The organism is Wenyingzhuangia sp. 2_MG-2023, assembly GCF_030548295.1.
In the GTDB taxonomy this organism is placed as follows: Bacteria; Bacteroidota; Bacteroidia; order Flavobacteriales; family Flavobacteriaceae; genus Wenyingzhuangia.
In genome coordinates this window covers 115344-166672 of the sequence record NZ_JAUOSB010000007.1, presented here as the reverse complement: position 1 = coordinate 166672, position 51329 = coordinate 115344, and the positions used below count along the sequence as shown (strand labels likewise).

General features: G+C 32.4%; 46 protein-coding genes and 1 pseudogene. 34 read left to right on the top strand and 13 right to left on the bottom strand.

Translation table 11 applies throughout. The features are described 5' to 3' along the window. Positions 1-600 precede the first annotated feature (600 nt). The 9 genes and pseudogenes from Q4548_RS17230 (at position 601) to Q4548_RS10035 (ending at position 10593) form a co-directional block, all read left to right on the top strand. Positions 601-687, top strand: a complete 87-nt coding sequence (locus tag Q4548_RS17230) for a hypothetical protein (protein WP_369281298.1) — start codon at positions 601-603, stop codon at positions 685-687. Positions 688-987: 300 nt separating this feature from the next. Further along, on the top strand, positions 988-1344 hold the full coding sequence (locus Q4548_RS10065) for an RNA polymerase sigma factor (protein WP_303454438.1): 357 nt from the start codon (positions 988-990) through the stop codon (positions 1342-1344). After that, positions 1329-1526, top strand: a complete 198-nt coding sequence (locus Q4548_RS17225) for a sigma-70 family RNA polymerase sigma factor (RefSeq protein ID WP_369281297.1) — start codon at positions 1329-1331, stop codon at positions 1524-1526. Before Q4548_RS10065 ends, Q4548_RS17225 begins: the two co-directional genes overlap by 16 nt. Before the next feature lie 291 nt (positions 1527-1817). Then, complete coding sequence (locus tag Q4548_RS10060) at positions 1818-3017, top strand: FecR family protein (protein WP_303454437.1); 1200 nt, start codon at positions 1818-1820, stop codon at positions 3015-3017. A 265-nt stretch (positions 3018-3282) separates the two neighbouring features. After that, complete coding sequence (locus tag Q4548_RS10055) at positions 3283-4455, top strand: SusC/RagA family TonB-linked outer membrane protein (protein ID WP_303454434.1); 1173 nt, start codon at positions 3283-3285, stop codon at positions 4453-4455. A gap of 139 nt (positions 4456-4594) precedes the next feature. After that, positions 4595-6466: pseudogene (locus tag Q4548_RS10050) on the top strand (SusC/RagA family TonB-linked outer membrane protein); the annotation flags it as partial. Between the two features lie 11 nt (positions 6467-6477). Further along, the gene (locus tag Q4548_RS10045; protein ID WP_303454431.1) at positions 6478-8166 is read left to right on the top strand and encodes a RagB/SusD family nutrient uptake outer membrane protein; all 1689 of its coding nucleotides are present in this window, start codon (positions 6478-6480) and stop codon (positions 8164-8166) included. Between the two features lie 229 nt (positions 8167-8395). After that, positions 8396-9208 (top strand): GDSL-type esterase/lipase family protein, encoded by an 813-nt coding sequence (locus Q4548_RS10040; RefSeq protein ID WP_303454428.1) that lies wholly within the window; start codon positions 8396-8398, stop codon positions 9206-9208. A gap of 95 nt (positions 9209-9303) precedes the next feature. Next, complete coding sequence (locus Q4548_RS10035) at positions 9304-10593, top strand: ComEC/Rec2 family competence protein (protein WP_303454425.1); 1290 nt, start codon at positions 9304-9306, stop codon at positions 10591-10593. A 334-nt stretch (positions 10594-10927) separates the two neighbouring features. Here the strand turns inward: Q4548_RS10035 and Q4548_RS10030 are convergent, their stop codons facing one another. Beyond that, a complete protein-coding gene (locus Q4548_RS10030) occupies positions 10928-11083 on the bottom strand; it encodes a hypothetical protein (RefSeq protein WP_303454422.1) in 156 nt (51 codons plus the stop codon). A gap of 263 nt (positions 11084-11346) precedes the next feature. On the opposite strand from Q4548_RS10030, the gene Q4548_RS10025 reads away from it, so the two are divergent. The 9 genes from Q4548_RS10025 (at position 11347) to Q4548_RS09985 (ending at position 20784) form a co-directional block, all read left to right on the top strand. Next, positions 11347-11760 (top strand): response regulator, encoded by a 414-nt coding sequence (locus Q4548_RS10025; protein ID WP_303454419.1) that lies wholly within the window; start codon positions 11347-11349, stop codon positions 11758-11760. After that, complete coding sequence (locus Q4548_RS10020) at positions 11761-12303, top strand: heme NO-binding domain-containing protein (RefSeq protein ID WP_303454417.1); 543 nt, start codon at positions 11761-11763, stop codon at positions 12301-12303. It abuts the gene before it with no gap. Then, complete coding sequence (locus tag Q4548_RS10015) at positions 12300-14285, top strand: PAS domain-containing sensor histidine kinase (RefSeq protein WP_303454415.1); 1986 nt, start codon at positions 12300-12302, stop codon at positions 14283-14285. Before Q4548_RS10020 ends, Q4548_RS10015 begins: the two co-directional genes overlap by 4 nt. A gap of 1 nt (position 14286) precedes the next feature. After that, complete coding sequence (locus Q4548_RS10010) at positions 14287-15420, top strand: FIST signal transduction protein (RefSeq protein WP_303454413.1); 1134 nt, start codon at positions 14287-14289, stop codon at positions 15418-15420. After that, complete coding sequence (locus Q4548_RS10005; RefSeq protein WP_303454410.1) at positions 15420-16472, top strand: ATP-binding protein; 1053 nt, start codon at positions 15420-15422, stop codon at positions 16470-16472. The genes Q4548_RS10010 and Q4548_RS10005 overlap by 1 nt, the downstream gene beginning before the upstream one ends. Position 16473: 1 nt before the next feature. After that, positions 16474-16791, top strand: a complete 318-nt coding sequence (locus Q4548_RS10000; protein WP_303454408.1) for an Hpt domain-containing protein — start codon at positions 16474-16476, stop codon at positions 16789-16791. 10 nt (positions 16792-16801) lie between these two features. Next, positions 16802-17572, top strand: coding sequence for a LytTR family DNA-binding domain-containing protein (locus Q4548_RS09995; RefSeq protein WP_303454405.1), 771 nt, complete (start codon positions 16802-16804; stop codon positions 17570-17572). Between the two features lie 541 nt (positions 17573-18113). Further along, the gene (locus tag Q4548_RS09990) at positions 18114-19496 is read left to right on the top strand and encodes a sulfatase-like hydrolase/transferase (protein WP_303454402.1); all 1383 of its coding nucleotides are present in this window, start codon (positions 18114-18116) and stop codon (positions 19494-19496) included. Positions 19497-19554: 58 nt separating this feature from the next. Then, on the top strand, positions 19555-20784 hold the full coding sequence (locus tag Q4548_RS09985) for a putative glycoside hydrolase (protein ID WP_303454399.1): 1230 nt from the start codon (positions 19555-19557) through the stop codon (positions 20782-20784). A gap of 185 nt (positions 20785-20969) precedes the next feature. Here the strand turns inward: Q4548_RS09985 and Q4548_RS09980 are convergent, their stop codons facing one another. Continuing rightward, positions 20970-23036, bottom strand: a complete 2067-nt coding sequence (locus tag Q4548_RS09980) for a lipopolysaccharide assembly protein LapB (protein ID WP_303454397.1) — start codon at positions 23034-23036, stop codon at positions 20970-20972. Positions 23037-23179: 143 nt separating this feature from the next. On the opposite strand from Q4548_RS09980, the gene Q4548_RS09975 reads away from it, so the two are divergent. Next, the gene (locus Q4548_RS09975; protein WP_303454395.1) at positions 23180-24442 is read left to right on the top strand and encodes a sugar isomerase; all 1263 of its coding nucleotides are present in this window, start codon (positions 23180-23182) and stop codon (positions 24440-24442) included. Positions 24443-24539: 97 nt separating this feature from the next. Further along, positions 24540-25751: a glycosyltransferase gene (locus Q4548_RS09970; RefSeq protein WP_303454393.1), complete on the top strand. Its 1212-nt coding sequence runs from the start codon at positions 24540-24542 to the stop codon at positions 25749-25751. On the opposite strand, the gene Q4548_RS09965 is transcribed toward Q4548_RS09970, so the two are convergent. The 3 genes from Q4548_RS09965 to Q4548_RS09955 all read right to left on the bottom strand — a co-directional run bounded on the left by Q4548_RS09965 (position 25738) and on the right by Q4548_RS09955 (position 31544). Further along, positions 25738-27261 carry a glycoside hydrolase family 2 TIM barrel-domain containing protein gene (locus Q4548_RS09965; protein WP_336622738.1) on the bottom strand — a complete coding sequence of 508 codons (1524 nt, stop codon included), beginning with the start codon at positions 27259-27261 and terminating at the stop codon, positions 25738-25740. The two genes, Q4548_RS09970 and Q4548_RS09965, sit on opposite strands and share 14 nt — an antisense overlap. Continuing rightward, positions 27258-28388 carry a hypothetical protein gene (locus tag Q4548_RS09960; RefSeq protein WP_303454391.1) on the bottom strand — a complete coding sequence of 377 codons (1131 nt, stop codon included), beginning with the start codon at positions 28386-28388 and terminating at the stop codon, positions 27258-27260. Before Q4548_RS09960 ends, Q4548_RS09965 begins: the two co-directional genes overlap by 4 nt. Positions 28389-28460: 72 nt before the next feature. After that, positions 28461-31544, bottom strand: coding sequence for a hypothetical protein (locus Q4548_RS09955; RefSeq protein WP_303454388.1), 3084 nt, complete (start codon positions 31542-31544; stop codon positions 28461-28463). 174 nt (positions 31545-31718) lie between these two features. On the opposite strand from Q4548_RS09955, the gene Q4548_RS09950 reads away from it, so the two are divergent. Then, on the top strand, positions 31719-32468 hold the full coding sequence (locus Q4548_RS09950; RefSeq protein WP_303454386.1) for a glycosyltransferase: 750 nt from the start codon (positions 31719-31721) through the stop codon (positions 32466-32468). 78 nt (positions 32469-32546) lie between these two features. On the opposite strand, the gene Q4548_RS09945 is transcribed toward Q4548_RS09950, so the two are convergent. After that, positions 32547-33131, bottom strand: coding sequence for a riboflavin synthase (locus Q4548_RS09945; protein WP_303454384.1), 585 nt, complete (start codon positions 33129-33131; stop codon positions 32547-32549). A 50-nt stretch (positions 33132-33181) separates the two neighbouring features. On the opposite strand from Q4548_RS09945, the gene pdxA reads away from it, so the two are divergent. The 13 genes from pdxA to Q4548_RS09880 all read left to right on the top strand — a co-directional run bounded on the left by pdxA (position 33182) and on the right by Q4548_RS09880 (position 43685). Next, entirely contained in the window at positions 33182-34219 is a 1038-nt protein-coding gene (gene pdxA / locus Q4548_RS09940) for a 4-hydroxythreonine-4-phosphate dehydrogenase PdxA (protein WP_303454381.1), read from the top strand. Positions 34220-34291: 72 nt separating this feature from the next. After that, a complete protein-coding gene (locus Q4548_RS09935) occupies positions 34292-34816 on the top strand; it encodes a DUF177 domain-containing protein (protein ID WP_303454379.1) in 525 nt (174 codons plus the stop codon). Positions 34817-34828: 12 nt separating this feature from the next. Then, positions 34829-35023 carry a 50S ribosomal protein L32 gene (rpmF, locus tag Q4548_RS09930; RefSeq protein WP_010135057.1) on the top strand — a complete coding sequence of 65 codons (195 nt, stop codon included), beginning with the start codon at positions 34829-34831 and terminating at the stop codon, positions 35021-35023. A gap of 166 nt (positions 35024-35189) precedes the next feature. Beyond that, entirely contained in the window at positions 35190-36185 is a 996-nt protein-coding gene (locus Q4548_RS09925) for a beta-ketoacyl-ACP synthase III (RefSeq protein WP_303454376.1), read from the top strand. A 50-nt stretch (positions 36186-36235) separates the two neighbouring features. Next, positions 36236-36724: an acetyl-CoA carboxylase biotin carboxyl carrier protein gene (gene accB / locus Q4548_RS09920; RefSeq protein ID WP_303454374.1), complete on the top strand. Its 489-nt coding sequence runs from the start codon at positions 36236-36238 to the stop codon at positions 36722-36724. A 51-nt stretch (positions 36725-36775) separates the two neighbouring features. Next, the gene (gene accC / locus Q4548_RS09915; protein ID WP_303454372.1) at positions 36776-38122 is read left to right on the top strand and encodes an acetyl-CoA carboxylase biotin carboxylase subunit; all 1347 of its coding nucleotides are present in this window, start codon (positions 36776-36778) and stop codon (positions 38120-38122) included. Positions 38123-38194: 72 nt separating this feature from the next. Then, entirely contained in the window at positions 38195-39154 is a 960-nt protein-coding gene (locus Q4548_RS09910; protein ID WP_303454370.1) for an asparaginase domain-containing protein, read from the top strand. Positions 39155-39260: 106 nt separating this feature from the next. Further along, complete coding sequence (locus tag Q4548_RS09905) at positions 39261-40073, top strand: MotA/TolQ/ExbB proton channel family protein (RefSeq protein WP_303454368.1); 813 nt, start codon at positions 39261-39263, stop codon at positions 40071-40073. A gap of 8 nt (positions 40074-40081) precedes the next feature. Further along, positions 40082-40522, top strand: coding sequence for a hypothetical protein (locus Q4548_RS09900; RefSeq protein ID WP_303454366.1), 441 nt, complete (start codon positions 40082-40084; stop codon positions 40520-40522). A gap of 10 nt (positions 40523-40532) precedes the next feature. After that, positions 40533-41153, top strand: coding sequence for a biopolymer transporter ExbD (locus Q4548_RS09895; protein ID WP_303454364.1), 621 nt, complete (start codon positions 40533-40535; stop codon positions 41151-41153). A 7-nt stretch (positions 41154-41160) separates the two neighbouring features. Continuing rightward, positions 41161-41634, top strand: coding sequence for a biopolymer transporter ExbD (locus Q4548_RS09890; RefSeq protein ID WP_303454362.1), 474 nt, complete (start codon positions 41161-41163; stop codon positions 41632-41634). Positions 41635-41792: 158 nt separating this feature from the next. Further along, positions 41793-43085, top strand: coding sequence for a phosphopyruvate hydratase (eno, locus tag Q4548_RS09885; protein WP_303454360.1), 1293 nt, complete (start codon positions 41793-41795; stop codon positions 43083-43085). Between the two features lie 120 nt (positions 43086-43205). Further along, a complete protein-coding gene (locus Q4548_RS09880) occupies positions 43206-43685 on the top strand; it encodes a GNAT family N-acetyltransferase (RefSeq protein ID WP_303454358.1) in 480 nt (159 codons plus the stop codon). Between the two features lie 290 nt (positions 43686-43975). On the opposite strand, the gene Q4548_RS09875 is transcribed toward Q4548_RS09880, so the two are convergent. The 7 genes from Q4548_RS09875 to Q4548_RS09845 form a co-directional block, all read right to left on the bottom strand. Next, complete coding sequence (locus Q4548_RS09875) at positions 43976-44584, bottom strand: superoxide dismutase (RefSeq protein ID WP_303454356.1); 609 nt, start codon at positions 44582-44584, stop codon at positions 43976-43978. 76 nt (positions 44585-44660) lie between these two features. Further along, a complete protein-coding gene (locus Q4548_RS09870) occupies positions 44661-45074 on the bottom strand; it encodes a DUF523 domain-containing protein (RefSeq protein ID WP_303454355.1) in 414 nt (137 codons plus the stop codon). Further along, positions 45071-46408, bottom strand: coding sequence for a glycosyltransferase 87 family protein (locus Q4548_RS09865; protein WP_303454353.1), 1338 nt, complete (start codon positions 46406-46408; stop codon positions 45071-45073). Before Q4548_RS09865 ends, Q4548_RS09870 begins: the two co-directional genes overlap by 4 nt. Before the next feature lie 49 nt (positions 46409-46457). Beyond that, on the bottom strand, positions 46458-48080 hold the full coding sequence (locus Q4548_RS09860) for a cellulose synthase family protein (protein WP_303454351.1): 1623 nt from the start codon (positions 48078-48080) through the stop codon (positions 46458-46460). A gap of 2 nt (positions 48081-48082) precedes the next feature. Continuing rightward, the gene (locus tag Q4548_RS09855) at positions 48083-48775 is read right to left on the bottom strand and encodes a glycosyltransferase family 2 protein (RefSeq protein ID WP_303454349.1); all 693 of its coding nucleotides are present in this window, start codon (positions 48773-48775) and stop codon (positions 48083-48085) included. Beyond that, positions 48768-49631, bottom strand: coding sequence for a toxin-antitoxin system YwqK family antitoxin (locus Q4548_RS09850; protein WP_303454347.1), 864 nt, complete (start codon positions 49629-49631; stop codon positions 48768-48770). Before Q4548_RS09850 ends, Q4548_RS09855 begins: the two co-directional genes overlap by 8 nt. Then, on the bottom strand, positions 49624-51285 hold the full coding sequence (locus Q4548_RS09845; protein ID WP_303454345.1) for a 4Fe-4S dicluster domain-containing protein: 1662 nt from the start codon (positions 51283-51285) through the stop codon (positions 49624-49626). The genes Q4548_RS09850 and Q4548_RS09845 overlap by 8 nt, the downstream gene beginning before the upstream one ends. Between the last annotated feature and the right edge of the window lie 44 nt (positions 51286-51329).

Sequence of the window (51329 nt, the reverse complement as noted above, 5' to 3'; positions counted from 1 at the left end):
ATTCCAATATAAGTCAGTTTAAAAACTCCTAAATTAATGCTATCCTAATTCACACACAACTTTTGGGCTTGATCCATTATTTACTTTCAAATATTATTGCCAAAAAAGTGAACTTTATATTAGTTAGAGAAATGAATTTAGGTGTGCATATTTTATTACTGGCGTAAAAAGTATGGAATAGTAACAGTTCAAAGAGCTTGAAGAAGAGAATAATAGACTCAAACTGAGATCAGTCTAGATAATAGAATGTTGAAGTATTAATTTTATGAGTGATGCTCTTTTTGATGGTAGAAACGTGTGTGTTTAACGTTTTAGACGATTGTAATCGAGAAGCATTAGCTATTGAGATAGGATTCTCATATCCAGATAGAGCTGTGTTAGAAACACTAGAATGTTTAAAAACTAAAATATAAGGTGTGGTAATGGATCAGAATTTATCTCTAAGAGTTTTATAAACTGGTGTCAAGAAACTATATAGAAATTAAATATATATAACCTGGAAAACCAATGTAAAACGGATAAATAGAACGTTTTAATCGTTTCTTTAGAGAAGATATAATAGATATTTGTTGATTTAATAACAAATGTCGGTTTAGGGAAGTGAGAGATAATTGGAGAGAAGACTATAATTATAACCACCCACATAAATCATTAAGAAATAAATCATCGAAAAAAATATGTGTCTAGATTTGATTAAGAATTTAAATCCTTAATCAAATCTAACCTAAATAATAATTTATCAAATTTTAGCGTGTACAAATAGAGGGGAAGTCTACACGTGCTTAATTTCTTTGTGATAAATGTTTGTTTTGTCATCAGTTTGTTAGTTTTTTATGAAAAAACAATTTTTTTAGTGTTAATAAAAAAGCAAGTAGTAATGAATTAGGTTAAGTAATTATTAAGGATTAGGAGGGGGAGAAATAGATTAATATTATTATATAGTTTTACGGTATGGAAAACTCTCGAGATATAATAAACAAGAAGCTGATGGATCAGATAAAAAAGTCTGATGAGAAAGCATTTAGTTTATTATATGGAAGGTTTTGGGAGCAAATGTATAGTAAAGCATTTTCTATTTTAAAAGACGAAGGTCAGGCAAAAGATGTTGTTCAGGAAGTATGGATTAGTGTATGGGAACGTAGAATGGTAATTGATAATAGTAATATTAAAGGTTATTTGATTAATGCCGTTAGATTTAAAACGTTTAATTATTTAAGATATTCTAAAAAAAAGCATCTACTGGTTGAGGAGTTCTTAGATGTATATAATAAAGATGTGCAGTCAAATAATATTGAAGAGTTGGTGGATTTTAAAGATACTAATAAAAAATCAACAACACTATAGAAAGACTTCCTGAGAAATGTCAAAAAGTTTTTAAACTTAGCAGGGTTGATGGGCTAAATAACAGTGAGATAGCTAATAAAATGGATGTCTCACAGAGAACAGTGGAAACTCATATATCGAATGCTTTAAAAGTATTAAAAAATAGTATAGTAGTCGTTTTAAGCTATATTATTTTATACTAGTATTACTTAATGATATTTATATATCATTTCTGCTTTGATTATTAATATATACTTCTCTTGAAATTAAACTAGATTTGGAGTCTACATTAAGTATAAAATGAAGTTATAAAAAAACTCATATGAAACTATAAATAATTTTCATATGAGTTTTTTGTTTTAAAGACAAATTAATACTAGTTCTAATCTGTTTTATTATCAGTATAGAATTGTAAAAAACATCTGAGTAAAGTTTTTTATTTTTTTTTACGTGTGTTAATGCTTTGATGGTATATAACTATATAAACCTAATATATGAGGCATAAAGATATAGATAAAATCATTGAGAAATACCTTAAAGGAGAGGCGACATCAGAAGATATGGATGTGATTAGATCTCTTGAACTTTTTTCAGAGAATAGTACTACGGGTAAAGTATTTGATTCAGAAGAAGTTAAAAATGAAATAAAAGAAGATATTTTTAATGGGATTCAAGAAAATAAGAATACAAAATCACTTAAAGTTGTAAGGCCTAGTAAAAACATTTCTAAAAATGTTATATCACAACGTTTCAAATGGGTTAAATATTCTTCAGTAGCAGCTGTACTAATAGGTATTCTAGGAATAGCATATATGTTTAAAAAGAATCCGTCTAAATTTAATTATATAATTGAGTTTAATAATGATGTTGCAAGTACAAGCACAAATAAGATCGAACCAGGAACTATTAAGGCAACCTTAACATTACAAGATGGTTCGTTAGTTCTACTAGAAAAAGATCATGTATACCAAGCAAAAAATGTTAGTAGTAAAGGCAATGATATTGTTTACAAGTCATTAGTAGAATCGCCAAAAGAAATAGATTACAACTACTTAACTGTACCAAGAGGAGGACAATTCTCTATTACATTATCTGATAATACCGTAGTAACTTTAAACTCAGAATCACAAATAAAATATCCTGTTACTTTTATTGAAGGGGTAACTCGTGAAGTAGAACTTATTTATGGAGAAGCTTATTTTGATGTATCACCTAGTACAGAACACAAAGGGGGTAAATTTAGAGTACATAGTGCTTCTCAAAATATAGAAGTATTAGGAACTGAATTTAATATTAGTGCTTATAAAGGAGAAAACACAATACATACTACACTAGTAGAAGGTAAGGTTGCTGTTAATTTTAATGGTATTTCTAAAAATTTAGTCCCTAATCAACAATCAAGTATAGACTTGCTAACCAATAATATAAAAGTTAAAGAAGTCAATGTAGTAGATGTTACTTCATGGATGAATGGTGTTTTTACATTTAGAGGCTCAACTTTAAAAGAAATTATGATAGTAATTTCAAGATGGTATGATGTGGATATAATTTTTGAAAACAAAACCTTAGAATCTATTCCTTTTAAAGGTGTTTTAGGAAAGCATCAAGATCTTAATGAAATATTAGAAACAATTAAAAACTTAAGTATAATCAAAGCCTATGAAATAGAAGAAAAAATAATAAAATTAAAATAAAAAAGGGGACCTAGTTTTAGACCGTCCAAAGTAAAAACTATCCCCCCTACATGTAATTATTAACTACTTAGAATTAATAACATTAACAAACTTATGAAAATTAAACAAAAATGTGTCTTTTTTTATGTCATAAAAAAAACACTTCTTATTACAATGAGAACTTTTATTTTTTTGTGCTTTACAGCTGTATTTAGCTTGTCTCCTAGCACTATGATTTCACAAAACCATAAAATTAAAATTGATAAAAACGAATCTTTAACCGTAGATGAAGTATTTAATCATGAATCACACTGATTATAAATTTCTTTATCAGGAGGGAATTTTTAAAGACTCTCCGAAAATAAAAATTAATAAAGGGATTGTTCTTGCAAATGATTTATTGTCTAAAAGTTTATCACACGCTAATTATACATTTAGTTTTGGTAAGGATAATACGGTGATAATTAAACCAGACAATAACCCCGTCGAAATACAGAAAATTACCATAAAAGGAAAAGTAACAGATCATTTAGGTCAACCTCTTCTTGGGGTAAATATTATTGATAAAAAAAGCTTTAAAGGAGTTGTTTCTGACTTTGAAGGTAACTTTATCATGAATATTTCTGATAAAGAAACAACACTAATAATATCATATATAGGTTTTTTAACACAGGAGATACAAGTAAATAATAGAAATTATATCACAATTGAACTTCAACCTGAAGTTGGAGAACTTGAAGAGGTTGTTGTTATTGGTTACGGAAAGCAAAAAAAGAAAGATTTAACAGGTTCAATTACAACTGTGGATGGTGAGGTGTTGTCTAAAAGAAATGTTACTCAACTTTCACAAGCATTACAAGGAACTATGCCCGGGATAATGGTTACTCGATCAAGCGATGAACCAGGAGAATCCGCTAGTGTCAGAATAAGAGGGATTACAACAATTGGTGACAACAGTCCCTTGTTTATTGTAGATGGGGTGCCGATAGGCAATATCAATTATGTTAATCCAAGTAACATTGAAAGTGTCACTGTCTTGAAAGATGCTGCGTCAGCTTCAATTTATGGAGCCAGAGCAGCAGCAGGAGTAATATTGATTACGACAAAAAGAGCTAAAAAAGGTCAAATTAATCTTGAATATACCTCTAATATAGGTTTTGATAAGCCCACCGCATTTATTGAGAAAGTAGGTCCTCAGCGTTATCTAGAAATGATTAATGAGTGGGTGTGGAATGATGCTGGTAATACCCCAGGGCAGGAATATGCTTTATATACTCAAGATGAAGTTGATAATTGGCTTTTAAACAATCAAAGCAATCCTAATCAATATCCAATTACAGACTGGAAATCATTATTGCTTAAGAGGCAGACTACCAGACAGTCACATGAATTGGTGATAAGTGCAGGGGGTGAAAAGGTAAAAACACGTGCTAGTGTAAAGTATGATATGAGGACGTAGGAGCTTTATATAATCATAGGTCATTTACACGTGTTCTTACCCGAATTAATAATTCAATAGAAATAACAGATAAGCTATCTGCAGATGTTGATTTATCTCATAATTATATACATAATACAGTCCAGTATGGAATGCACTTTCCTATGCTCCAATTTATGCTGCTAAGTGGGATGATGGTAGGATTGCTGGAGGAAAAAATGGAGATAATGCATATGCTATGCTGAACTATGGTGGAAATGATGATTATTGGGTTAATAATATTAATGGCCGTTTTGGTTTAACGTTTAAACCAACAAAAAATTTATCTCTTACCGCAAGAGTAGCACCGAATCTTAAATCAGTAAAATATAAAACGTTTCGTAAGCAAATAGAGTATTATTCTGCGGATGATCCTACACAATTTGAAGGATTTATATCAGGATTTAATGCAACCAATCTTTCTGAAAGAAGAGTTGATAATTATAATTTAACAAAACAGTTTCTCGTTGATTATAAAAATTCTTTTAAAGAACATAATGTTAATGCAATGATTGGTTACGAAGATTTTTATGCCTTTAACGAAAGTGTGGGAGCTATTGGTAGAAATTTTGAATTAAATAGTTACCCCTATCTTGATTTAGCACCTGTTGATTTTATAACGGCCACAGGTTACGCTAATGAAAACTCTTACCGTTCATTTTTTGGTAGAGCTACATATGATTATAAGAGTAAATATTTTATACAAGGAAACCTTCGTTTAGATGGGTCATCTAGGTTTCATGAGGATTACAGGTGGGGGTCTTTTCCTTCTGTTTCTGCGGGATGGGCTATTTCTGAAGAATCTTTTATGCAAAACCTATCATCAATTTCTTTTTTAAAAATAAGAGGGTCTTGGGGAAATATGGGGAACGAAAGAATAGGTAACTATCCATACCAGTCTAATATTAATTTTTCAAATGGATTATTTTACCAGGGTAATGAAGTTGTTTCTGCAACTACTGCTGCTCAAGTAGATTATGCTATTCACGATATTTCCTGGGAGACTACTGAAACTTTTGATATTGGTTTGGACTTGCAGCTCTTTAAGAATAAATTCACTCTTAATGCAGATTACTATAAAAAAAACACGAAAGGTATGTTGCTTGATTTAGAGATTCCGGATTACATTGGATTCTCAAACCCTACGCAAAATGCAGGAGAGATGTACACTAATGGATGGGATTTTAACATCTCCTGGAAAGAAACAGTCAATGATTTAAGTTATACTATTTCTTTGAATCTATCAGATTCAAAGACTAAAATGGGAAATTTAAGTGGAATTGTTTTTGATGGAGCAAATATAATTCGTGAAGGCAGCGAATTTAACGAGTGGTACGGATATAAATCAAATGGGATATTTCAAACACAGGAAGAAGTAGATAACTCTGCAGTATTAAACTCTTCTGTTCAACCTGGTGATATAAAGTATCAAGATATAAGTGGTCCAGATGGTGAGCCGGATGGTATTATTTCACCAGATTATGATAGAGTTTTATTGGGAGGTTCTTTACCTCGCTATTTATATGGGGGATCTATTGATCTTAATTATAAGGGATTCGATTTTTCATTAGCAGTTCAAGGGGTTGGAATGCAGAATAGTTATTTAAATTCTAATTTAACAAAACCTTTTGTAACACAATGGGGAAATGTGTCCAAAATTATTGATGGTAATTATTGGAGCCATTATAATACTCCTGAACAAAATTTAAAAGTTAGATATCCGAGGCTTTCATACACTAGTGAATCTGCTAATTATTCAACTTCCGATTTTTGGTTGATAAATGGAGCCTATTTTAGGTTAAAAAACATTGTTCTAGGATATACATTTCCAGAGACTACTCTTAGTCAGGTAAAGCTGAAAAACATTCGTGTTTATGGTTCTGTAAATGATTTATTTACAATTAGTCATTTTCCTAAAGGATGGGATCCGGAATCAGCTTACAACAGTTTGATCAACACAACTATTAATCTTGGTATATCAGTTAAATTTTAAAATTTTATTTCATGAAAAAGTTTATATTTTTATTTGGAATTATCTCTATAATCTCTTGTTCAGAACTAGATTTGAATCCATTATCATCAGGTTCAAGTGAAAACTGGTATTCTAATCAGATTGAGTTTAATTTGGCCCTCAATGATTTATATAGGGACTACCCTTGGGCCATAGAAGTTAGCTATCGAACTGAAAGATATTCTGATAATTGGAATCAAAGACTCTCATTATATTCGTATCCAGGAGGTACGATTTCAAGTGACTGGAGTGACGCTGGAAGTAATTGGGTTAATTTTTACAAAGGTATTTCCAGAGCCAATAGCATTGTTTATAATCTACAGGAAGAGAATAATGTCGTAGCTGAAGAATTTAGAAATCGTTATGAAGCAGAAGCTCGATTTATGCGAGCAACTTTCTATGGAACCTTAATCTTTCTTTATGGAGATGTTCCATACTTTACTGAATATCTTGATATTGATCAAGCATTTAATATTGGGAGGACTGATAAGGATGAAATACTTAATAATATTTATGAAGATTTTGATTTTGCCGCTGAGCATTTGCCAGAAAAGTATGGTAGTGGTGAGCTAAAAAGAGCTACTAAAGGTGCTGCATATGCAATGAAAGCTAGAATAGCTCTTTATTTTTCAGATTGGGAAGTAGTAAAAAATGCAGCAGAAGATTGTATCAATTTAGGTGTTTATAGCTTACATCCCGATTTTGGAGAATACTTTCTTTCAAGTACTAAAAATTCAGATGAAACAATTTTTGCAATTCCTAGATCACAACAGCTTAATTCTTTTTGGAGTCCGAAAAGTTGGATGCCCAGAACAGTAGGAGGAACTTCTACAGCTCAACCTTCATGGGAGTTGTTTTATTCATTTCTATGTACGGATGGATTGCCTGTGGATGAATCACCCTTATTTGATCCTAAAGAACCATTTAAAAATCGTGACCCAAGATTAGCTGAAACAATTGTTCCATTTGGTAGTGTTCATTTAGGTGTTGTATATGATCCACATCCAAATTCTAAGACTGTATTAAATGTTAGTACAGGAAAGATGGTAAGAAATAGAGATACACGTAGTGTGGATATATATGCTTCTTATAACGGACTGACTCTGAATAAAGGAGTAAGTGATGTTTGGCTTACACAAAAGGTAGATAATGATATTATTTTAATGCGATATGCTGATGTGTTGTTAATGAAAGCTGAAGCTGACATTGAATTAAATGAAATAGACGAATCAACACTTAAAGCTATTAACCAGGTAAGAGCTAGAGCTTATGGAGTTAATGAAAGCGAAGTCTCAGAATATCCAAGTGTTCAGGTCAGTTCTCAATCTGAACTTCGTACCATTTTAAGGACGGAAAGAAGAGTAGAGTTGGCTTGGGAAAATCGTAGGTTAGCTGATCTTATAAGATGGAGGTTAGCTGAAGTGGCTTTAAGAAGACCTGTGTATGGATTGTTGGATTCTAGTGATTTACTAGAAAAAATTGTTGATGAAGGGCTGTGGTTTTTACCAGAAGCTCCTGAAGTCGATGAAAATGGACTTGTTGATTTTTCTTCTCTATACAATAAGGGGTTAATTAGTAAACATGTTGAACGTAATTTTAATCCAGAAAGGCAATATTTATGGCCTATACCTTTTAAAGAAACTCAAATTAACCCCAATATAAAACAGAATCCAGGCTATTAATAATATGTTTTAATATGGAATAATACCCCGTTATACATTTTGAACAAACACATTCAATTTTCAAGATTGAATGTGTTTTGAATATAATTTAATCTGAATTCTTAAACTCTAAAAAATGTGCAACGGGGTAATAATAGATTCTAAATTGATTATTAATAAAAATTATTTGGACTTCATTAAAATATTTAATCTAAATCAAAAACTAAAAATTTCATTAATAAAATAAATTATGATAAATAAGAGGAAATGGATTGGAATTATATTTTTTATATTTCTTCTTTCGTGTACTGAGAATCAGAAGAATGGTTTAACAGAAGATAATTATGATGATGCTGACAATCAGACTGAATCTGTAATTTCGAAATCGAATATTCAAGTTTTTAATGCTGGCGTTTCGGGTAATACTTCCGATGACTTAATTAATCGCATTGAGGAAGATGTTATAAATCTTAGTCCAGATATAGTTATTGTTATGGTTGGAACAAATGATATGGTTAATTCGAAAAAACTTGTGCCATATAGTACCTATAAAAACAATATAACCAAAATTGTAAAGGATCTAAAGCAGGAATCAATTGATGTAATTTTAATGAGCCCACCACCAGTCGATTCGGAATTTCTTTACACTAGACATTCTGAGGAAGTGTTCCTAAATAACCCTCCCAACCAGAAGTTGGATTCTGTAAGGAATATTCTCAAAGAAACCTCTTTACAATTTAATGTAGGATTTGTAGATGTTTTTTCAGAGTTTGAAAAAAGAGGACTCCCAAAGCATAATCAAGATGAATTTATTAGAAATTTATATAATTCAGGTTCTGAGGATGGTGTTCATTTGACACCAAAAGGCTACATTTTACTTAGCTCACTATTGTTTGAATATCTTTTAAATAATAATTATTTGGACAAAAAAAATCTAAAGATAATTTGTTTTGGAGACTCTATAACAAAGGGGGTGCATGTAGAGGGGTCAGGAACTTCATTGGGTGAAACGTATTCTGCTGTATTATTAGATTTTATTAAAAAATTTAAAGACAAAAATTGATTACTTGATTATAAATAAAAATTATTTAGACTTTATAGATATATGAAATCTAAAAACAAGAAAAATACAAACTTCATTAATAAAATAAATGAATTATGATAAATAAGAGTAAGTGGATTGGTTTTATTATTTTTATATCTCTTCTATCATGTACTGAGAATGAAAAGCAAGATTCAACTGGAAATAATAAAAATGAAGATGGCGATCAGAACGAGTCGATAATAGGCAAAACTTTGCCTGCATGGGAGGATGGATACTTGGATATACACGCTATAAATACAGGGCGTGGTGAGAGTGCATTACTTATTCTTCCCGATGGAACTACGATGTTAATTGATGCAGCAGGCTCATTAATTTCTCCTACAGCCGAAATACCACCTCCTCCACAAAAGCCAAATGTAAATGTATCTCCTGGTTTAACAATAACCAATTATATCAAAAAATTTATTAAGACAGCAAGCAACAAGTTGAATTATATTATGCTAAGCCATTTTCATCCTGATCATATGGGAAGCTATGATACTGACTTGCCTTTGAATCCTTCCGGTGGCTTTCGCATTGGAGGGGTTACAGAAGTAGGAGCAAACATTGCTTTTGATAAAATTATCGATAGGGGATATCCTGATTATGATTTTCCAACAGATATGACCTCGGATCCCATGATGGCGAATTATATTAAATTCATTGAGTGGGCCAAAGATAGCTATGGTGCTACAGCAGAGAGATTTAACGTTGGTGAGGTTGGTCAAATAGTTCTGAAACAAAATCCGTTGAAATATTCTAATTTCCAAATTCGAAATATTGCAGCAAACGGAAAAGTGTGGACAGGAACCGGAACGGAAATAAGAAATACATTACCTGAGGGGGAGGATTTGTTGAGCGCAAACCCACCAGAGAATATTTTTAGTATAGGGCTTGTATTGTCATATGGTAAATTTGATTATTTCACGGCTGGCGATTTACAGTACAATGGTAGATCCACAGATTACTGGAAAGATATGGAGGCTCCGGTTGCTAAGGTCGTAGCATCCGTAGATGTCATGAAAGCTAACCATCATGGTACTGCCAATTGTAATGGTGATGAACTTTTGCAAAGCTTAAAGCCCAATGTTGTCGTTACTCACACATGGCGAGATATACATCCTAATCCAGAAACTCTTGGCAGAATATATAATGCGCAAAGTTCTTCTAAAGTATTTACTACAAATCTGACATTTGATAATAGGCAAAGGTTAGGAGCCTATCTATCTAAAATAAAAAGTACACAGGGGCATATAGTTGTTCGAGTGGAACCAGGTGGAGGAAAATATTCGATTTATATATTAGATGACAGTAATCAAAATTATAAAGTGACACAGTTTTTTGGGCCTTATGAAAGCAACTAGAGGTGTGATAGAAGATTTATTATAATTATTGTTTAATAATCGTTACACTATAAAGATAGCCCTAGCTTTAAAATTAATTTTCAAACACTTCTACTCGTAACAAAGGAGGAATATAAAAACTAATATTGATGCTGTTAAAAATATCATTTTGATTTGAGTAGTTAAGTAATTGGTAGTTAGTGTATTATTTTTATTTAGTACATGCCATGTGGGACCACTACTTAAAGCCTAAAACCATCTCAGTCCGAGATGGTTTTTTTGTGCTTAAAACAAAAAAGAAGAGGAAGTAATGATATATCATTACTTCCTCTTCTTTTTATGTGGTTGTTTGCAACTACACGGCTATATTGTTAATTTCTTGTTGAAATAAATTGAATTGTTCTGGAATTAAATTTCTTTTTGCTTCTGTGTAGGTAGAAACATACAAATAAGGATTTCCTTTTACTTTTTGTAATAATGTTGAATACTGAGAGTAGGTCAAGTTTTTCATAAGTGTAAAGTTTTAGTTAGTTGTGTGCTTCAAAATTAGTTTGTTAAGAGTTTTAAAATTTAGGTATTTCGTCAAGCATAAACTCTTGTTAGTTATGTGGGTATCTTGTAACGATAAGTTGAATTGCATCTACTCTTAAAAACGTTTTCCCGTTTACCGATAGATAACTACGTTTCACCGATACTAAACCATGACATATCGAATTAAACTGCTTTTATTTTGATTAAGGTAGTAATTTTATTTTTGAATATTAAATTAAAGTGATGGACAACTCATTAAAAATATTATTGATTGAAGACGATACCATAGAGGTGATGAAATTCAATAGAGCGTTATCAGCTTTAAAATTAAATCATAAACTACAAAATGCTACTAATGGAGAAGAAGCATTAAAAATATTGGAGCAAAAAGATAGATTACCTGACATTATTTTATTAGATTTAAATATGCCTAAAATAAATGGTATTGAGTTTTTAACAATACTCAAAAATGATGAGGTTCTAAGATACATTCCTACAATAATCTTGAGCACATCAAACAATAAAAAAGATTTGCTAGAATGTTACAAAATAGGAATAGCAGGCTATGTGCTAAAACCTTTAAAATACGAAGAGTACGTTTCTAAAATTGAAAAACTTCTAGCTTATTGGAGTGTTAATCAATTAATAATGATATAAGTGAAAGGAATCATCTTTACAGAGTTTTTAGAATTAGTAGAAGAGAAATTTGGTCTAGAAATGGTAGATCAAATTATAAATCAATCAGAATTAGATTCAGGAGGTGCTTATACAGCCATAGGAACGTATGAGTTTTCCGAAATGTTACAGCTAATTACAAATCTGAGTAAGAACATATCTGTTTCTACAGATGATCTCTTGTTGGTGTTTTCGGAACATCTTTTCCAAGCATTGGTCAAAGGTCACCCAAATTTGGTTGCACATTATAAAGATCCTATGAATTTACTGGCATCCATAGAAAATCATATCCATGTAGAGGTACAAAAAATTTACCCAGATGCTCAGCTTCCAACGTTCGATTTGATAGAAAAATCTGACAACAAAATGGTCATGATTTACAAGTCCGATAAAGGGTTGTATATGTTAGGAAAAGGATTGATGAATGAAACATTTAAATTGTTTGGAGAAAAAGCAACCATAGATTTTGAAAAATTGAAGGAAGATGGAACTGAAGTGAAATTTACCATTCTAAAAACCTTATGAGTAGCGATCAGGTAGAAATATTGAAAAGAGCGTTGGCTAGGGAGCGCTCTGCAAGAAAACAAGCTGAAGATATTTTAGAAAAAAAATCGGCAGAATTGTTTGACTTAAACCTAGAAAATAAAAAATCCAAAGAAAAATTAGAATCTTTATTAAAGGTTAAAAACTCTGAGTTAAAAGGGTTTTATATCAATATTGTAGATCCATACATAATGATGGATTTGTCTGGGAACGCTATCAAAATGAACCAAGCGGCAGAAGACTTATTAGGTTATAGGTTGGATGAAGAGACTCTGAATTTGATGAAAATAACCCAGCCAGAAGAATATGAGCATATTGCAAATTCCTTTAAAATATTACACACTACAGGACGAATTACTGATTTTAGAACAAAGTTAATTACAAAAAACAAAACTTTAAAATTGGTGCACGTAAATGCTAGTGTTATCTATGATGAACACAACAATCCTATTGCTGCTCAAGGAATTTTAAGAGATATTACAAAACAAAATGCAGCAGAACAAGAGTTGATAGAGTCTAGAAATAGATTGACAACACTTATTTTAAGTCTAGACAGCAGTGTTATTTTAGAAGATGAACACGATGATGTGATGCTGACCAATCAAAATTTTTGTGATTTGTTCGAAATCAACTGTCCACCTGAAAGCTTGAAAGGGAAAAGTTATATTGACATTTTAAAAGAATCTAATTTTGCAGCTAAAGTAGAAGGAGGTTTTGTACTTAGAACTCAAGAAATTTTAAATAATAAAGAAACGGTTATAGGGGAGGAAATTAAATTGAAAGATGGAAAAGTACTAAAAAGAGACTACATCCCAATTTTTAAAGGAGAAAACTACAAAGGACATTTGTGGAGCTTTAAAGATATTTCCCTAAGAAAAAGATATCAAAAAAGTCTAGAAGCAGAAAAACAAAAGTATAGCAACATTATTGCTAATATGAATTTGGGCTTGATAGAATTGAACAAAAAAGGAGAAGTTATTTTTGCAAATCAAGGATTTGTAGACATGTCTGGGTATGCCAAAGAAGAATTGCTAGGGAACTTAGTAGGAGAGCTTATATTGAGTAAAAGTTCGAAAGATAAAATGACTGAAGCAACAGACAAACGAGAAAAAGGTGTTTCAGATTCATATGAAATAGAGATAAAAAATAAAGAAGGAGAAAAGAGATATTGGTTGGTAAGTGGTGCTCCTAATTACAATTTAAATGGGGAATACACGGGGTCTATAGGAATCAATTTTGACATTACAGATATAAAGAAATTAGAAAAACAAAAAGAACAATTGCTTGTTGAATTGGCCAAGAGTAATGAAGGTTTACAAGAATACGCACACGTTGTTTCTCATGATTTAAAATCTCCATTAAGAAGTATAGATGCTTTGGTTTCTTGGATCAAAGAAGACAATGCAGGAAAGTTGGATGAAATGACTCTTCAGAATTTTCAAATGATTGAAAAAACATTGGAAGTTATGGAAAGTTTAATTTCGGATGTATTGTTGTATTCTAGTGTAGGTGCAGATTTTGAGAAAAAAGGAAATGTGAGTACTAACGACATGGTTTATCAGCTATTAGAGGTAATGTACATTCCTGAAAATATAAAAATTACTTGCAAACAAGAATTGCCAATAGTTACAGGAGATAAAATAAAGTTGCAACAACTGTTTCAGAATTTATTAAGCAATGCAATTAAATTTTCTGACAAAGAAAAAGGGACTGTAGAGGTTTCTTGCAGAGAAACAGATACGGATTATGAATTTTCCGTATCAGATAACGGAATTGGAATTGATAAGGTTTATTTTGATAAAATCTTTCAAACTTTTCATTCGTTAAACAAACGAAAAGACTCTTCAGGATTGGGCTTGTCTATTGTAAAAAAAATAGTAGAACTGCATAACGGGAAAATTTGGTTAGAAAGCGAATTAGGAAAAGGAACTACATTTTATTTTACAATTAAAAAAGACATATAGAATGAAAAAGGTACAACTGAGAAGAAATGGAAAAGGAGATTGGGAGTTTTTAGGAGAAAAACAAGCATTGGTAAATCCTTTGGTACTTGTCTTTGGAGATAGATTGGTTTTAGAATCTATTGCTATTTATGAAGAAGTTAGTGAAATTTTTGAAAATGCTCATGTTGTCATTGGTTCTTCTTGTGGAGAAATAACCAATCATTCTATAGAAGAAGAAAAAGTAGTAGCTACGGCTATTGAGTTTGAAAAAAGTAAATACATTGTAAAAAGAAGCAATCTTTTAAAATCTGGACAAGATAGTTTTAAAGCCGGTAAAGAATTGATTGAACAGTTTCCTGTAGAGGGATTGAAGTATGTTTTTGTGCTTTCAGAAGGTAGTTTTGTAAACGGAAGTAGATTGACTCAAGGTATGGTAAGTTCATCACCACCAGAGGTCTTGATTACAGGAGGTTTGTGTGGAGATTCAGAAAGGTTTGAAAAAACGATAGCCTCTTACAACGAAGAGCCTAAAGAAGGAGAAATTATTGCGGTTGGTTTTTACGGAAATGATATTGAGGTCTCGTTTTCTAGTTATGGAGGATGGACGCGTTTTGGACCACAGAGAACAGTAACCAAATCAGACGGAAATATATTGTATGAGCTGGATGGAAAACCAGCACTAGATTTGTACAAAATGTATTTAGGAGACAAGTCAAAAGAATTGCCAAGTGCTGCTTTGTTATATCCGTTGGATGTACAGTTAGAGGGAGAAGAACAATCTATTGTAAGAACTGTATTGGGAATTGATGAAGAGAAAAACGCCATGATTTTAGCAGGTGATATTAGTGAAGGTTGTAAGGTTTTTTTGATGATGAGTAATATTGATAATTTGGTTTATGCATCCGAAAAAGCAGTACAACAAGCCAATTCTGGAAGAGAAAAAGAGGTAGAGTTGGCAATTTTAATTAGCTGTATTGGGCGTAAGTTGGTGTTAGATCAAAGAGTGGAAGAGGAAGTAGAAAATTTAGCGGGAACAATAGGCGATAAACCAACAATTTGTGGATTTTATTCTTATGGAGAAATTGTTCCTTTTGATGGGGAATCTACTTGTAAATTGCACAATCAAACCATAACAATTACCTTAATAAGTGAATAATGAATGTGTTGCTAAAGAGACAGTTGAAAAAGTTTGATTTAGAAAAACTTGCGGAAGACCCTAGTTTTAAAGGGTTTTTAGAAAGTGTAGGTAAATCATACCAAAACTATGAAGATCAATTTAAGATGCTTCAAAGAGCAATGGTGCTAAGTTCGGATGAACTTTATGAGGCGAATCAACTTTTAAAGAAAGATGCTGAGCAACAACAGTTGATTATAGACCAGTTAAAAAATGTTGTTACCGTTTTAAAAAAATCAGGAGATGTTGTAAATGTGTCTGAATTACCTTCTAATAACAAAAGTTTTAAGTTGGTAGATCTGATGGAGCAACAAGCTCAGGAAATTGTAGAAATCAACAAACAAAGAGAAAAATTATTAGAGGAATTGGCTTATCAAAACAATGAATTGAGTGAATATGCCCACATGGTTTCTCATGATTTAAAATCTCCCTTGCGTAGTATTGATGCATTGACTGCTTGGCTTAAAGAAGATTATAATACTGTTTTTGATGAAAATGGTTTGGATACATTGACTTTAATTCGAACCAATGTTGAAAAAATGGATTCGTTGATTACAGGGATTTTAGAATATTCAACCATAGATAAAAATAATTATAAAAAATATCCTGTTGATTTGGATTTGATGCTAGCTGAAATGTTAGGGTTTATAAATGTTCCTAATCATATTCAAATTGCTATTGTAAACAAATTGCCAGTTGTACAAGGAGACAAACATCGTTTGCAGCAATTGTTTTTAAACCTTATTGTAAATGCAATTTCTTACAATGACAAAGAGGAGGGAGTGATAGAGGTAGGTTTTGATTCTATGGGAGCATTTTATCAGTTTTATGTTAGAGACAATGGTAAAGGAATTGCAGAAGATTATCTAGAAAAAATATTCAAAGCCTTTTTTAAATTAGAAAACAATCCTCAGTCAATAGGAATTGGATTGTCAATCGTCAAGAAAATAGTAGAGCTCTATAACGGAAAAATTTGGGTCAACTCAGAATTGGACAAAGGGACTACTTTTTATTTTACTTTACAAAAAGAATAATATGGAAACTCCAAATTTTAACTACATCAAACAACTGTCTGGTGGCGACTTAAGTTTTGAAAATCAGTTGTTAAACGTTATTCAAGATGAGTTTCCTAAAGAAAAAGAAACTTACTACAATAGTGTAGAAAAAGGAGAAACAAAAGCAATTGCAGAAATAGTGCACAAACTTAAACATAAAATTAGTATTTTAGGTTTAGAAAAAAGTTATGAAACCGCGATTCTGTATGAAGAAAGTCTCAATGAAGGAGAGTTTGAATATCAGAAAGAATTTGAAGACATATTAACGATTATGACTTCTTTTTTGGCATCGCTCTAAACGCACACTTATGAATTGTATTATTATTGACGATGAGGCAACTTCTCGATTGGTTATTGGTCAGTTATGTAGCCATGTAGATGATTTGAATGTGGTAGAAGAATTCTCTAATGCTATTCAAGCGATAAAGTTTTTGAATCAAAATAAAATTGATTTGATTTTTTTAGATATTCATATGCCAGATTTTACAGGTTTTGACTTTATTCAAACCATTAAAAATCCTCCCAAAGTTGTTTTGATTACTTCAGATAGCAATTTTGCTATTGATGCTTTTGAATACGAATGTATTTGCGATTATATTGTAAAACCTTTGTTGCTGCCACGTTTTTTAAAAGCGGTTCAAAAAGTAACCAAAGCCATTCAGCTAGAGAATTCGGTTGCTCCAGTAGCTTCGGCATCCGTTGCTACAAATATAACTTCCGAAGTTGTAGAAGACACAAAAACAAACAAAGAAGAACCATCGTCTTCAGGAAATGATTTGTATGTGAATATTGATCGTAGATTGGTAAAAATAGACATTCCTAGTATTTATTTGATTGAAGCTAAAGGAGACTATATTCAGATAAAAACGGATGCGAAAAATCACATAGTGCATTCTACGCTTAAAAAAATCGAAGAAAAATTACCCAAAGACTTATTTTTAAAAGTACACAGATCTTATGTCATCAATACCAAAATGATTATTGATATAGAAGACAACAGTGTATTGATCAAAAAAGATGTAGTTCCGGTAAGTCGTTCCAATAGACCAGAATTGATGAAAAGATTGAATCTATTATAAGTTTTAAGAAAGATTGTTTTTAAAAGCTTCCCATTTTAACATAATTTCAATTCGATATAGTTAAACACACTAGCAATTGCCGATGCAATGTTACTGTGGTTTCCGTAACCTTTAACAGACCGATACTCGTTAAATTTATAACCTACATTGCTCTGTATTCTATATGTACCTTGTTTTGGATCATCTTCTATGCATTGGTGTCCAAGAGCAGTAGTCAACCCATAAAACCAGTCTTTGTTAGTGGCAATAACTTTGTCTTAGATTGGGTTAAAAAACATCAATAATATTAAATAGAAGATAATTTGGTTTAAAGCAGTTCCCTCAAGTGTCACAGTTCTTTGTTGTTTAAGTTAAACGTGTGTGTGGCTATTTGTCTTATGCAATTAATGTTTTACTAAAGAATAAATTGATAACTATCTCCAACTCAAGAATTGGTATTTGCTGTTTTGATGATTTAAAGCAAAACAATGCTAGATATGAGAAATTATGATAGCGTATTTGATGATAAATTTGTAACAGTTAAAAAACTCAACACATAATAATGAAATACTATAATACAATTTTCATAAAGTTTTTAGTTCTTCTTTTAATCTCTATCAATAATTTAACCTTAACGGCACAAGATAAAAGACAACCTAACATCATTTTTATTTATGCAGATGATTGGGGGTATGGAGATTTAGGAATTCATGGAAGTTCTTTTTGCGAAACACCAAGTTTAGATAAAATGAGTGCAGAAGGAATAGATTTTCAAAATTTTTCAGTAGTAAACCCAGTTTGTTCTCCAAGTAGAGTTGCGGTTATTACAGGTCAGTACCCCGCACGTCATAGTGTGCATGGTCATTTTGCGTCTGTAGAATCTCATGTTAAAAGAAATATGCCAGATTGGTTAAATCCAAAAGCTCCAATGTTGCCTCGTATGTTAAAAGAAGCAGGGTATACAACAGCACATTTTGGTAAGTGGCATTTGTCTAATACACATATTAAAGACGCACCTTCTCCTTTAGCATATGGTTACGATGAGTATGGTGCTTTTAATTTACCAAGTGATTTACATCAAATGCAGGTAGATTCTACTTTGTATAAAACTATTGAGTTTGCAAAACGTAATAAAAACAAACCTTTTTTTGTAAATGCATGGATTCATGCAACGCACACACCACACTATCCTAAGAAAAAATACATGGATAAATTTGCTCATTTAAATGAGCAGCAACAAGTTTATGCTGCTGTTGTGGCAGAGTATGATGATCGTATAGGGGAACTTTTTAAAACCTTAAAAGAATTAGGTATAGATAATAATACACTGGTTCTTTTCTCTTCAGATAATGGACCTGAATTTACAGGGAATGAGAGTCATAAAATAACCGAAGATAATTCTACAGGACCAGGCTATGGAATTTACTATTCTGTAGGTACTACGGGTGGGTTAAAAGGAAGAAAACGTTCTTTATTTGCGGGTGGTGTTCGTATTCCGTTTATTGTTAGGTGGCCAGGAACGGTACCTGCTGGAGTGGTTAATAAAACAACAAAGTTGGCTACCATAGATTTACTGCCTACTTTTTTAGAGTTAGCAAAATTAGATCTACCAAAAGGGTATAAACCAGATGGAGTTAGTATTGTAAGAGCTTTAAAAGGAGAGGTTATGGAACGTGATAGTGAAATTTTTTGGGACTGGAGATTTTCTAGTAATCGAAAATATTTTTGGCCATCGGGTGGGGTTCAAAAAGGTTCTTGGAAATTGTTGACGAATGAAAAAATAGGGAAAACAGCGTTGTATAATATTGATTCAGATTGGAGAGAAAAGGTAGATGTTTCAAATCAAAACCCACAAATAGTAAAAGAATTAAAAGATAAATTAAAATCATTTAAAAATACATTGCCTATATCGGCACCAGAAAGCTGTTTTTCAAGTGAGAGATAGTCGTAGCTCATCAAATGATCCAATTTTTTTAATGAAGTGTTTGTCTAATATATAAGAAATGATGATTCAGAATATAAAGAATAATATAACCGTTTTATTGTTGCTGCTACTTTGTGGAGCTTGTAGTGTGTCAAAAATCAATAAGAATGCTGAGGGGACAACCCAACAAGAACATAAAACATTTTATGTGACAGATGGTACGGAGTTTAAAGCTCAGGAGTTTTATCCTAAATTTAGTTGGGAGGTAACACCACAATATTTTATGTTTGGTGATGGGACAAGATTGTTAACATCTAAAGAAGTAAAGACGATTGCTAATAAAGCAGATTTTATCTGTATCGAAAAAAATCATGCTTGTAAATCATTAAAATTTGCAGAAATAGGAGCCAAACAGGAAATAGCTAATTTTAAGGCTATTAAACCAAGTATAAAAGCACTTTACTATTTTAATTCAGCTTATGCATGGCCATTTACTTCATACAATCAAAATTTTACAAAAAATAAAATTAAGAATTATCCAGAGTTAGAGAAGTTTTTAATTCATAACAAAGAAACAGGTGAATTAGAGCATAGAAATAACACCTTTTATTTTGATGTTTTAAATCCAGAATTTAGAGCGTGGTGGGTAAAAACAGTTGTTCAAGGAGTGAAGGACTCTGATGCTGATGGTGTTTTTATAGATCAAATGCATGCTTTTGTTTGGCTACGTAATTCACAAACAAAAGAGGTAGAGGCTGCAATGGGAGAAATGATGATGAATTTAAAAATTGGATTAGGACCAGATAGAATTCTTTTAGGAAACAACGCATCTCATGTTGAAGAGGTTTTTCCAGCAATAGATGCTGCTATGTTTGAGCATTACAATGAAAAAGCTTTAGCAAAAGAAAATTTATTAAAAGAGTGGGGGTATATGTTAGCAAACGCTAAAGCAGGAAAAATGTCAATTTTTAGAATTGGTGTGGAGGCTGAAATAGAAGAGGCAAGTCAAACATTAATAAAAGGTTCAAGGGGAGAATCTCTTGAAGAATTGTCTAAGGAAAGGTTAGAATATTATCAAGCATGTTTTTTAATTGGTGCACAGCCTTATTCTTACTTTCAATATGGTTGGGGGTGGCGTTTAAGTACAGGACCATTGGTAGAGTATCCAGAATTACTTAAACCTTTAGGAGCACCAAAAGGAGCTTTTAGTAGACTGAATAAAGATAGTTGGGAATTTACTAGAGAGTTTGAGCATGCCAAGGTGTGGGTTGATACTGAAAAAAAAGAAGCTAAAATAACCTGGTTTTAGTTTTTTTGACTGAAATAGATTAAAATACAAATTAACAACAAGTACGCGTTAAAATAAAGCCAGTGGTCAACACTGGCTTTATTTTAATTTGTTTAATTCTTTAATTTCGTTTTTAATGGCTGTTGTAAAAAAGATCTAAATTAAGTTGGTTCCAACAGACCAGAATTGATGAGAAATTGAACCTATTATAAGGTTTTAAAAATAGGTTTCTTTAAAAACTTACCAATCAACCTGATTCCGAACTCGGTATATGTAAATCCACTAGCAGCTGCCGATGCAATGTTACTGTGGTTTCCGTAACCTTCAACAGACCAGTACTCGTTAAATTTATAACCTACATTGCTCTGTATTCTATAGGTACCTTGTTTTGGATCATCTTCTATGTATTGGTATCCAACAGCAGTAGTCAACCCGTAAAACCAATCTTTGTTTGTCGCAATCGCTTTGTCTTTGATTAGATTTACAAAAAGTTCAACAGCTTTAAATTTAGAAGGACTAAAATAAATAGTTGGTACTTGGTTCTTAAAACCTAACGACTGGAAATTGATTCCTGTTTTTAAAGCAGGTTTTTGCAGTAGGTTGTAATATAAAGATGTAAAAAGTAAATTTCTAACATTATCATCATTCTGAGATGTATAATAATATTGAGTAAACCATCCAAAATTAAAGTTGGTGCTTAAATTGTAATTTGCATAAAAATGATTTTGAATCAATTCTCGGTTTAACAACTCGGCATTAAAGTTTTGCAACTCTCTTAAGTAACCAAAATCTAAATTTTGAAGTTTGAAAGGTTTGGTTTTGAACTGTAAATGTGTGGAAAACTGATTGTATTCTGTAGCATCACCACTCACATTGTCAATACCCACAGTACCTATAAAATTAATTTTAGGATGTAGTGAATAATCCACTCCTAACCCAAATGAGTTGGACGTGCTTTGATTGTCTGTAACATCGTTCACCGCATTTTTGTATTGATAGTTTGCCAAAAGTTTAGTTTTGATGTTTATAGGCAATGTTATATTGGAGGCAGAGGTGTAACTCTCACTATCTCCATTGTCATAGCTATAACTTGCTTTGGTTTCAAATGATGGAATGTAACTAAGATCTAATTGTTTTATAAAGTTGGTGGCATCTTTTTGTTTTGGAAAAAAACTAAGTGTTTTTTCAGCAGCCAAATAAGCTTCACGTATTTTGTTATTTGCTTTTAAAGCATTGGCTTTTCCCAAATTCCCATCAAATGAAGCTTGGTCGTTTTCCAAAATAAGATCGTATGCTTTTAGACTTTTGCTAAAATCTCCAGTATATGTATACAAAGTAGCTTTAAGGGCTAATATCCAACTTTCACTTTCTTTGTCTTTTGAAATTTCGTCAATGTAATTTTTAGCTTGCTTAAATTTTCTATTCCAAATTAAAGACTGTGTATATCGTTCTTGTGTGTTTTGTGTATCTTTTGCTTTGGTGTTTTGGGTTAGTTCCGAAAGTGTTTTGGTGCTAATTTCTAACGCTTTTTTGTCTTTCTCTTGCAAGTGTGCAAGTAATGATAAGTTGTTTTTTGCGGTAAAATATAAGGTAGTGTCTTTGGTCATTTCTGAATATACCGTTTCTGCTTGGGTATATTTTTTTGCAATGACATAAGTGTTTCCTAAATTAAGCAGAATGTCTTTGTCTTTTGGAAACAATTGCAAATCTGTAGTTAATGTTTCAATAGCTTCAGCGTATTTTTGATTCTGGACCTGTTGATTTGCCAATCCTAAATAAATGTACTTTTTAGAAACCATTGCATTTGGATTTTTGGGCAAAACATCTAAGGCTAAGTTTACATAATTAAGAGCATCATTGTATTCTTTTAAATTAGATAAGGTGTTGGCATAGCCCAATAATGCAGGAAAACTTTTGTCGTTTGTTTTTACCAGTTTTTGATAAAAGTCTTTGGCTTTGTTATATTGTTTGTTCCACAATAGAGATTCTGCGTAATTCAATTTTATTTCAAAATCACTAGGATAAGTTTCCAGCAAATCGGTAAATATTTTAACAGCTTTGTCAGATTTTCCATTCAGCCCCACTGCTCTTCCGTAGCAGAGTTTGGCAGTTTTGTTGTTTGGATAGTCTTTTAACACGTTGTTAAAAAAAACTTCGGAACTTGCGTATTTCCCAGTTTCTAATAAGGTGAATCCTTCTTGCATTTGTTGTGCAAATCCAAAACTAGAATAAATAAAGAATACAAGGCAAATAAGCTCTTTTAGGTTTTTCATAGGTAACATTTTTATGGAATACAATTTAAGGATTATAATCCATTCACTCATCGATATGAAATGGTTGTTGAACGAAATAGAAACGAATTTGAGACAGAAATGAAAGACTTTTGGATTAAATTGTAACTTAATCGAACGGAAAAATGGAAACAATGTCTATTGCTAAGAAAAGAGTTTTGACTCAAGAAAATTTATTTATGCTAAGTGTATTGGTAGTAAATGCTGGTAATTACTTATATAATTTGTTATTGGGTAGAATTTTAGGGCCAGAGCAATTTTCGGATGCGGCGATCTTAATTACCTCATTATTAATACTATCTTTTGTAGCAATGACTTTTCAATTGGTGGTTGCAAAGTTTTCGGTAACTATAGAAGAGGAGTTTTACAATGTTTTTGTAAATAAGGTTTATAAAAGCGCAACAATTGTAGGGCTGGTTTTTGGAGCGCTAGTCGTTATTTTTTCTAAAGAATTGCAACAGGTGTTTCATACAACATCTTGGTCCATGTTTACCATTTTTGGAATAGGAATTCCATTGTATTTTTTGATGAGTGTCAATAGAGGTTTGTACCAAGGAAAAAAAGAATTCAAGTTGTTATCTATTACATATCAAGCGGAAATGGCAACAAGACTTGTAATTACATTGCTATTAGTTATATTGTTTCCCTCTCATGCTTCTGTAATGATTGCCATTGGAGTATTGGTTTCTTTGTTTGTTGGTTTGTTTCCGTTCAAATTTGATCCAAACTTTTTGAAGAGTGATGTTCTGTTACCGTCTAAGGAGTTGACTTTGATGAAACGTTTTTTTGCTATTACAGCTTTTTACGAACTGTCTCAGATCATTATTAACAATAGTGATATTCTTTTGGTAAAACATTTTTTTGATGCATACCAAGCAGGATTGTATGCTTCTTTAGCCTTAATAGGACGCATTGTTTATTTTATTGCTTGGATGTTTGTAATGTTGTTGCTGCCAACTGTGGTTCAATTAAAAAAAGAAGGAAAAGATACCACGCAGGTATTGTCTAAATATGTGTTGTATATAGGAATGATTGCTTTAGCGATTGTTTTAATATGTAAATTTTTTCCTGTGCTTATTGTACAGTTGCTTTTTGGTAATGCATATGTTTCTATTGCTCCGTTAATGTGGAAATATGCTCTTGCAACGGGAGTTTTTGCAGTAGCCAATATATTTGCTTACTATTTTCTTTCGTTGGACAAATATGTACCAGTTATTGTCTCCGCTATATTTGGAGGAATGCAAGTCGTTTTAATTGTATTGTATCATGAATCTTTAGAACAGGTTGTGCACATGCAAATTATAGCAATGTTATCCTTGTTTTCTTTCCAATTGGTCTTTTTCTTTTGGGATGGCTTTGTTTCTAAATACAGGAAAACCTTAGTTTAATAACAGTTCACCGACACTAAAATGCAGTTGGTCTATAAACTGAAATAAAAACTGAATTTAAGAAGTAATTTTACATAAAAATAAAAACACACTCACGATGAAACTAGCTATTGTAACTTCTTACCCCCCAAGTAAAGTAACGTTAAACGAATATGCTTATCATTTAGTAAAGCATTTTAGACAAAAAGAACAAATAACAGAAATTGTGTTGTTAACGGATAAAACTCCCGAAGCAAAAGACATCACTTTTGAAGAACAAGGATGTACCATCACAGTCAAAGAATGTTGGGAGTTCAACAGTTATAAAAATATTTTGAGCGTATCTAAAGCCGTGAGTCAGACCAAGCCAGATGTGGTGATGTTCAACTTGCAATTTATGAAGTTTGGAGATAAAAAATTAGCAGCAGCTTTAGGGTTGATGCTGCCTTTATTGCTAAAACTTAAAAAAGTACCAACACTTGTTTTGTTACACAATATATTAGAAGAGGTAGATTTAGGAACAGCAGGTTTTACATCTAATAAAATGATGCAAAAACTTTACGGTTTTATTGGAACTACACTTACGAAATTGATTTTACAGGCAGATACTGTAATTGTAACGATGGAAAAATATGTGAAAATATTAGAAGCTAAGTATAAAAAAGACAATATTGTAGTAATTCCTCACGGGACTTTTGAGATTCCAGAAACACCTAATTTTGAAACTCCAGAAGGTCCTTTGCAAATTATGACTTTTGGTAAGTTTGGTACTTACAAAAAAGTAGAGATGATGATAGAAGCTGTGGAACTTATTAAAAACAGAACAAAATTAGATTTAGAGGTTGTAATTGCGGGAACAGACAACCCTAATGTACCAGGATATTTAAAAGGAGTAGAAGAAAAATACAAGAATTTGTCTAACATTCGTTTTACAGGATATGTAGAAGAAAATCAAGTAGAAAAATTGTTTCAAGAAAGTGCTATGGTTGTGTTTCCTTACACTTCGACAACAGGAAGTTCAGGAGTTTTACACCAGGCAGGTAGTTACGGTAAAGCAGTAGTAATGCCAGATTTAGGAGATTTAGCTTTATTGGTACAAGAAGAAGGATATGAAGGGGAGTTTTTTGACCCTACGAGCGTTGAAAGTTTGGCAGATGCTATACAGAAAATTGCTGAAGATGAGTCGTACAGAAAAAGGTTAGGAAAAACAAATTACAAAGCTGCAACTGCTTTTCCAATGTCAATGATAACCGAATTGTATTTAATGAACTTTGAGGCTATTTTACCAGTAAGTAGAGAAATGCATATGTGCACTCCTAATATGCAGTAATGTATTGAAAAGACTTTTTTCTTTTCCCTTTACTGTCAATAAAACCAAAATGTTTTTGATTATTTTTTCTCCAAGGCAGTTTACCCACAACAGCTTTGGGGATTTTTGTAAAGTCATAGAGTGTCCAAGAAATATATTCAATATTATTTTCAATCGCTATTTCTTGAAAATGTTTGTAATACCTTGCTTGCTCATCTTCGTTGTGTCCAAATGGATTCCAAAAACCTTTATAGGATGAAATTCCATATTCTCCTAAAACAATCTTTTTGTTGGGGATTTCTAATTGTAATTTTTGATACTTTTCTGATAATAGATTTAGATCTTCGTAGTAATGAAAAGATACAAAATCAACATTTTCTTGCAGTAAAGTAGCACTAGTAATATCAGACCAACCAATGGTTACAGGGTGTGTAGTATCTGCGGATTTTACAGTGAAAATAATTTGATCCAACCAAGAGAGTACATTTTCTTTTCCTCTAGATTCAAAGTCTAAATTAGGTTCGTTTTTTACATCCCAAGCTAACAATGCAGGATGATTTTTACAAGCATTTACAATTGTGGTTGCGTGTTTGTTGTTTAGTGTCCAATCCAATACATCGTAATTTCCATAAAAATCAAAAAGTGTGATGATGACTCCTAGGTTTTTATTTTGAGCTATGTCTAAAACCTTTTGTAGCTTGATTAATTTTTCTGGTTTTACATCAGATTTTCCAAAATCTTCATATTGAATAAATATTCGAATTGTATTCAGTCCTACATTTTTCAAAATTTCAAAATCAGCAGCAATAATTTTAGGATCAAATTCATCACCAAACATGTCCCAAGGAGTGTCTTGTGGGTAATAATTGATTCCTTTGATGGTTTGAGTTAATGTTTTATTTACAAGGTTTTGGTTAGGGTTTTGTGTAGGGTTATTTTTTAAAATATGTCTAATTCTCCAAAAACCATCTTCTAACAAAAGTAAAATACGATAGGTATTTGTTTCCGTTGTTTCTAGTTGTAATTCTTGTTGATGGTAAATTTGTTTGTGCTCTTTTACATTAGAATCTGTCAAGACTACAAGTTGTCCATCTTCGCTAAAAAATTCAAGAGAAATATCATGTGCTAAAGTAGTAGACTTGATACTTGTGTTGTTTTTTTTGTTGGTTGCTAAAGCTTTTGAAATAGTTTTTAGTGCGCTCTTAGTGTAATAATCTTTGAGTCCTTTTGTGGTGTTTTTTTCAAAAGCTACATGTTTAACATACCAAGCATTTAAATAATCTTTTTCAATTCTTTGCAAGGTGTTTTCATCCATTGCTCTTCCAGGGTTTTGATTTGTTTTCCAAACAATTTCTGGTTGATAATGAACAGTTTCATGAATTTTATTGTGTAGCATTAAATTTCTATCTGCTCCTGTATTTAAATAAGCAAAAACAGCGCTCAGTCCATATAAAATTAGAGCAGTAACGGTTGCGTAAATAACAATCAATGTTGTTTTTATGGCGTTTTTGTGTATGCTGATACTCATCATTTGTTGTTAATTTGTAAGGTTTTGTCAATTTCTGCCGCTTGTACAGTTACACTATAGCTTGTGTTGGGTTCTAAAAGTGTTGATACATCAAAAACAGCAAAACCATTTTCTGTCTGAGTGGTCTTTTGATGGATTTTTAGAGGATTATTTTTTTGATACAATTCTAGTTTTACTATAAGTCCATCGGGTAATATTTGATTCATAAAACTTTGAAAAGGACCTACTACAATAGATTTTTCTTTTTTAGAAAAACGAATGTTGTAATCTTTAACAGCGCTTAGAAAAGTTAATTCAATAACATCACTTTCAGAAAATCCATCAACAAAAGCATGTACTTTCCATACATCGCTGTGGTCAGGGTGAATCATTTGAGCTGTTGCCACCCCATTGATAGTAGTTCCTTGTGTTTGCAACAAACTTCCAGATCTATTTAAGATGTTAAATTTTACCAAAGTTCCATCAGCAATTGTGTTTTGGTATAGGTCTTGAATAACGGCTGTTTTAAAGTTGGTGATTTGATTTCCGTCTCCGTAATTGTGGATTCTACTAGCAGAAATCGTGAAATTATCAGGAGCAGCAGGAACAATTTCCAGGCTATATTCTTTGGAGTTTAACGTCATGCATTCAGAGCTGATAAGAGCTCTTCCTGTTTTTATACCTCCAGTAATGTATTGATACGCGAACATTCCGTCAAACAGCAATTTAGTTGTTGTGTTTTGGTTGTTGTGTTTTTTGTGAATTAGAATAGGAGTATTTTTAGCAACAGGATTGTTTAGGCTGTCTGTTGGAATAGTGACCAGCATGGCTACTTCTTCATTTCCTACTTGAATGCTTGGAGGTCCTAAATAGGTTTCTATGGCAGAAGTTTGTGGGTTTGGCTGTATTAAAATGGCTCCTTTTGTATTGGAAAGTTGCTGAGTGAGTTGCCAGTGAACTGATCCTGATTTTTGAATGATAAAATCAGGGAAAGTATAACTAGTTATGTTGTTTTTGGTTGTTGGATAAACAAGTGTGTTGGTGTAACTATTGTTGCAGTACAAAGCGGTTTCAGGTTTAGGCATGTTCTTAAATTGAAGCACAATGTTTTGTCCTGCAAAATATTCTGTTTGGTCGGTTAATAAAGACATCTTTTTATTTTGAGCTGTGGTGCCCTGAATAAAGAATAGTAAAAAGACGATATGTAGGATAAATTGTTTCATTTAGTAGGGAACTCCTGTGTAATTGTTGATTTCTATTTTGACAAAAGAATAGTTTGGGTGTTGTATTTTTTGCAAGTTGAAATTGGTTTGATTCAAACGTTGCTTGCTAATAACACTTGAAATAGCTTTGTTGGGCAATCCGTTTACAAAACAATTTTCCATACTTTCATTGATCACTTCTGTCGGTTTTTGAGAAATAGGATACTTAAAAAAATGTTTGCGTTGTTGTCTAACTCCTTCAATTACATAAATATCGTCTACAAAAACAGGTCGTCTATTTTCATCATAATAAGTAATGATAAGTTGAGGTATGGTAGATTGCCTAATCCCACTGTTAAATAAAGAACCTGAGATAGCATCTTTCTCAAATTTTAAATCTGATAGCGCAACTTTTTTATACAAATCAGAACCAGATACATTTCCAGCAGCTTGCAAGTTGAATTTAGAAGGTTGTTCTTTAAAATTTATTTCTGTAAACTCATCAGGGTTGAAAGTTTTTGGAGCATTCTCTTTAGGATTTAGCCAAGCAATTCCCTCAAAATCTATTTTAAAAGAAGTGGTTTCTTTGGGTAGTAACTTGTGTTTTATTTGATCTTTGGCATTGTAGCTAGCCAGTTGAATACTATTTTCATTGTACAGAGTTCCTTTTAATACTACGTCAGCGGGTACATTGTCTATGTTCTGAATTTCTCCAATAATGGAGTATTTGCCATTGTGTTTGATCAATTTTGCATTTAGAACTTCCAAAACAGGTTGTTTCAAAATATCTTCATGATACGTTTGCTCAGTTGTTATTCGTCGTCTTCCTTGGTTGAAAAATTTAGGAATATTCTCTACAAATAATTGATCTGGAGGTAAGTCTGTGTTGGTTTTTTCAGGGTCTACATACCATTTGTTATCGATTTTAACGAGTTTTTTAAAAGTACTGTCTTGAATTTTTTCTAGAGCAGTAATCCATTTGGTTTTTACTTTAATGGTAGCAGTACTGTCTGTTCTGTTTATAAAGTCAATATCAATTTCATCCATTTTAGCATAAGAGCTTAAAAGTCCATCTGTAACCGCTATTTGCAACATGTATTGTGCAATAGAAATTTTAGAATTAGGATTGATGAGTTTGTGGGCTTTTTCAAAACGTTTAAAATCTAGTGCATCATAATAAGATAATATTGCGTTTTCTGGAGTTTTTTGAGAATCATTTTTAATGTAAAAAGAATAACAAGTAATCCCAACAATAATTAGAATTAGTACAGCCCATCCTTGTAAAATATAAAGCAATCCACGGGGTATTTTATGGGCAATGTAGGAGTTTTTGATGTAAACAAGGTTTGTGGATTTTTTTGTTTTTAGAGTTCTGGTCAGTACACTTCTTATGTTGATTAGAAAAGCAAAAATAACAGTGAGTAGCGGAACTGTTCCCCAATGAATTTTTTGCCAAGTGGCTACATCAATCCTAGGTAATATAACACTAATGGGAGGAATGTTCAGTTTTTCCCAGACCATGATTCCGTTTTCTAATTGTCTTAGTCGTTGCCATCCACAGAAATACAAAATAGGATCGTAGAATTTATCGTTGGAAAAAATATATTTCAAATTGTATTTTTCCGGAACGGTTAAAAATTGTTGCAAAGAGCCAATTCCCTCAATTCCTTTAAATTTTGAATTTTCCAGTCGTTCAATAGCTCTTGTTGTTAATTCAGGCAGTCTTCTGGCAGAGTGATAATTTCCATCAACCGTTAAGGCTTTTGTGTTTGCAGACAGCCAAGCCATTTGATCTCCAAAGCCCAAAGTCAAATATCTCCATTGATCATGTTGATCTTGGTTTAGGAAATTGACAATAGGAAGAATTTTTATTTTTTGAGGCTGAGAAGGTCTAAAATATCCAAGACTAATTGTGAAAATGGCCATGAAAAGAAAAGCAATGGCTAAAAATGCACCGCTAATTCTGTGAAATAAAGATCCAAAAGATTTCTGAACTCGTTCTTTTAAGTCGGTTTGTGCAAATCTATAAATAAATTCTCCCACCATGGGTAGCGACATGATGGCTGCCCAAAGTGTAAATCTGTCAAGGGTTAAGATGTTGAAGGCATTTTCTCCCAAAATAATTTTAGGCAGTGGAGTTGTTCCACCAGTACCTAACAAAGTAAGCATGAATAAAGAAATTCCAAAACAAATAAAACGTTTGCTGTGGTATCTGTAAAAGATATATGGTAGCAGAAATAAAACAGCTCCCCATGGAATTAAAAAGAAAACCAAGCCGGATGAAGTAACTTCTATAAAACTATCTCTAGATCCGTGTGGAATTGGAACTTGTGTGATGGGATTGTTTTTAGAATTGATCCAATAAGGTAGCAAACAACCAATGATGATTGCCAGAGCAGAAAAACCAAAGGCTAGTATTCTTGGTAGTAAATCTTTCAACCCTGTTAAGAAGTTTAAAAAAGTTACGTTTTTAATACCTCCAGCTTTTTCAGTAGCATGATCAATCACAGTGGTTCCGATAAGTGGAAAGATAAAAAACACCATTCCAAAAATAGGAGTTACATGATGAGAGGTTACTGTAACGGATATTAAAGAGATGGAAGTAAAAAAATGTTTGAGTTCTCCTTTTTTAAGCCAAGTATAGATTTCGGGCAAAGCGTGTAAAAGTATAGAGACTCCTATAATGCTGGGTAATTGACCGAACAGATGCAGAGTTTCTATAAAGGTAGATGACAAGGTAGCAACAATTGCAGCAAAACCTGCGGAAGATCTGTTGGAGGTAATCAGCAAAGAAAAACGATATACTCCCGTGATGTACAACACAACAGCAACTAAAGCTAGTGAGAACAGCCCAAATTTTAAGCCTCCTATAAAAGATAACAAGGCAATGGTTTGATGTACCAATGGCGGATAACTCATAACGGTGAATCCAGTGTACCATTTAAAGTTCCACGGTTCAAACCAACTTTGTGAGTAATGCTCTGCAAAAAACAAATGAATAAGTGCATCGTACGTGTTCTCTAATGTAAAGAACATAGCGGATCCATGAAAAATCAACCCAATTAAAAGGGCGGTAATAAGGTATTTGTTTGTGCTTTGTTTCATGTACTGTCAGTCGTCTCTCCGTTCATCTAAAGATATAATATTGTTTTGTATCGATAAAAGGTTTTATCGGAGGTTTTCTGACATTCAACGGAAGGAGTCCCCGTCTAATCTAAAATGCTAAAAAACAGACTCGTTAGTGAAGTAATTTTGGGGTATAATTAAAAACTATCAGTCATGAAAACGGGAATTATCATACCATGTTACAACGAAGCTAAAAGATTAAATACAAAAGCATTTGCTGAATTTGCAAATAACCATAACGATTTTCATATTTGTTTTGTAAACGATGGAAGCTCAGATAATACCTTAGAGGTTTTAGAGAGTGTTGAAAAATGTTCTCCAGAAAACATTAGTGTAATAGATGTAAAAATAAACGCAGGAAAAGCTGCAGCCGTAAGATCGGGAGTAAAATACTTACAACAATTTGAGGATGTTTCTTATGTAGGTTTTATTGATGCAGATTTGTCTACAGATTTTGAAGATTTTAAAAACTTGGTAAAAACATTAAAATCAAATGAAGATTTGACTTTTGTTTATGGATCTAGAGGAAAAGGTGAGGGAGAAATAGAAAGAAACTTTTTTAGAAATGTTTTTTCTAAAATTATCAAATCAATTGTGTTTTTAATCTTAGGATTGCCAATTGAAGATACTCAATGTGGAGCAAAAGTATTCAAAAAAGAAATTATCAACATTGCATACGGAAGAACTTTCTTAACACGTTGGTTGTTTGATGTGGAGATTTTTATTAGACTGAAAGAATACTACGGATCTAAAGAAGTAATGACTAAAATTTATGAACAACCATTAACAAGATGGGTTCATGTTGACGATTCTAAATTGGGTATGAAAGATGCAATCCAAATTCCTTACAAATTATTGTCAATCTGGTTTTCATATAGTGTTTTAAACTTATCAGCTAGTTAAGATAAAAGGGTATAAAATAATAGAAAAGGGTCGCTTTTAGATAAAGCGACCCTTTTTTGATGTGGTGTTTAAAAAAGGTTACAAGTTGGATATTTTCTTTACGTATTTTCCAATAACATCAAACTCAAGGTTTACAATGGTGCCAACTTTGTAGTTTTTAAAACGAGTGTGTTCTAATGTGTAGGGAATAATAGCAACGCTAAAAGTATTTGTACCAGAATTTACTACCGTTAAACTTGTACCATCTATAGTTATAGAACCTTTTTCAATGGTAATGTTTCCTGAATTTTGATTGTATTCAAAGCTGAAAATATAACTTCCGTCTTTGTTCTCAATATTTGTACAAGTTCCTACCTGGTCTACATGTCCTTGTACCATATGTCCATCCAACCGATCACCTAACTTCATGGCTCTTTCTAAATTAACCTCTTCGTCTAGTTGTAATGTGTTTAGATTTGTTTTTTCAAGAGTTTCAGCAATAGCCGTAACAGTATATTCGTTTTGGTCTATGTTTACAACCGTTAAACAGACTCCATTGTGCGCTACACTTTGGTCTATTTTTAATTGGTTTGTAATATCTGAGGATACGGTAATGTGCAAATTAGTGTTTTCAGTGGTTAAGTTTTTAACAACACCCTTGGTTTCAATAATTCCTGTAAACATTATATATATTGTTTTAAATGACTAATTTCGTACCCCAAAAGTACTACATAATGGAAGATAATTATACGATAAAAGTTGGAATTTCCGTTGGAGATTTGAATGGAATAGGCATAGAATTGATTTTAAAAACATTTGAAGACAAGAGAATGTATGAGTTGTGTACTCCTGTGGTTTTTGCTTCAGACAAATCTATTGCTTATTATAAAAAAGAGTTGAAATACAATTATCCTGTTTATAACATTTCAGATGTTTCAAAAGTTCAAAAAGGAAAGCTAAATGTCGTAAACGTATGGAACGATTTTGTGGAGCTAAAACCAGGAGTTCCTACAGAAGATTCTGGAAAAAAAGCATTTGAGTCTTTAGAGGCGGCAACCAATGCTTTGGTGAGTGGAGATGTAGATGTATTGTTAACTGCACCTATTAGTAAAGAAAATATTCAGTCAGAAGAATTTAATTTTCCAGGACACACAGAGTATTTAGAGTCTAAAATAGAAGGAGAGAGTTTGATGATTTTAATGTCTGATGAAATTAAAATAGGATTGGTAACGGGACATATTCCTGTATCGGAAGTCTCAAGTAGTTTGTCAAAAGAATTGATTAGTAAGAAAATTGATATTATGTACCAATCATTATTGCAAGATTTTGGTGTTTCAAAACCTAAAATAGCAGTTTTGGGATTGAATCCTCATTGTGGAGATCATGGTGTGATTGGAAAAGAAGATGATGAGTTGATTCGTCCATTATTAGAAGAATATCAAGAAAAAGGAAAGTTGGTGTATGGACCTTATGCTGCGGATGGTTTTTTTGGAAATCAAACTTATTTAAAATTTGATGGAGTGATTTCTATGTATCACGATCAAGGATTGGTAGGTTTTAAAGCCGTTTCGTTTGGGAAAGGAGTCAATTTTACTGCTGGGTTAAAAAAAGTAAGAGTATCTCCAGATCATGGAACCGCATTTGATTTGGCTGGAAAAGGAATGGCAAATGAGTCTTCTTTTAAGGAGGCTTTAGAAAAGGGTATTTTTATCGCAAATAAAAGAAAAGAGTATCTAGGACTAACTGAAAACAGTTTAAAAGTTAAAAAGTAATAAATTAACACTTTAGGTTTTGAATCAATAAAATGTTTTTATATCTTCGCGGGCTCAAATTGATGTTTTAAGATGAAACCTTTTAAAGAATATAAGATTCCTTTTGTAGGATTGAAAGAAGGAAAACACCATTTTGATTTTCAGATAGATAAAAAGTTCTTTGATGCTTTTGAATTTGATGAGTATGGAGAAGTGGATTTTAAAGTAGGTTTAGAGCTAACTAAAAAAATCACTTTTATGGAGTTGGAATTTGTAGCGAATGGTACTGTAAGAGTTCCATGCGATGTTACAGGAGAAGACTTTGATATGGAAGTAAACGGTTCTTTATCGTTGGTGGTTAAGTTTGGAGAAACTTTTAACAACGAATTAGAGGATTTGTTAATTCTTCCTCAGGGAGCTTATCAAGTAGAAGTACAACAATATATTTATGAATTGATAGTGTTGTCCGTACCTCAGAAGAGAGTAAAGCCTGGAGTTTCTTCAAAAGAAATTAAAGGGGTAGAAGAATTAGAAAAAAAACTGAAAAAGGAATCAAAGAAAAAAGAAAGTTCTGATCCAAGATGGGATCAATTAAAACAATTATTAGATAAAAAATAAAAATTTATAGCAATGGCACATCCAAAGAGAAAAATCTCAAAAACAAGAAGAGATAAAAGAAGAACTCATTACAAAGCTGTAGCTCCTCAAGTTGCTGTAGATCCAACTACTGGAGAAGCACACTTGTATCACAGAGCTCACTGGAACGAAGGAAAATTATATTATAGAGGACAAGTTGTAATCGATGCTACAGAAGCAGAAGCATAATATAGTCTTTCTATAACTTTTGATATTAAACCCTCATTTTATGAGGGTTTCTTTGTTAAATTCAACCAAACTGAGCAAAAAAAGGAGTTTTTTTAATGAACTTTTAGAAATAAATTTTATTACTTTGGCTCTCAATATTGTTTAAAGATTTCTTAACAATCATTTTATGGCAAAAATAAACGCTGCGATTACAGCTGTTGGAAAATATGTACCTGATTATGTATTGACTAATCAAGAATTAGAAACCATAGTAGATACAAATGACGAGTGGATTACAACGCGTACAGGTATTAAAGAACGTAGAATATTAAAAGATAAAGACAAGCCAACATCGTACTTAGCCATCAAAGCTGCCGAAGATTTAATTCAAAAAAAAGGATTAGATCCTAAAGAAATAGACTTGGTGATTGTAGGAACAGTAACTCCAGACATGAACGTTGCATCTACTGCAGTGTTTGTAGCTACAAAAATTGGTGCTGTAAATGCCTTTGGTTATGATTTGCAAGCGGCCTGTTCTAGTTTTTTGTATGCAATGTCTACTGCAGCTGCTTATGTTGAGTCTGGTAGGTACAAAAAAGTATTGATAATTGGAGCAGACAAAATGTCTTCTATTATAGATTATAAAGACAGAGCTACCTGTATCATTTTTGGTGATGGGGCAGGAGCTGCGTTGATGGAACCAAATCAAGAAGGATTAGGATTGCAAGACGAATACTTAAGAAGTGATGGAGTTGGTAGAGAGTTTTTGTTAATGGAAGCAGGAGGTTCTTTAAACCCTGCTACTCATGAAACAATAGACAATAAGCAACACTTTATTAGACAAGAAGGTCGTACAGTGTTTAAATATGCTGTTTCTAACATGGCAAATGCTGCTGTTAAAATTTTAGAAAGAAATAATTTAACCAATGAAGATGTAGATTGGTTGGCTGCACATCAGGCAAATAAGAGAATTATTGAAGCTACAGCAAACAGAATAGAATTGAATAAAGAAAAGGTAATGATGAATATCCAAAATTATGGAAATACAACATCTGGTACATTACCTTTATTATTAGCAGACTATGAAAAACAATTGAAAAAAGGAGACAATATTGTGTTTGCTGCTTTTGGAGGAGGTTTTACATGGGGGGCTATATACTTAAAATGGGCTTATAACTCATAAGCATTAATAATTATTTATTTTATAAAGCAACTTACTTAATATAATTTATTATGGAATTAAAGGACATTCAGAATTTGATAAAATTCGTAGCTAGATCTGGAGCAAACGAAGTGAAATTAGAAATGGAAGATATTAAAATCACCATTAAAACGGGTGAGGGTAAAACGGAGTCTACCATTATACAACACACTTCACCTATAACAATGGGAGCTCCTGTTGCACAGCAGGCACCTATACAAACTCCTACGCCTGTTGTTGAGGTTTCTTCTGCGGCACCTTCTGAAAGTGAAGATTCAAAATATGTAACAATCACATCCCCAATGATTGGAACTTTCTATAGAAAACCATCACCAGACAAAGCTTTATTTGTTGAAGTTGGAGACACGGTACAACCAGATTCTATTGTATGTGTTATAGAAGCGATGAAATTGTTTAACGAAATTGAATCTGAGGTTTCAGGTAAAATCGTAAAAATATTAGTAGAAGATAGTACTCCAGTAGAATTTGGACAACCATTATTCTTGGTAGACCCATCATAAACTATTTGATGGATTTTATAGTAGAATACTAATTTTTCTAAAAAAAGAACAATGTTTAAAAAAATATTAATAGCCAATCGAGGTGAAATTGCTTTACGCGTTATTAGAACGTGTAGAGAAATGGGAATTAAAACGGTTGCTGTCTATTCTACAGCAGATCAGGATAGTTTGCATGTTCGTTTTGCCGATGAAGCAGTTTGTATTGGACCTGCTCCTAGTTCAGAATCTTATTTAAAGATGGTGAATATTATTGCAGCAGCTGAGATTACCAATGCAGATGCAATTCACCCAGGATATGGATTTTTATCAGAAAATGCTAAGTTTTCTAAATTGTGTGATGATCATCAAATAAAATTTATTGGAGCATCACCAGAAATGATCAACAGAATGGGAGACAAAGCAAATGCGAAGTCTACTATGATTGCTGCTGGAGTACCATGTGTACCAGGTAGTGAAGGTGTGATTCAAGATTTTGAGCAATGTGAAAAAGTTGCTTTGGAAACAGGATATCCTGTAATGTTAAAAGCATCAGCCGGTGGTGGTGGTAAAGGTATGCGTGCTGTTTGGAAGGCAGAAGATTTAAGAGATGCTTGGGATTCTGCACGTCATGAATCTAAAGCTGCTTTTGGAAATGATGACATGTACATGGAGAAGCTAATTGAGGAGCCTCGCCACATTGAAATTCAAATTGTAGGAGATGCTTACGGTAAAGCATGTCATTTATCAGAAAGAGATTGTTCTGTACAACGTCGTCATCAAAAGTTAACAGAAGAAACACCTTCTCCTTTCATGACAGATGAGCTAAGAGAAGCAATGGGAAAGGCTGCGGTTTCTGCTGCTGAATATATCAAATACGAAGGAGCTGGTACAGTTGAATTCTTGGTAGATAAGCACAGAAATTTTTACTTTATGGAAATGAATACTCGTATTCAAGTTGAACACCCAATTACAGAAGAAGTTGTGGATTTTGATTTGATTAGAGAACAAATTTCTGTAGCTGCAGGAATTCCAATTTCAGGAAAAAATTATTTTCCAAAATTACATTCTATCGAGTGCAGAATAAATGCTGAAGATCCTTTCGCAGGTTTTAGACCTGCTCCAGGTAAAATTACATCGTTTCATGCACCAGGAGGACATGGGGTTCGTTTAGACACACATGTGTATGCAGGTTATACAATTCCACCTAATTACGATTCAATGATTGCAAAATTAATTACAACGGCTCAAACAAGAGAAGAAGCAATTAGCAAAATGAAACGTGCTTTGGATGAATTTATCATTGAAGGTGTCAAAACAACAATCCCTTTCCATAGACAATTAATGGATCATCCTGATTATGTTGCAGGAGATTATACTACTAAATTTATGGAAGACTTTGTGATTGAGAAACCAATCTAAAATTAACCTTAAAATATATAATAAAAAACGAAAGCTAAAATTAGCTTTCGTTTTTTTTGTTAAATTCATCTTATGAAAATTTTAGTTATTTATACAGGAGGAACTATCGGGATGGTAAAAGATGAGGTAAATGAATCTTTAAAACCCGCAGGAGTTGAGCCTATAAAAGAATACGTGACAGGTCAATTAGATTTGAAAAATATAGACTTTAAATCAACAAAAGAACCAATAGATTCTTGCAATTTTGGAATGGAGTATTATTTTGAGTTGGCTACAATTGTGGAACAAAATTACTCTAATTATGATTCGTTTTTAATTTTGATGGGAACCGATACGATGGCCTATGTAAGTTCCTTGTTAAGTTATTGCATTTCAGGGTTGGACAAATCGATTGTTTTTACAGGAGGGCAATTGCCACTTATGGAAGATAATTCGGATAGTAAATTAAATTTAAAAGGAGCTTTGTTGGGAATGTTACAAGATGAATTTCCGAAAGAAGTAGGTCTTTATTTTAATGAAAAATGGTTCCGGGCGGTAGAAGTTACCAAAGTAGATTCCCAAAATAATGATGCTTATATGGTTCCAAATTCAGGGAATTTAATGGTGGATTTTTCGCAAGATAGTTTTCACATCGAAAAAAAAATAGAAAGTAAAATTGTTGTTTTTAAGTTAAATCCATTTTATAATAATGATTTGTTAAAGCTTGTTTTAGCCTCCGATTCAATTACAGGACTCGTGTTAGAAGCTTTTGGAATGGGTAATTTTCCCGATTTTGACAAAGAATTACAACAATTATTTGTTGATAAAATAAGCAAAGGATTAAAAGTTGTGATTGTAACTCAATGTTTAAGAGGGGGTGTTGTTATGGGAAAATACGAAGCAAGCTTAGAAAGCGAAAAGCTAGGTTTTATTAGTGGAGGAGCGTTAACAACGGAATCAGCAATTGCAAAAATGATGTATTTGTCTACAAAAAAACTGAATATTCAAGAATATCAAAGTTTTTTTAGAGAATCTCTTAGAGGTGAGAGTTAAAAATGTTAAGAAGATTTAACAATAGAATATTTTTTAAAGTAAACATTTTTTTGTTACTTGCTCAACGTTTATCAATTATCATTAATAGTATTAATTTAGAATAGAAATGAAAAAAGTTTTTAGTATCCTAGCTATTGCAGGATTAATGTTTTTAGGTACTTCTAATGCATTTGCACAAGAAGAAGGAGCTACTGTAGATTCAACAAGCGTAACAGCAACTGAAACTGTTGCGGAAGAAGAGCCAACACAAGAAACTGCTTCTAGTGAAGAAGCTAAACCAGAAGTAGAAGCAACTTTCCACCAAATTTTAAAACAACGTTTTATTGAAGGGGGTGCTGGATTTATGGGTATTGTATTGGTTGCTTTAATCTTGGGATTGGCAATTGCTATTGAAAGAATTATTTATTTAAACTTAGCTACTACAAATACTAAGAAATTAGTAGCAAAAGTAGACGAAGCATTAGCTTCTGGAGGAATTGAAGCTGCTAAAGATGTTTGTAGAGATACAAAAGGACCTATTGCTTCTATTTTCTACCAAGGTTTGGATAGATCTACTGAAGGAATCGATGCTGCTGAAAAAGCTGTAGTTGGTTACGGAGGAGTTCAAATGGGATTGTTGGAGAAAAACATTTCTTGGTTATCATTATTTATCGCCTTAGCTCCGATGTTAGGATTTATGGGGACAGTTATTGGTATGATTGATGCTTTTGATGCAATTCAAGTAGCAGGAGATATCAACCCAGCAGTAGTTGCAGGAGGTATTAAAGTAGCCTTGTTAACAACTGTATTCGGATTGGTAGTAGCAATTATCTTACAAGTTTTTTATAACATCATTATCGCTAAAGTAGATAGTATTGTGAACAAAATGGAAGATGCTTCTATCTCTTTGATTGACTTATTAGTTAAATACAAAAAATAATAGCAATTATGAGTAGTAAATTATCAAAAATATTAACCATCATAATTCTAGTTATCGCTGTTATTGGTGCTGTATTGTATGCAGGAGTTTTAACATCTGAAGAAGATAGCGTTTACAGCAGTGTAAGTCCTCTAGTAGAGTTTTCTGCATGGTTGTTGTACGCTACATTAGCGATAACAGTTGTATTTGCTGTGGTAAATATTTTCAAGAACCCAGAAGATTTAAAAAAGATTGCAATCAACGTTGCTATTTTAGGACTTGTTTATGTTGTAGCTTACGTTACTGCATCTGATGCAGCAGTATTAGATGTACAAGGACAAATCTTAGAAGGTGGTGAAGCAGGTGCAACTTCTAAATTAATTAGTACAATTATCAACTATAGTGTATACTTAGGAGCAATTGCAATTGCAGTAGTTGGTTTAGGAGCTGTAAAAACAGCAATTAAATAAATAAAAGGATATGGCAAAAAGAGATATACCAGAAATCAATGCAGGTTCAATGGCAGATATTGCTTTCTTGTTGCTTATCTTTTTCTTGGTAACAACAACTATGGATACCGATTCAGGTGTTTTTAGAAAGTTGCCTGAAATTCAACCAGAAGATTTAAATCCTCCTCCAGTTAAACAAAAGAATATTTTTGAAGTTAACATCAACCGTTTTGACCAACTTTTAGTGGAAGACGAAGAAGTTAAAATTGGAGATATTAGACAATTGGCAATTGATTTTATTGACAATGGTGGTGGTAAAACTGCAGATGGTAAAGCATGTGATTATTGTGAAGGAAACAGAGCTGATGATTCATCAGATCATCCTTCTAAGGCAATTATTGCTGTTCAAACTGCCCAAACAACTTCTTACGGAATGTATATTTCTGTTCAGAATGAGTTGTTAGCTGCATACACTGAGTTGAGAAATAGATACGCAAAAAAATATTTAACAGGTAAGTACAAAGGATTGTCTTATACAGACCTTTTAAATATTCAAAAAGCAGATAAAGAAAATCTAGATGTAAAAGCGGCTTTGACCAAAATTAAAGAAGCTTATCCAGAAATTTTATCTGATGCTGAACCCATAAAATAACAAGCAGATGTCTAAATTTGGAAAAAAGAAAAAAGATGTGCCAGCAGTAAATACTGCTGCGTTACCAGATATTGTATTTATGCTTTTGTTTTTCTTTATGGTTGCTACAACTATGCGTGAAACAACACTTTTAATCAAACCACCAAAATTGCCTAGTGCAACAGAAGTGAAAAAGTTAGAGCATAAAAGTTTAGTAAGTACTATATATGTAGGTAAAGCAAAGAATACATCTGAAGGAAAAGGTGATAAAATTCAGTTGAATGATAAGATTGCATCCGTTAGTGACGTTGTAAATTTCATCTATTCTGAAAGAGATAAACACGATGCAGAAGAACAAAAAGCAATGGTAACTTCTATCAAAGCAGATTTGAAAACGAACGTGGGGACTATTTCAGATATCAAACATGAATTAAGAACTATAAATGCCTTAAAGATTAGTTACTCATCCGGTACAGGAGACGTTTCTAATAACTTTAAATAAAAAAAAAGCAGTGTTAAAAACACTGCTTTTTTTTGCTATTATGTGAAAATCTTCCAACGAATAGGTTTTCGAAACTTATTCTTTTAAATTTACAATCAATTTACGATGTTGCGTATCTTGCAGCACAGAAACTTAAATAATAATTAAAATCTATACATATGAGCGTTATAGTTAACATTCACGCAAGACAAATTTTTGACTCGAGAGGTAATCCTACTGTTGAAGTAGATGTAATCACTGAAAATGGTGTTTTAGGTAGAGCTATTGTTCCTTCTGGAGCATCTACAGGAGAGCATGAAGCAGTAGAATTAAGAGACGGTGGATCTGGTTTTATGGGTAAAGGTGTTTTAAACGCTGTTAAAAACGTAAATACAACTCTTGCTGAAGAGTTAATTGGATATTCTGTTTTCGAACAAAATGCTATTGATAAAGCAATGATCGATTTAGATGGAACTCCAAACAAAGCTAAATTAGGAGCTAACGCTATTTTAGGAGTTTCTTTAGCGGTTGCTAAGGCTGCTGCTAATGAATTAGATATGCCTTTGTATCGTTATGTTGGTGGAGTTTCTGCAAACACGTTGCCAGTTCCAATGATGAACATTGTAAATGGAGGTTCTCACTCTGATGCACCTATCGCATTCCAAGAGTTTATGATCATGCCAGTAAAAGCGAAAAATTTTACAGAAGCATTGAAAATGGGTACTGAAATTTTCCACAACTTAAAGAAAATTTTACACGATCGTGATTTGTCTACGGCTGTAGGTGATGAAGGTGGATTTGCTCCAACTTTTGACGGAACAGAAGATGCTATCGAAACTGTATTGTCAGCTATCGAAAAGGCAGGTTACAAGCCAGGTGATGAAGTTATGTTGGCTTTAGATTGTGCTTCTGCTGAATTCTACGAAGGTGGAAACTACAACTATGCTAAATTTGAAGGAGAAGGTGGTGCTGTACGTTCTTCTAAAGAACAAGCTGAGTATTTAGCTGAATTGTCTGCTAAATACCCAATTATCTCTATCGAAGATGGTATGGATGAAAATGACTGGGAAGGATGGAAATATTTAACTGAATTGATTGGAGATAAAGTTCAATTGGTAGGTGATGATTTATTTGTAACAAACGTTGAGCGTTTGTCTACAGGTATTGAAAAAGGTATTGCAAACTCTATCTTGATTAAAGTAAACCAAATTGGTACGTTAACTGAAACTATTGCAGCTGTAAACATGGCACACAATGCTGGTTACACTTCTGTAATGTCTCACCGTTCTGGAGAAACTGAAGATACTACAATTGCTGATTTAGCAGTAGCATTGAATACAGGTCAAATCAAAACTGGTTCCGCTTCACGTTCTGACCGTATGGCTAAATACAATCAATTGTTAAGAATAGAAGAAGAATTAGGAGAGGTTGCTTATTTTCCTCAAACTAAAGCTTTTAAAATCAACAGTTAATATACTGTTTTTATAAAATTTTAAAAAGGCATTCCGTATTACGGAATGCTTTTTTTATGTCTTAGACTTGTGTAGATGTAATGAGTAGTGTTTATATTTATACCTATAAAATTTTTAGAAATGAATTGTTTAGTAAGAAAGGGAGAATTAAAAGATGCCAAAGCAATCTATTCTTTGATTGAAGAATTGGCTGTGTTTGAAAGAGAACCAGAAGCAGTAGAAGTAACTCTAAAAGATATTGAAGAAGACGGATTTGGGAAATTTCCTAAATTTGAGGTTTTTGTAGGGGAAATTGATGATGTTGTGGTTGGAATGGCTTTGTTTTATTATAGATATTCTACTTGGAAAGGAACAACTATTCATTTAGAAGATTTAATTGTTAAAGAGGCTGCTAGAGGAAAAGGAATGGGAAAGTTATTGTACAACCAAGTTTTAAAATATGCACAAGAACAACAACTAAGGAGAGTTGAGTGGGCAGTGTTGGATTGGAATACTCCAGCAGTAGATTTTTATGAAAATTCAGGAGCAGTGGTTTTTAAAGACTGGAGAGTTGTACAAATGGATCAAGAGCAGTTGAAAACTTATGTAGAACGTCTATAAATTACAGTTATACTGCGTGATGACTGATTTGAATAATGAATATTTTAAGACAAGAAAGAAACACTTTGAAATAAGAAAGAAAGCGCGTAGACGAAAAAAATCATTCACGAATAAGTTTGTTAAGCTAACATTTTTGATTTTGCTTTTAGTTTTTTATTATTTATTCAAGTCTCATTTGAATGTTAAAATCTTAAAGAATAAATCTCAGGATATAGAAGTAAATAAGTAAACATAAAAAAGCTCCTAGAACAAAATTCTAGGAGCTTTTAGTTTTATAAAGAAACTAAAAATTATTTAGCAGCTTCGTAGTTTGCCGATACAGCATCCCAGTTGATTACATTAAAAAATGCATTGATATAATCTGGTCTTCTGTTTTGGTAATTTAAGTAGTAAGCATGTTCCCATACATCCAAACCTAAAATTGGTTGGTTACCACAAGTTACACCTGGCATTAATGGATTGTCTTGGTTTGGTGTAGAACAAACGTTCACAACACCTCCTTTAGCAACACATAACCAAGCCCATCCAGATCCAAACTGAGTAGCAGCAGCGTTAGAAAAAGCATCTTTAAATGCTTCAAAAGATCCAAAAGCAGCATCAATAGCCTCAGCCAATGCTCCTGTTGGTACACCACCTCCGTTTGGAGACATTACAGACCAGAATAAGTTGTGGTTGTAAAATCCTCCACCGTTGTTACGAACAGCTCCGTTAGTCATGTCTAAACCTCCTAAGATCTCTTCAATAGATTTTCCTTCTAAGTCTGTTCCTTCTACAGCTCCGTTTAATTTTGCTGTATAAGCAGCGTGGTGCTTTCCATGGTGAATCTCCATAGTTTTAGCATCAATATTTGGTTCTAATGCATCAATTGCATAAGGTAATTTTGGTAATTCAAAAGCCATTTTCTTGTTGTTTTTATTGATTCGTTATCAAAGATAACTAACTAATTTTTTTTAATGAAATTTATATGGATTTCTTTTAGATCTCGTTTTCTGTGTAGATTTTTATCTTGTTTTCTTTTAAGACTTTACAGAAAATACCATCATCATTTGTTAGCTTTCCTGTAAAAGAACCATCGTATATTTTTCCACAGCCACAAGAAGGTGAATTTGATTTTAGAATGGCTTCAGTACAATCGTTTTTAAGAGCTATTTGTAATGCTTTTTGAGCTCCTTTTTCAAACGCCTTGGTAACATCTATTCCGTTTTTGTTGATGATTTTTTCTCCTTGTTTTTCTGCAGGAATTCTAGGTGTGGGTAAGCCTCCAAGTTCTTCAGGACAAACAGCAATTGCTTTTCCTTCTTCAATCAATTGAGCTATGGTTTGATGTTTTTTTGCTTTTCCATCAAATCTACACGGAATTCCTGCCAAACATGCGCTTACTAGTTTCATGATCTTAATTTAGAAATTAATTTCCATTGAGTCAATTCCACAACCATCCAACCTAAAACTAGGATGTATTCCAGTCCTACTAACCATAAATTTTCATGATATTTACTACTAATATATGCGCTATAACTTAATACAATGGCATAAGACCAAACCAAAGGAAAGTTGAATTTTGTAAATAAACTTAAAAACAAAGGAATGGCAATGTACCAAGGGTGAACTATGCTAGATAAAAAATAATAACTACAAATGATCCACAGCATACTCGTAAATAAGATTGTTTTTTTTTCGTTTTTTCTCACAAAAGAAATTAACAATGTGATTGCAATAATGATCAATGGAGTGATGCGACCTACTGTGTGAATGATATTGTATCCCTTTATACGATAACCAATTTCTCTAACGATGTAATAAATACTGGCATTGAATTCAAAATTTTGAAAGTACAATTCAATACTAGACATAAAATTATCAATCAAATCTTGACTTAAAAAAGGAAGAAATAAAAGAACATTGATACTACAAACAATACTACCGTAAATGAACCATTTTTTAAATCCCAATTTTTTATAAAAAACAGGAAGAAATATCAGTGGAATCAATTTGATAGATACAGCAGCTGCAAATAAAATGGCAGACAAGTTGTTCTTCTCTCTGAAAAGAAAATACAAACTTGCAGCTAAGAAAGCAATCATCATTCCCTCATAATGCAAGTTGCCTGTCAATTCAATAATGATAAATGGATTTAGAAAGTACAAGAATATTTTTCTAGAATCTAGTTTAAAATGTTTCAATAGTTTGAATCCAAAATACAGTGTTACCAAATCAGACAAAATCAAAGTAATTCTTAAAACAATTGTGCTTGTTAATAAGTGATTGGGAGCAAATAATGCTGGAATTCCAAATGCAAATTGATTTAATGGTGGGTAGCAAGTATAATGACTTCCGTTCATCGTTCCCATTCCTTGATACAATGTTGATCCTTCAGCTATTAGATTAGGATTGTTTTCTGGAAGAACTAAATATGGGTTGATTCCATCTAACAAAGCCCTACCATCCCATAAAAAACGATAAAAATCATCGGAAAGATTTGGGGTTGCAACTAAAAAAATAAATCGAAATAAAACACCTATAATGAGAAGCGTTCTGTTACTGAGATTGCTGTACTGATACAAAATAGCAAATCCAATAAAAAGTAGTGAGTAGTAGCTTAAAACTTTAGGGAAATTGGTTCTAACGGTAGTATATGCAAATAAATAATAACTTATAATAGAAAGTAAAATGACCAACAAAGTGTATCTGTTAGTCATTTTAAATGTATTTGAAAATAATTTCATTTAATGAGATTTGTATGCTCTTTGTCGATAGAATAGTTGCTTTTTTACATTAAACTTTCTTAAAAACAGATTTGTGAAAAATAAATCCAAATCCTAAAAATAGCATGATGTGGAAAATTAACATTCCAGAGTCAAAAGGCATATACCATTCATTAGCACTAAACAAGGTTTTGGAGTTGAAAGTATAATTAGTGTCTTTGTTATTGGTACCAATATAACGGACCAACCAAGCACTCATAATTCCAAACAAAAAGTACAAGCATAGTATTCCTTCATAAACTACGTTTTTTGAAGGTTTTTTAAGAAGGTATTTGTTTTTTTTCCAACTGTCTTTAAATGTACTGATGTTGAACTTTGGTGTACGTACAAAATCACTTCTTTTTCTTCGGTGCCCTTCAATTACAGCTCCAGAGTTGTTTAGAGACAAGCCCATGGCAACACTAAAAAAAGTGAAAAAAGTACGTGTGTATTTGAGAAAAAGTTTGAAGCCACTTTGCTGTCTCACATTTTTATAAACATACCAATAGCAGATAAAAAATATCAAAGTACTTAAAGCAAAAAAGCTCATGGCTATAAAATAGACTCTAAAATCTGAATAATAGTTTTTAATGTACAGCATAGGTACACTTAACAAACCAACTATAAACACGTTTAAGAACATGGTACTATTTAGCAAATGCAAAACACAGTGTGCTTTTGTTTTAAAAGGAAGTCCAGAATTTATGATTTTTCGGAACATTTTTTGAAAGTTTTCAGCACCTCCTTTGTTCCATCTAAATTGTTGTGAGCGTGCAGCACTAATTACAATAGGCAATTCAGCAGGTGTTTCCACATCTACCAAATATTTAAAAATCCAACCCTTTAGTTGGGCACGATAGCTCAAATCCAAATCTTCAGTTAATGTGTCTCCTTCCCAGTTTCCAGCATCGTAAATGCATTCTTTACGCCAAATTCCGGCAGTTCCATTAAAGTTGATAAAATGTCCCTTGGCATTTCTACCCATTTGTTCTAAGGTAAAGTGTGCATCCAAGGCAAAAGCTTGTATTTTGGTCAATAGCGAATAATCTCTGTTGATGTGTCCCCAACGAGTTTGTACCACTCCAATTTTTTCGTTTTTAAAATAAGGAATTGTTTTGTAGAGCCAGTTAGATTCTGGCAAAAAATCAGAATCAAAAACAGCAATAAATTCTCCCTTGGCAGTTTTCAGCCCTTCTTTTAGTGCTCCAGCTTTAAAACCTTCACGATTGGTTCTGGTGATGTGGACAATGTCCAATCCTGTTTGTGCCAATTTATCAATTCGTTCTTTAGTTTTGATGACAGTTTCATCAGTAGAATCGTCTAAAACTTGAATTTCTAGTTTCTCTCTAGGATACTCAATTTGCGCTATGTTTTTTAACAAACGTTTCATTACGTATTTTTCGTTAAAAACAGGCAACTGAATGGTTACGTAAGGAATTTCATTAGGATTTTTTAAATCGTATTGTGGACAAGATTCTTTTTCCTGGTTGTTTTTCTTAACGGCTCTTAAATAATTGAACAATAAATTTAATTGAGCCAAGGCATAAAAGAGAACCATCAACAAAGATATCACATAGACAATCATTAAAAACCAACTCAGCGTGAACCAGAAATCAAATTCATTACTTAATATTGCCAAATATATACCTCCCATTATTATTTAAAACTGTATTTAAAAATCCAAGTTAATATTTTAATTCCTGCAAAGATAGTCCCTTTTACTGTACCTGAAACCTTTGATACACCAATTCTTTTACGATATCTGACAGGAATTTCTATGTATTTTAAATGTTTTTTTATTGCTTTGAGTTGCATTTCTATGGTCCATCCGTAGGTCTTGTCCTCCATTTGTAAATCTAGCAAACAGGAATATTTAATAGCTCTGAAGGGACCAAGGTCTGTAAATTTTGCCTTAAAAAACAAGCGCATTAAAAATGTAGCCAATCCATTTCCAAAAATTTGTTGAGGAGTCATGGCTCCTTTTTCTAGTTGACTGTTGTTTCTAGAACCAACTACAAAATCATAATTTTGTGTTGTAATAGGTGAAATAAGTTCTGCTATTTGTTCTGGATAATCAGAATAATCACCGTCTAAAAATACAATAATGTCAGGATTTAATTCATTCTCAGCAATGTATTGTATTCCTTTTAAGCAAGCATATCCATACCCCATATTGGGTTCTAGTAACACTGTAGCACCTGCATTTTTAGCTACTATAGCAGTGTTGTCTGTAGAATTATTGTTAACTACAATGATTTTGTTAACAATAGATAAAGGAATGTCCTTAATGACATTGGCAATAGATTTATCTTCGTTAAAAGCAGGTATAATAACAATTACTTTATTCATGTATTTTTAGATGATCTTTTCTATAGGAATTCCAATCGCTCCATTCGTTTTTTTGAACTCCTTTTTGAAAGTATTGCCCTTTGATAATTTTATTTTTTTTGTAATAGATACAATAACCGTTTTTTAGATTTTCTTTAAATTCACATTTGTGTGATAGTTTTCCCAGACTGTTGAAAAAAATCCACCAATTGTTTTTTTTACCATCTTTAAAATTTCCCTCTTCTACAAGTATTCCCTTATCTGAAAACAGGTGCCAATATCCGTCTTTTTTTCCATTCTTAAAATTCCCAGATGCTATGATAATATTATGATTTGTGTAAAACTCCCAAAAGTCATGTTTAAGGTTATTTACATACCAACCTTGAGTTTTTAATTTGCCGTTAAGATGGTAAGTCTTTTCATGAAATTTAGCAGGATTATGATATTCTCGTTGATAGATTAGTTGATCATTCTTGTAATATTCCCAAGAACCTATTTTTTGATTTGATTTGTAATTTCCTACGGAGTCTAAATGATTTTTGTTAGTATATTCCCATAAACCTTCTTTGATATTGTTTTTATAATGTCCTTTTCCAATTGAATGATTTTTAGAATATTCTATCCAGAATCCTTTTTTTTGTTGATGAGACATCCAACCTTCTGCGATCAAATTTCCTTGTTGATTGTAATTTCTTTGATAATAATCAGGGGAATCTTGCGTAAAAGTTTTCCAATATTTAATAGGATGATTGTTGTTTGTATACCATTCATGTTGTACACATCCATCTTTAAAATACTCTTGATGCAAAACTTCCTTTTGTTGTGCATTTACAATAAAAGGAAGCAGTAAAAGCATATGTAAAAAATGTTTAATCATTCTTTTTTGTCATGCTCAATAAATCGATATCATTTCCTAAAAGTACTTCTTTAATTTCTGTTCTAGAGCTTCCTGTATCTTCTCCATTTTCTAATTTTAAGACTCCACGAGGACAAACAGCAGAACAAATTCCACAACCTACGCAAGAGGAACGTACAATGTTTTGACCTTTTTGTGCATATGAACGGACATCAATACCTTGTTCACAATACGTAGAACAATTTCCGCAAGAAATACACTGACCTCCATTGGTGGTAATTCTAAATCTAGATTTAAAACGTTGAACCAATCCTAAATAAGCTGCTAACGGACATCCAAAACGACACCAAGTTCTATTTCCTAAAATAGGGTAGAAACCTGTTCCAATTACTCCCGCAAATATAGATCCTATAAAAAATCCGTACCAAGTCTGAATGTCATATCCTGAAATTCCAAAAGCAACTTCTTTCCAGCTTGGGATTTCTGCCAAGTATAAATATAAAGTCAATCCTGTCATCACAATTGCAAAAAGCAAAACACCATGAATCAGCCATCTTTCTATTTTCCAAGAAAACAAAGATTTATCTGACAATTGACGGTAAGGATCTCCTAAAGTTTCAGCCAATCCTCCACAACCACAAACCCATGAACAATACCATCTTTTTCCGTAAAAATAGACCATTACAGGAACCACTACTAGGGTTAGTACAATTCCCCAAACAAACATAAAAATCCCTAGGTTTCCACTTTCTATCAAACCATCAATACTCCAATCAAAAAAGAAAGTATAGTTTAATGGCCAAGCATTTTTAAAATCAAACCAAGGTTTGTTAAAAGCCACTAATATTTCTGGAATTAAAAAAGCAAAGGCTATTTGAAAGAACAAAACCACTGCTGTTCTAATCATTTGGTATTTGTTATGACGGTATTTGATAAACATTCTCACTGCAAAAACAGTCATTACCGAGCAGTACATAAATCCGTATAAAAACCACTGACTGGCAGGGCTTCCATCATTAGGTTTTCGTTCTACATTAAAAAATGTTTTAACAAATTCATTTAAACCTTCACTAACTCCATCTACAGCCAAAATTGGGTTGATGATATAATTAGGGAAAAAGTATAAGAAAAAGTAAAAAGCAATAAAGAAGAATGCAGTGATGAAACCAATAATCCCTCTATTGGTAGCACTGTGTTGAAAAATACCATTGTTTTTAATTCCTGCAGGTCCTAACAATTTGTAATCAGGAAGAAACACAAGCAAACCTCCAATAATAGTAAAACCAAAAGTGATGAAAAACCAAAGTGTAGTATTGTTTACAAACCAACCTGTAGCACTGTTTCTTATTAACGGATAAATATATTCCTTAGAAGTTTTGTTCCATTTAAGATGTATAATTTTATCCCAAGCTATTTCTTTTTCACTCTTTATTTGTTCGTTTGATGCTTTGGCATTTTCTATAATAATGTTAGACAATTGCCAAGAACTCATTTCTTGATTTACAAGATCATTTTTAGTGTTTTCTATAAACACTTCACTTTTAATTCCTTTGCTTTCAATCCAGTTTTGATAAGCTTCTGGAGTTACTTTATACGTTCCCGTAAAAATACTTCCTATAAAAAAGGCAAAACCTAAAAAGGTTAGAACGTATCCTATATTTTTAATTGTTTTCATTTGATGATGTTGAAGGGTTGATTTGTTTAATTGCTGAGTAGAAT

What these genes read in the sequence shown, in the direction of transcription:
- Q4548_RS09895 (WP_303454364.1), top strand. Translation starts at nt 40,533, where the DNA reads ATGGCAAAAAGAGATATACCAGAAATCAATGCAGGTTCAATGGCAGAT.
- Q4548_RS09860 (WP_303454351.1), bottom strand. Translation starts at nt 48,080, where the DNA reads ATGGGAGGTATATATTTGGCAATATTAAGTAATGAATTTGATTTCTGG.
- Q4548_RS09905 (WP_303454368.1), top strand. Translation starts at nt 39,261, where the DNA reads ATGAAAAAAGTTTTTAGTATCCTAGCTATTGCAGGATTAATGTTTTTA.
- Q4548_RS09955 (WP_303454388.1), bottom strand. Translation starts at nt 31,544, where the DNA reads ATGAAACAAAGCACAAACAAATACCTTATTACCGCCCTTTTAATTGGG.
- Q4548_RS09900 (WP_303454366.1), top strand. Translation starts at nt 40,082, where the DNA reads ATGAGTAGTAAATTATCAAAAATATTAACCATCATAATTCTAGTTATC.
- Q4548_RS09865 (WP_303454353.1), bottom strand. Translation starts at nt 46,408, where the DNA reads ATGAAATTATTTTCAAATACATTTAAAATGACTAACAGATACACTTTG.
- eno (WP_303454360.1), top strand. Translation starts at nt 41,793, where the DNA reads ATGAGCGTTATAGTTAACATTCACGCAAGACAAATTTTTGACTCGAGA.
- Q4548_RS09845 (WP_303454345.1), bottom strand. Translation starts at nt 51,285, where the DNA reads ATGAAAACAATTAAAAATATAGGATACGTTCTAACCTTTTTAGGTTTT.
- Q4548_RS10030 (WP_303454422.1), bottom strand. Translation starts at nt 11,083, where the DNA reads ATGAAAAACTTGACCTACTCTCAGTATTCAACATTATTACAAAAAGTA.
- Q4548_RS09925 (WP_303454376.1), top strand. Translation starts at nt 35,190, where the DNA reads ATGGCAAAAATAAACGCTGCGATTACAGCTGTTGGAAAATATGTACCT.
- Q4548_RS09935 (WP_303454379.1), top strand. Translation starts at nt 34,292, where the DNA reads ATGAAACCTTTTAAAGAATATAAGATTCCTTTTGTAGGATTGAAAGAA.
- Q4548_RS09960 (WP_303454391.1), bottom strand. Translation starts at nt 28,388, where the DNA reads ATGTCTTTATTAACCGACCAAACAGAATATTTTGCAGGACAAAACATT.
- rpmF (WP_010135057.1), top strand. Translation starts at nt 34,829, where the DNA reads ATGGCACATCCAAAGAGAAAAATCTCAAAAACAAGAAGAGATAAAAGA.
- Q4548_RS10035 (WP_303454425.1), top strand. Translation starts at nt 9,304, where the DNA reads ATGATAAATAAGAGTAAGTGGATTGGTTTTATTATTTTTATATCTCTT.
- accC (WP_303454372.1), top strand. Translation starts at nt 36,776, where the DNA reads ATGTTTAAAAAAATATTAATAGCCAATCGAGGTGAAATTGCTTTACGC.
- Q4548_RS09965 (WP_336622738.1), bottom strand. Translation starts at nt 27,261, where the DNA reads ATGATGAGTATCAGCATACACAAAAACGCCATAAAAACAACATTGATT.
- Q4548_RS09890 (WP_303454362.1), top strand. Translation starts at nt 41,161, where the DNA reads ATGTCTAAATTTGGAAAAAAGAAAAAAGATGTGCCAGCAGTAAATACT.
- Q4548_RS10045 (WP_303454431.1), top strand. Translation starts at nt 6,478, where the DNA reads ATGAAAAAGTTTATATTTTTATTTGGAATTATCTCTATAATCTCTTGT.
- pdxA (WP_303454381.1), top strand. Translation starts at nt 33,182, where the DNA reads ATGGAAGATAATTATACGATAAAAGTTGGAATTTCCGTTGGAGATTTG.
- Q4548_RS09980 (WP_303454397.1), bottom strand. Translation starts at nt 23,036, where the DNA reads ATGAAAAACCTAAAAGAGCTTATTTGCCTTGTATTCTTTATTTATTCT.
- Q4548_RS09850 (WP_303454347.1), bottom strand. Translation starts at nt 49,631, where the DNA reads ATGATTAAACATTTTTTACATATGCTTTTACTGCTTCCTTTTATTGTA.
- Q4548_RS10005 (WP_303454410.1), top strand. Translation starts at nt 15,420, where the DNA reads ATGAATGTGTTGCTAAAGAGACAGTTGAAAAAGTTTGATTTAGAAAAA.
- Q4548_RS10015 (WP_303454415.1), top strand. Translation starts at nt 12,300, where the DNA reads ATGAGTAGCGATCAGGTAGAAATATTGAAAAGAGCGTTGGCTAGGGAG.
- Q4548_RS09975 (WP_303454395.1), top strand. Translation starts at nt 23,180, where the DNA reads ATGGAAACAATGTCTATTGCTAAGAAAAGAGTTTTGACTCAAGAAAAT.
- accB (WP_303454374.1), top strand. Translation starts at nt 36,236, where the DNA reads ATGGAATTAAAGGACATTCAGAATTTGATAAAATTCGTAGCTAGATCT.
- Q4548_RS09910 (WP_303454370.1), top strand. Translation starts at nt 38,195, where the DNA reads ATGAAAATTTTAGTTATTTATACAGGAGGAACTATCGGGATGGTAAAA.
- Q4548_RS09870 (WP_303454355.1), bottom strand. Translation starts at nt 45,074, where the DNA reads ATGAAACTAGTAAGCGCATGTTTGGCAGGAATTCCGTGTAGATTTGAT.
- Q4548_RS10040 (WP_303454428.1), top strand. Translation starts at nt 8,396, where the DNA reads ATGATAAATAAGAGGAAATGGATTGGAATTATATTTTTTATATTTCTT.
- Q4548_RS09945 (WP_303454384.1), bottom strand. Translation starts at nt 33,131, where the DNA reads ATGTTTACAGGAATTATTGAAACCAAGGGTGTTGTTAAAAACTTAACC.
- Q4548_RS09880 (WP_303454358.1), top strand. Translation starts at nt 43,206, where the DNA reads ATGAATTGTTTAGTAAGAAAGGGAGAATTAAAAGATGCCAAAGCAATC.
- Q4548_RS09985 (WP_303454399.1), top strand. Translation starts at nt 19,555, where the DNA reads ATGATGATTCAGAATATAAAGAATAATATAACCGTTTTATTGTTGCTG.
- Q4548_RS09950 (WP_303454386.1), top strand. Translation starts at nt 31,719, where the DNA reads ATGAAAACGGGAATTATCATACCATGTTACAACGAAGCTAAAAGATTA.
- Q4548_RS10025 (WP_303454419.1), top strand. Translation starts at nt 11,347, where the DNA reads ATGGACAACTCATTAAAAATATTATTGATTGAAGACGATACCATAGAG.
- Q4548_RS09995 (WP_303454405.1), top strand. Translation starts at nt 16,802, where the DNA reads ATGAATTGTATTATTATTGACGATGAGGCAACTTCTCGATTGGTTATT.
- Q4548_RS10010 (WP_303454413.1), top strand. Translation starts at nt 14,287, where the DNA reads ATGAAAAAGGTACAACTGAGAAGAAATGGAAAAGGAGATTGGGAGTTT.
- Q4548_RS10060 (WP_303454437.1), top strand. Translation starts at nt 1,818, where the DNA reads ATGAGGCATAAAGATATAGATAAAATCATTGAGAAATACCTTAAAGGA.
- Q4548_RS09875 (WP_303454356.1), bottom strand. Translation starts at nt 44,584, where the DNA reads ATGGCTTTTGAATTACCAAAATTACCTTATGCAATTGATGCATTAGAA.
- Q4548_RS09855 (WP_303454349.1), bottom strand. Translation starts at nt 48,775, where the DNA reads ATGAATAAAGTAATTGTTATTATACCTGCTTTTAACGAAGATAAATCT.
- Q4548_RS10055 (WP_303454434.1), top strand. Translation starts at nt 3,283, where the DNA reads ATGAAGTATTTAATCATGAATCACACTGATTATAAATTTCTTTATCAG.
- Q4548_RS10065 (WP_303454438.1), top strand. Translation starts at nt 988, where the DNA reads ATGGATCAGATAAAAAAGTCTGATGAGAAAGCATTTAGTTTATTATAT.
- Q4548_RS09970 (WP_303454393.1), top strand. Translation starts at nt 24,540, where the DNA reads ATGAAACTAGCTATTGTAACTTCTTACCCCCCAAGTAAAGTAACGTTA.
- Q4548_RS10000 (WP_303454408.1), top strand. Translation starts at nt 16,474, where the DNA reads ATGGAAACTCCAAATTTTAACTACATCAAACAACTGTCTGGTGGCGAC.
- Q4548_RS09990 (WP_303454402.1), top strand. Translation starts at nt 18,114, where the DNA reads ATGAAATACTATAATACAATTTTCATAAAGTTTTTAGTTCTTCTTTTA.